The 56,447-nt window shown below is 62.9% G+C and carries 56 protein-coding genes and 5 pseudogenes (1 of these 61 running past the window's edge); 32 read left to right on the top strand and 29 right to left on the bottom strand.

Annotated features, from left to right (window positions below):
- The 15 genes and pseudogenes from CLG85_RS15665 to CLG85_RS15595 form a co-directional block, all read right to left on the bottom strand.
- A protein-coding gene (locus CLG85_RS15665; protein ID WP_095881412.1) for an MFS transporter crosses the window boundary here: on the bottom strand, positions 1 to 342 show its start. The gene continues 858 nt to the left of window position 1, outside the view; only the first 342 of its 1,200 coding nucleotides appear in the window; the start codon lies at positions 340 to 342; the stop codon falls past the left edge of the window.
- Between the two features lie 173 nt (positions 343 to 515).
- A complete protein-coding gene (locus tag CLG85_RS15660) occupies positions 516 to 1,106 on the bottom strand; it encodes a MarR family winged helix-turn-helix transcriptional regulator (protein WP_095881413.1) in 591 nt (196 codons plus the stop codon).
- Positions 1,103 to 1,528 carry a cupin domain-containing protein gene (locus CLG85_RS15655; RefSeq protein WP_260349557.1) on the bottom strand — a complete coding sequence of 142 codons (426 nt, stop codon included), beginning with the start codon at positions 1,526 to 1,528 and terminating at the stop codon, positions 1,103 to 1,105. Before CLG85_RS15655 ends, CLG85_RS15660 begins: the two co-directional genes overlap by 4 nt.
- A 157-nt stretch (positions 1,529 to 1,685) precedes the next feature.
- The gene (locus CLG85_RS15650) at positions 1,686 to 2,096 is read right to left on the bottom strand and encodes a cupin domain-containing protein (RefSeq protein WP_260349556.1); all 411 of its coding nucleotides are present in this window, start codon (positions 2,094 to 2,096) and stop codon (positions 1,686 to 1,688) included.
- A gap of 102 nt (positions 2,097 to 2,198) precedes the next feature.
- Positions 2,199 to 3,038, bottom strand: coding sequence for an HAD family hydrolase (locus CLG85_RS15645; protein ID WP_260349554.1), 840 nt, complete (start codon positions 3,036 to 3,038; stop codon positions 2,199 to 2,201).
- Positions 3,028 to 3,855: a substrate-binding domain-containing protein gene (locus CLG85_RS15640; RefSeq protein WP_176476519.1), complete on the bottom strand. Its 828-nt coding sequence runs from the start codon at positions 3,853 to 3,855 to the stop codon at positions 3,028 to 3,030. Before CLG85_RS15640 ends, CLG85_RS15645 begins: the two co-directional genes overlap by 11 nt.
- Positions 3,856 to 4,004: 149 nt before the next feature.
- Positions 4,005 to 4,322: an NIPSNAP family protein gene (locus tag CLG85_RS15635; RefSeq protein ID WP_095881418.1), complete on the bottom strand. Its 318-nt coding sequence runs from the start codon at positions 4,320 to 4,322 to the stop codon at positions 4,005 to 4,007.
- Positions 4,323 to 4,327: 5 nt separating this feature from the next.
- The gene (locus tag CLG85_RS15630) at positions 4,328 to 5,089 is read right to left on the bottom strand and encodes an SDR family oxidoreductase (protein WP_217989719.1); all 762 of its coding nucleotides are present in this window, start codon (positions 5,087 to 5,089) and stop codon (positions 4,328 to 4,330) included.
- Between the two features lie 3 nt (positions 5,090 to 5,092).
- Positions 5,093 to 5,887, bottom strand: a complete 795-nt coding sequence (locus CLG85_RS15625; RefSeq protein WP_095881419.1) for an aspartate dehydrogenase — start codon at positions 5,885 to 5,887, stop codon at positions 5,093 to 5,095.
- Positions 5,869 to 6,681: an alpha/beta fold hydrolase gene (locus tag CLG85_RS15620; protein WP_095881420.1), complete on the bottom strand. Its 813-nt coding sequence runs from the start codon at positions 6,679 to 6,681 to the stop codon at positions 5,869 to 5,871. Before CLG85_RS15620 ends, CLG85_RS15625 begins: the two co-directional genes overlap by 19 nt.
- 1 nt (position 6,682) lies before the next feature.
- Positions 6,683 to 7,231, bottom strand: coding sequence for a cupin domain-containing protein (locus CLG85_RS15615; protein ID WP_095881421.1), 549 nt, complete (start codon positions 7,229 to 7,231; stop codon positions 6,683 to 6,685).
- Complete coding sequence (locus CLG85_RS15610; protein ID WP_260349550.1) at positions 7,228 to 8,439, bottom strand: GMC oxidoreductase; 1,212 nt, start codon at positions 8,437 to 8,439, stop codon at positions 7,228 to 7,230. The genes CLG85_RS15615 and CLG85_RS15610 overlap by 4 nt, the downstream gene beginning before the upstream one ends.
- A 70-nt stretch (positions 8,440 to 8,509) precedes the next feature.
- A pseudogene (locus tag CLG85_RS15605) lies at positions 8,510 to 8,845 on the bottom strand (GMC family oxidoreductase N-terminal domain-containing protein); the annotation flags it as partial.
- Positions 8,846 to 8,905: 60 nt separating this feature from the next.
- Complete coding sequence (locus CLG85_RS15600) at positions 8,906 to 9,928, bottom strand: proline racemase family protein (RefSeq protein ID WP_095881423.1); 1,023 nt, start codon at positions 9,926 to 9,928, stop codon at positions 8,906 to 8,908.
- Positions 9,929 to 10,037: 109 nt separating this feature from the next.
- A complete protein-coding gene (locus CLG85_RS15595) occupies positions 10,038 to 11,081 on the bottom strand; it encodes a LacI family DNA-binding transcriptional regulator (protein WP_095881424.1) in 1,044 nt (347 codons plus the stop codon).
- 344 nt (positions 11,082 to 11,425) lie between these two features.
- Here CLG85_RS15595 and CLG85_RS15590 point away from each other — a divergent pair, with 344 nt between their 5' ends.
- The 19 genes and pseudogenes from CLG85_RS15590 to CLG85_RS27770 form a co-directional block, all read left to right on the top strand.
- Positions 11,426 to 12,733: an ABC transporter substrate-binding protein gene (locus CLG85_RS15590; RefSeq protein ID WP_176476520.1), complete on the top strand. Its 1,308-nt coding sequence runs from the start codon at positions 11,426 to 11,428 to the stop codon at positions 12,731 to 12,733.
- A gap of 55 nt (positions 12,734 to 12,788) precedes the next feature.
- Positions 12,789 to 13,709: a carbohydrate ABC transporter permease gene (locus tag CLG85_RS15585; RefSeq protein WP_176476521.1), complete on the top strand. Its 921-nt coding sequence runs from the start codon at positions 12,789 to 12,791 to the stop codon at positions 13,707 to 13,709.
- Positions 13,710 to 13,723: 14 nt separating this feature from the next.
- Entirely contained in the window at positions 13,724 to 14,566 is an 843-nt protein-coding gene (locus CLG85_RS15580) for a carbohydrate ABC transporter permease (protein ID WP_141244483.1), read from the top strand.
- 11 nt (positions 14,567 to 14,577) lie between these two features.
- Positions 14,578 to 15,648, top strand: a complete 1,071-nt coding sequence (locus CLG85_RS15575; RefSeq protein ID WP_095881428.1) for an ABC transporter ATP-binding protein — start codon at positions 14,578 to 14,580, stop codon at positions 15,646 to 15,648.
- Positions 15,649 to 15,674: 26 nt separating this feature from the next.
- Positions 15,675 to 17,159 carry an aldehyde dehydrogenase family protein gene (locus tag CLG85_RS15570; RefSeq protein ID WP_095881429.1) on the top strand — a complete coding sequence of 495 codons (1,485 nt, stop codon included), beginning with the start codon at positions 15,675 to 15,677 and terminating at the stop codon, positions 17,157 to 17,159.
- Between the two features lie 69 nt (positions 17,160 to 17,228).
- Positions 17,229 to 17,417 carry a hypothetical protein gene (locus CLG85_RS15565; RefSeq protein WP_260349549.1) on the top strand — a complete coding sequence of 63 codons (189 nt, stop codon included), beginning with the start codon at positions 17,229 to 17,231 and terminating at the stop codon, positions 17,415 to 17,417.
- A 31-nt stretch (positions 17,418 to 17,448) separates the two neighbouring features.
- Positions 17,449 to 18,618: pseudogene (locus CLG85_RS15560) on the top strand (aspartate ammonia-lyase); the annotation flags it as partial.
- 157 nt (positions 18,619 to 18,775) lie between these two features.
- Positions 18,776 to 19,870 carry a substrate-binding domain-containing protein gene (locus CLG85_RS15555; protein WP_176476522.1) on the top strand — a complete coding sequence of 365 codons (1,095 nt, stop codon included), beginning with the start codon at positions 18,776 to 18,778 and terminating at the stop codon, positions 19,868 to 19,870.
- 21 nt (positions 19,871 to 19,891) lie between these two features.
- Complete coding sequence (locus tag CLG85_RS15550; protein WP_260349547.1) at positions 19,892 to 20,293, top strand: ATP-binding cassette domain-containing protein; 402 nt, start codon at positions 19,892 to 19,894, stop codon at positions 20,291 to 20,293.
- On the top strand, positions 20,274 to 20,654 hold the full coding sequence (locus tag CLG85_RS15545; RefSeq protein ID WP_260349546.1) for an ATP-binding cassette domain-containing protein: 381 nt from the start codon (positions 20,274 to 20,276) through the stop codon (positions 20,652 to 20,654). The genes CLG85_RS15550 and CLG85_RS15545 overlap by 20 nt, the downstream gene beginning before the upstream one ends.
- A 23-nt stretch (positions 20,655 to 20,677) precedes the next feature.
- Positions 20,678 to 21,868, top strand: coding sequence for a sugar ABC transporter permease (locus tag CLG85_RS15540; RefSeq protein WP_095881432.1), 1,191 nt, complete (start codon positions 20,678 to 20,680; stop codon positions 21,866 to 21,868).
- Between the two features lie 73 nt (positions 21,869 to 21,941).
- Positions 21,942 to 22,676 (top strand): LamG domain-containing protein, encoded by a 735-nt coding sequence (locus CLG85_RS15535; RefSeq protein ID WP_260349545.1) that lies wholly within the window; start codon positions 21,942 to 21,944, stop codon positions 22,674 to 22,676.
- Positions 22,630 to 24,000: a N,N-dimethylformamidase beta subunit family domain-containing protein gene (locus CLG85_RS15530; protein ID WP_311735002.1), complete on the top strand. Its 1,371-nt coding sequence runs from the start codon at positions 22,630 to 22,632 to the stop codon at positions 23,998 to 24,000. The genes CLG85_RS15535 and CLG85_RS15530 overlap by 47 nt, the downstream gene beginning before the upstream one ends.
- Positions 24,001 to 24,002: 2 nt before the next feature.
- Positions 24,003 to 24,473, top strand: a complete 471-nt coding sequence (locus CLG85_RS15525; RefSeq protein ID WP_217989721.1) for an RbsD/FucU domain-containing protein — start codon at positions 24,003 to 24,005, stop codon at positions 24,471 to 24,473.
- A 7-nt stretch (positions 24,474 to 24,480) separates the two neighbouring features.
- The gene (locus CLG85_RS15520; protein ID WP_095881434.1) at positions 24,481 to 25,233 is read left to right on the top strand and encodes an alpha/beta fold hydrolase; all 753 of its coding nucleotides are present in this window, start codon (positions 24,481 to 24,483) and stop codon (positions 25,231 to 25,233) included.
- Positions 25,234 to 25,334: 101 nt separating this feature from the next.
- A complete protein-coding gene (locus CLG85_RS15515) occupies positions 25,335 to 25,694 on the top strand; it encodes a CidA/LrgA family protein (protein ID WP_095881435.1) in 360 nt (119 codons plus the stop codon).
- Between the two features lie 5 nt (positions 25,695 to 25,699).
- Entirely contained in the window at positions 25,700 to 26,413 is a 714-nt protein-coding gene (locus CLG85_RS15510) for an LrgB family protein (protein ID WP_095881441.1), read from the top strand.
- Between the two features lie 247 nt (positions 26,414 to 26,660).
- Positions 26,661 to 26,879: pseudogene (glyA, locus tag CLG85_RS27450) on the top strand (serine hydroxymethyltransferase); the annotation flags it as partial.
- A gap of 20 nt (positions 26,880 to 26,899) precedes the next feature.
- Positions 26,900 to 26,953 (top strand): annotated as a pseudogene (locus tag CLG85_RS27770) (serine dehydratase beta chain); the annotation flags it as partial.
- An 82-nt stretch (positions 26,954 to 27,035) separates the two neighbouring features.
- On the opposite strand, the gene CLG85_RS15495 reads toward CLG85_RS27770, so the two are convergent.
- The 8 genes and pseudogenes from CLG85_RS15495 to CLG85_RS15460 all read right to left on the bottom strand — a co-directional run bounded on the left by CLG85_RS15495 (position 27,036) and on the right by CLG85_RS15460 (position 36,683).
- Positions 27,036 to 27,965 carry a LysR substrate-binding domain-containing protein gene (locus CLG85_RS15495; protein ID WP_217989722.1) on the bottom strand — a complete coding sequence of 310 codons (930 nt, stop codon included), beginning with the start codon at positions 27,963 to 27,965 and terminating at the stop codon, positions 27,036 to 27,038.
- Positions 27,966 to 28,021: 56 nt separating this feature from the next.
- Positions 28,022 to 29,368 (bottom strand): NAD(P)/FAD-dependent oxidoreductase, encoded by a 1,347-nt coding sequence (locus CLG85_RS15490; protein ID WP_260349539.1) that lies wholly within the window; start codon positions 29,366 to 29,368, stop codon positions 28,022 to 28,024.
- A 94-nt stretch (positions 29,369 to 29,462) separates the two neighbouring features.
- Entirely contained in the window at positions 29,463 to 30,968 is a 1,506-nt protein-coding gene (locus CLG85_RS15485) for an aldehyde dehydrogenase (RefSeq protein WP_260349537.1), read from the bottom strand.
- Positions 30,969 to 30,972: 4 nt separating this feature from the next.
- A pseudogene (locus CLG85_RS15480) lies at positions 30,973 to 31,891 on the bottom strand (dihydrodipicolinate synthase family protein).
- 22 nt (positions 31,892 to 31,913) lie between these two features.
- The gene (locus tag CLG85_RS15475; protein WP_260349536.1) at positions 31,914 to 33,212 is read right to left on the bottom strand and encodes a TRAP transporter large permease; all 1,299 of its coding nucleotides are present in this window, start codon (positions 33,210 to 33,212) and stop codon (positions 31,914 to 31,916) included.
- A gap of 3 nt (positions 33,213 to 33,215) precedes the next feature.
- The gene (locus CLG85_RS15470) at positions 33,216 to 33,707 is read right to left on the bottom strand and encodes a TRAP transporter small permease (protein ID WP_095880641.1); all 492 of its coding nucleotides are present in this window, start codon (positions 33,705 to 33,707) and stop codon (positions 33,216 to 33,218) included.
- Between the two features lie 67 nt (positions 33,708 to 33,774).
- Entirely contained in the window at positions 33,775 to 34,779 is a 1,005-nt protein-coding gene (gene dctP, locus CLG85_RS15465; RefSeq protein ID WP_095880642.1) for a TRAP transporter substrate-binding protein DctP, read from the bottom strand.
- A 320-nt stretch (positions 34,780 to 35,099) separates the two neighbouring features.
- Positions 35,100 to 36,683: a GMC family oxidoreductase gene (locus CLG85_RS15460; protein WP_095880643.1), complete on the bottom strand. Its 1,584-nt coding sequence runs from the start codon at positions 36,681 to 36,683 to the stop codon at positions 35,100 to 35,102.
- 226 nt (positions 36,684 to 36,909) lie between these two features.
- Between CLG85_RS15460 and CLG85_RS15455 the strand changes: the two genes are divergently transcribed.
- A complete protein-coding gene (locus CLG85_RS15455) occupies positions 36,910 to 37,782 on the top strand; it encodes a sugar phosphate isomerase/epimerase family protein (RefSeq protein WP_260349533.1) in 873 nt (290 codons plus the stop codon).
- A gap of 49 nt (positions 37,783 to 37,831) precedes the next feature.
- Here the strand turns inward: CLG85_RS15455 and CLG85_RS15450 are convergent, their stop codons facing one another.
- The 3 genes from CLG85_RS15450 to CLG85_RS15440 form a co-directional block, all read right to left on the bottom strand.
- Entirely contained in the window at positions 37,832 to 39,202 is a 1,371-nt protein-coding gene (locus tag CLG85_RS15450) for an aspartate ammonia-lyase (RefSeq protein ID WP_095880644.1), read from the bottom strand.
- A 2-nt stretch (positions 39,203 to 39,204) separates the two neighbouring features.
- Positions 39,205 to 39,900, bottom strand: coding sequence for a hypothetical protein (locus CLG85_RS15445; protein WP_095880645.1), 696 nt, complete (start codon positions 39,898 to 39,900; stop codon positions 39,205 to 39,207).
- A gap of 102 nt (positions 39,901 to 40,002) precedes the next feature.
- On the bottom strand, positions 40,003 to 40,785 hold the full coding sequence (locus tag CLG85_RS15440; RefSeq protein ID WP_235865285.1) for a helix-turn-helix domain-containing protein: 783 nt from the start codon (positions 40,783 to 40,785) through the stop codon (positions 40,003 to 40,005).
- 217 nt (positions 40,786 to 41,002) lie between these two features.
- Between CLG85_RS15440 and CLG85_RS15435 the strand changes: the two genes are divergently transcribed.
- The 10 genes from CLG85_RS15435 to CLG85_RS15390 all read left to right on the top strand — a co-directional run bounded on the left by CLG85_RS15435 (position 41,003) and on the right by CLG85_RS15390 (position 52,834).
- Positions 41,003 to 42,805 (top strand): thiamine pyrophosphate-binding protein, encoded by a 1,803-nt coding sequence (locus tag CLG85_RS15435; protein WP_095880647.1) that lies wholly within the window; start codon positions 41,003 to 41,005, stop codon positions 42,803 to 42,805.
- Positions 42,806 to 43,004: 199 nt separating this feature from the next.
- Positions 43,005 to 44,324: a histidinol dehydrogenase gene (gene hisD / locus CLG85_RS15430; protein WP_095880695.1), complete on the top strand. Its 1,320-nt coding sequence runs from the start codon at positions 43,005 to 43,007 to the stop codon at positions 44,322 to 44,324.
- Positions 44,325 to 44,406: 82 nt separating this feature from the next.
- Entirely contained in the window at positions 44,407 to 45,657 is a 1,251-nt protein-coding gene (locus CLG85_RS15425) for an ABC transporter substrate-binding protein (protein ID WP_095880648.1), read from the top strand.
- A 68-nt stretch (positions 45,658 to 45,725) separates the two neighbouring features.
- The gene (locus tag CLG85_RS15420; protein WP_095880649.1) at positions 45,726 to 46,664 is read left to right on the top strand and encodes a carbohydrate ABC transporter permease; all 939 of its coding nucleotides are present in this window, start codon (positions 45,726 to 45,728) and stop codon (positions 46,662 to 46,664) included.
- 22 nt (positions 46,665 to 46,686) lie between these two features.
- Positions 46,687 to 47,526: a carbohydrate ABC transporter permease gene (locus CLG85_RS15415; RefSeq protein ID WP_375796929.1), complete on the top strand. Its 840-nt coding sequence runs from the start codon at positions 46,687 to 46,689 to the stop codon at positions 47,524 to 47,526.
- Positions 47,527 to 47,530: 4 nt separating this feature from the next.
- Entirely contained in the window at positions 47,531 to 48,619 is a 1,089-nt protein-coding gene (locus CLG85_RS15410) for an ABC transporter ATP-binding protein (protein WP_095880651.1), read from the top strand.
- A 6-nt stretch (positions 48,620 to 48,625) separates the two neighbouring features.
- Entirely contained in the window at positions 48,626 to 50,164 is a 1,539-nt protein-coding gene (locus CLG85_RS15405) for a GMC oxidoreductase (RefSeq protein WP_095880652.1), read from the top strand.
- On the top strand, positions 50,127 to 51,074 hold the full coding sequence (locus tag CLG85_RS15400) for an alpha/beta hydrolase family protein (protein WP_095880653.1): 948 nt from the start codon (positions 50,127 to 50,129) through the stop codon (positions 51,072 to 51,074). Before CLG85_RS15405 ends, CLG85_RS15400 begins: the two co-directional genes overlap by 38 nt.
- A complete protein-coding gene (locus tag CLG85_RS15395; RefSeq protein WP_260349529.1) occupies positions 51,071 to 52,117 on the top strand; it encodes a glycoside hydrolase family 3 N-terminal domain-containing protein in 1,047 nt (348 codons plus the stop codon). The genes CLG85_RS15400 and CLG85_RS15395 overlap by 4 nt, the downstream gene beginning before the upstream one ends.
- Before the next feature lie 426 nt (positions 52,118 to 52,543).
- Positions 52,544 to 52,834, top strand: a complete 291-nt coding sequence (locus CLG85_RS15390) for a hypothetical protein (RefSeq protein ID WP_235865286.1) — start codon at positions 52,544 to 52,546, stop codon at positions 52,832 to 52,834.
- A gap of 30 nt (positions 52,835 to 52,864) precedes the next feature.
- On the opposite strand, the gene CLG85_RS15385 is transcribed toward CLG85_RS15390, so the two are convergent.
- Both CLG85_RS15385 and CLG85_RS15380 read right to left on the bottom strand, forming a co-directional pair.
- Positions 52,865 to 53,560 carry a hypothetical protein gene (locus CLG85_RS15385; protein ID WP_235865287.1) on the bottom strand — a complete coding sequence of 232 codons (696 nt, stop codon included), beginning with the start codon at positions 53,558 to 53,560 and terminating at the stop codon, positions 52,865 to 52,867.
- A 1,330-nt stretch (positions 53,561 to 54,890) separates the two neighbouring features.
- Positions 54,891 to 55,337, bottom strand: coding sequence for an RpiB/LacA/LacB family sugar-phosphate isomerase (locus CLG85_RS15380; RefSeq protein ID WP_217989679.1), 447 nt, complete (start codon positions 55,335 to 55,337; stop codon positions 54,891 to 54,893).
- Between the two features lie 75 nt (positions 55,338 to 55,412).
- Between CLG85_RS15380 and CLG85_RS15375 the strand changes: the two genes are divergently transcribed.
- Positions 55,413 to 55,610, top strand: coding sequence for a hypothetical protein (locus tag CLG85_RS15375; RefSeq protein ID WP_095880658.1), 198 nt, complete (start codon positions 55,413 to 55,415; stop codon positions 55,608 to 55,610).
- A 37-nt stretch (positions 55,611 to 55,647) separates the two neighbouring features.
- On the opposite strand, the gene CLG85_RS15370 is transcribed toward CLG85_RS15375, so the two are convergent.
- Positions 55,648 to 56,118, bottom strand: coding sequence for an Lrp/AsnC family transcriptional regulator (locus tag CLG85_RS15370; protein WP_260349527.1), 471 nt, complete (start codon positions 56,116 to 56,118; stop codon positions 55,648 to 55,650).
- Between the two features lie 127 nt (positions 56,119 to 56,245).
- Between CLG85_RS15370 and CLG85_RS15365 the strand changes: the two genes are divergently transcribed.
- Positions 56,246 to 56,447, top strand: a 202-nt coding sequence (locus CLG85_RS15365) for an RrF2 family transcriptional regulator (protein WP_260349525.1), incomplete at its 3' end; no start/stop codon positions are given.

The following is a 56,447-nucleotide window of genomic DNA, read 5'->3' as shown; positions in this document are numbered from 1 at the left end:
GTTCGCCGCACCCAGCGCGAGCACCGCGAGTAGGAAGGGGTAGAAGCTTCCGGCACTTCCGATTGCCGTCAGCGCCGCGCTCATAAAGCATGCGCCGATCAGCATCGTGGCTCGGGTCCCGAGCCGAATTGCGACGAGGCTGCCAATCACCACGAAAACCACCGTCCCCAGGCCTTGAAGGCCGAGGGCACTGCCAAGGCTGCTGTCGCTGAGCTGGAGCGCATCCTTGATCAAGGAGATGTTCGCGAAGAACAGCGCCAATGCCATGCCATTGATGAAGAACACGGCTGTGGTCGCGATTCTCGGAATGCGGATATCGGGGATGCTGGCTGAATGGGACAAGGGCGTCCTCCATGTCAAAATGTCCGGATGCCTCTTCTCACGCAGACGACAGGCTGCCGTGTTGGGTGGGGGCGATTGGCGTATTGGATATGAAAGATTCGCGACAGAGTAAACGTTTTCTCGCAATCATATGCTAAAATTCTTGATTGCAGCGTGCTTAGCCTAAAATTTTCTCAGTCTTGTCCGTGTTTGGTCCCGGTAGGAGCGTCGAGTTGGTAAAGTGCCTTGTCCAGTCCTTCCCTGAGATGATCAAGGTCTTGTCCCAATTCGGCAAGATCGGTCGAGGTGAAGGCTTCGAAGATGGTGGCGTTAGCGGTGTGACGTTCAACGTCGGCGCGGTGCAGTCGCGCGGTACCTTCCGCGGTCAGCACAAGTTCCGCGCGACGTTTGTCTGCGTCGGAACTCGTCTTTTGCACCAGGCCTTCGGTGACGAGCTTTCGCACTTCGTTGGTCACAAAGGGACCGGTGACATTGAGGCGCATCGCAAGGTCGCCAACGGATGTCCGGGGGCTCTCTCCGATAGCGGTCAGGATGCTGAACTGCGGCGGCGTCACGCCTACGATGTTTGCGTAGATCTCGCGTGTTTGCAGCATCTTTTGGGCAACCTGCAGAAGGCTGTAGATGATCGGCCTGTAGGCCCCCTCGATCGGCTTGTCGCGCTGGGTCAAATCTCTGCCCTGATATTTGAAACGTTGGTCGCTGGCGGGCGCCACCCATTTCATGTGCGGCCCGGGGAGGTTGTCGCCGGGCCGCTCGGTTTTCAAGCCGTGGCGTCCGCAGAACCGTCTTTAATCACGAAACCGTAGCGCTCGTGGAGGATTCGTCCGGTTTCGGGGCTACGTTCGATATCATCGGGCCACGGCTCATCGTGGCGACGCTCTCGTCCGGTCAGGGCGAGCGCACCCTCGACACCCGGCGGGTCAATGATCGCGAAATTCTGGGCGTTGACCTCACCCGGATTTCCCCACCAATGCCACACGTTCCGGCCGATGATGATGACCGAGCCCTTGGGACAGGTGGCCTCTGCGCCATCGAGAGATGCACGTGCTGTGCCCCTCGTGATGATGAAGAACTCGTTGAGCTGATTATGGGCATGCTCTCGAACGGCGGCACCAGGATACAGGGTCTGCATCAGGAGGGCGTAGTGATGCACATCGTGGGTGAACGGCGCGAGCTTGACCTCCACCCAGCCGGCGCTCGGTCGCGCTTGCCAGAACGACGGGCCAGTATCGGGAAGTTGGTGGCTGAGAACGCCGCGAGCGTCGTCACTAAGGGCAGCCGCTTCTTCCCTTGTGAGGAGACCAAGCGACGCCTTCGTTGCCGGGTTGATGCTGACATGCGGTTCAGCGCCATCGGCAATCCCCGCCCCCCCCCTCGAGGGACGGGCCGAACACGAAGCTGAAAACTTGAAGTGGCGTGCTGCCGGTGTTCTTCACTTCCGAGTAATGGCCTTCCCCGACATGCGCGAAGCATTCTTCGAAGAACGGGAACTTCTTGCCGTTCAGATAGATGGCGCCGTTTCCTTCCAGACAGTACAGCATGCGCCCTGCCAGTCGCGTGGCCATCAGGTCGAGGTTCTGTCCCGGCGCGAGATCAAAGCGGACGGCACTGAACTTGTAGTGCGGGTACTGACCCGGGGCGAGCTTGAGGAGCGCCGGAATTCTTTTCTCGCCGTAGGTGAAGCTTTGCCCTTGGTCTGGCAGGATGACGGCCTTCGGCCCTTTGAATGCTTCCATGGCCTTGTCGATATTCATGGCAGACTCCATTTTCAGATAACTTTCCTACTTATATTACTTAGTAATATAAATGGGAAAATGTATCTCGCCTACATCTTTGCCAAGCCACTCAAGTGGAGGTCACTCAGGCAGAGTTGCCAGCCAGCGAAAGCCATGCGCGATGCCGCCTTCGTCGCAATGGGGAACAACAACGTCAGCGAACTTCTTGACCTCCCTAGAGGCATTGTCCGGAACGATGCTCAGGCCGGCGGCCCTGAGCATTTCGATGTCGTTGCTGGAGTCACCCGCGGCTGCAAGCCGTTCGGGCGGCACCCCAAGGATTTCAGCGACCTTGTAGAGCGCGACACCTTTCGAAACTTCCGGATGAACGATCTCGATCAGCCCCGGGCCCGATTGAGCCACATAGGCGACGTCCCTTAGAGTTCTGCCGAGCGCTGCCGAAATCTCGGCAATTCTGTCGGGATCGACCGTCGCGAGAAGTTTGAACGGTGTACCAGAAATTTCCGACGCGTGGTCAACCAGACGAAGCGGACCTCCGGTCACCTTGATCCTTTGCCCGACGCAGTCAGCCTGCGTCGTCAATGCAACCGCATGGTCGATGCCAAACCAGGCTGGGGCCCCGCCAAGCTCAAGGATGAGCGAGAAGGCAAATTCAGCCGCATCTCGAGGCAGGGGCAGTGCGTAGAGGGGTTGCCTGGTCTGCGGGTTTCCAATCCAGGCGCCGTTAAAGCAAACCGCCAAATCTTCCGCGCCGGTGCGGTCATGGACATGGTGTAGGCCGATGGGCGACCTTGCGGACGCCAGAATAAGGGGAAACGGCAAGTCTCGGGCTGCGGTTGCGACGTCTTCCGGCAGGCTGTGGTCGTGCCGGAGAAGGGTTCTGTCAACGTCGCACAAGACGGCCGCGGGCTGGCGTAGGAGGTGGGTATCGCTAAGGAGGTTCAGCCGTTCAATGCTCATGACTTTTCTTTCCGAGTAGGGGGCCCGTGCTTGGTCCGATGACGAGTTTCGGGGTCATCGTGTCGAACAGCGTGTCTTCGTGGCGGCTCGACAAGAGGGCTGCAAAAAGTTCAACGCTCCGGCTTCCGGCTTCCTGGGCGGAGTAACGAATGCAGGTGAAAGCCGGTGCCATATCGGTGCCGCCAAGCATGCTGATTGAAGGGTCGAAGGTGATGATGGACACGTCACGCCCCAAGGTGAGGCCGCAGCCTTCGAGTGCCCGGCGGATACCGATGGCAAGAATTGGAGAACTCGTGAGAAACGCGGTCGGGGGTGGGCTAGTCTCCAAGAGCACCATGGCGCGCCGAAAAGCCTGACGTTCCGTCAGCACATCGGCGTGAACCTCTACGTCAAGGTCAGAGGGACTATGATCTCTGAATGCTTCAGCGCTTCTGCCCGAGAAGAATGCGCTCAACCTGTGATGGCCGAGCGCGTCCAGATAGTCGAAGGCCTGCCGCAATGCCGCTTCGTGATCAATCTCAAGGAGCGCCTGTAGTTTGGAAGTCCTCCCTGGCGGGACTCCAAACAGCACGACCGGGGTTGAGAAATCTTCAGGCCAGGCTTCGAGCGTCGGCGCGTTACAAGTCGTCCCCCCGAAAAGGATGTAGCCGTCGCACGCGTCGCGCTCCAGCAGCCGCAGGCTGAGCTGATCCGGGGCCTTTCCTGCGGCGCCGACCAGCCGGAGCTGAAACCCGAGATGTAAACATGCGTCTGATGCACCGCAGAGGAACTCACCCCATTCGGGGTCGGCGATCCTGCGCTCCGGTGGGCCGGTCAAGATCAATCCAACGATCGGCACACGGTGCGATGCATGCCGCGATCGGTTGCCGACGCTCCTCGAGTGCCTATTGAATTTGTTCTCCAAGCTGAAGACCAATCCATGGAAAAGGGGCTGGCCGAATTTGAGGGAGCCGGCCAGCCCAGGGGTCAACGGGCCGGGAAGAAGAAGCCCGCTGGGGTGAGAATGCGGATATTCTGCACGTCGATGAGCCCATCAATCTTCGAGAGGTATCCGGGCCAATCCGGGTCCAGCAACATAGCGGCGCGTCGCTCGGCGCGGTCGTTCAGATCGTTGTAGCGCCACATGGCGACCACATGATTGAGTTCGCCAATCTCGCTGGTAAAGAAGCCGTATGGCTCTCCCAGGTGACGCCGTTGCACAGGCAGCCCGTACTTCTCGTAAATCTGGAGGAAGGTCGGGGCCTTTCCCGGCTTCAGGCGGTAGTCTCGTTCCTCGAGGATCATGTGGCTCACCAGATCGATGCGCCGCCGTCGACCGTCAGCATGGTGCCCACCGCGAAGGAAGACCGGTCGGAGGCGAGATAGATGATCGCATTGGCGATATCTTCGGGCTGTCCCCACGCATTGGAGGGCGCACGGGCACGAAGTCCCGCCTTGAAGGCGTCGGGATCCGCGACTTCACCAAGCATCTTGTTGTAGTAGTTTGACCAGATCACGCCGGGCGCGACAGAGTTCACGCGGATATTGTCGGCGGCGAAATCGAGCGCCATGGCGCGGGTCAGGGATGCAGTGGCACCCTTCGCGGCGACATATGCAGCGCGGTCCTTGATCGCCATGGCCATGGCGATGTTCGAAGCGGTGTTGACGATGACACCACCGCCACGCTTGCGCATTTCCGGAACCGCGTGCTTCGAGCAGAGGTAAACACCATTGACGTTCACCGCCATGATGTCGTTCCACTGATCCTCGTCGCAGGTCTCGACGGTTCCCAGCGACCCGCGACCGGCATTATTGACGAGGATGTCGATCCCACCGAAGGCGCTGATGGTCTCGTCGATCATCGCCTTCACCGAGGCGCTGTCGCGAACATCGACCTCGATGGCGATGGCGGAATTTCCAATTTCGTCGGCGACGTCTTTGGCGTTTGTTGCGTCATAGTCTGCGACCACGACCTGAGCGCCTTCGGCCGCGAAGAGCTTCGCGGTTGCGGCGCCGATGCCCGCACCGGCACCGGTGATGATGGCGACCTTGTTGGCCAGATTCATGTCCATGATTTAGACCTCCATGCTGTTGAAGTGCCGAAGGACTGCTTGCTCGACACTGAGTGCTGCAAGCCACGAGGTCTTCGGGTTTTCGGGTAGAGCATTGTTTTCAAGAACGATCCGGAACCGTCCGAACGCGCCACGCGCCTCGAGCTCATGAGAGTTCGTTTGAGCGGTGGGGTCGGCGATCAGCTTGACGCGGGTATCGTCGAAGCCCACGCCTGCGAGCGCCACGGCGGCGGTCACATTGGTGTTCTTCGGGTAGTCGTGCGCGGCCTGGGTTGCCGAACCTTCGTAGAATTCTGTTGGCTCGGTCAAAGCGCTCAGGTTGAGAAGCGTTTCGGCTGGTGTACCGGCCCAGGCGCGCGGGGGCTTGCGTCCGACGTATGTCACCTCTTCAAGCCCGGCCAGCGCGCCGGCTCTCAGCACGTCAAGGCCGCCGATGGCACCCGATACGACCGAAACCCGCGATCCTCCGGAATGAGCCGCGTCCTGAAGGGTTTCCCGCAGGTCGCGGTCGGCCAAAGCGCCGATCGACACGATGATGACATCGATACCCGCGCGAAGGATCGGAGGGACGCTCTCGCGCACAGCGTCGTGCGTCGCACATTCCACGACAAGATCGGGTTTGGCCGCGATGAGATCCTCGACGCTCGTGTAGGCCGTGATCGTGTCAGGGACAGACGCGCGAAAGGCTTCCGGCACGAGGCAGGCGCTCAGGGTGACGTCGCCATGTTGCTCCAGAGATTTCTGTAGGCTGCGTGCCATGGCGCCGAAGCCGATGGCGGCTATGCTTGGGTGGTGCATGGAAGCGCCTCTTCTATGAATGAACTGACGTGGGTCGCGAACTGCTCGGGATAGGCGCGCGGGTAGAAGTGCCCGCCCGACAGCGCACGGAGCCGCGCGTTGGGGATCAAGGCTGCAAGCCTCTCGGCGTGAACGAGCGGGATTAGGGCGTCGTCGCCGGCGCCGAGCACGAGTGTGGGGCAGTCGATTTCGGGCAACCTGTCGTGGCAATCATGCTCCAGGAGCATCTGCATGCGCGCGAGTTGTACGGCCTTTGGGGCGAGGCGTTCCTCGGCACGGTCCAACTCCTGCGCCATCTCCTCGGCATGCGCTTCGAGCCAGTCGTTGTCATAGCCGAGGGCCTGCGTGAGCCGGTGGTAATCCACGGCACCAGCATGCTCGAGCAGCGCGATGCGGGCCTGGAACATCCTGCGAAAGCGCAGATCCCTGCGTTCCCAGGTGCCTGACAGGATGATCGCGGAGGCGCGACGTGGGCAGGAGGTGGCGATCGTCTGCACGATCATGCCGCCCGTCGAGTGTCCGACGAAGGTTGCCCGATGGATCCCGAGATCATCAAGGATCCCGAGAACATCCTTGGCGATGCGGGGAATGGAGTAGGGCCCGTCGGGCCGATCGCTTTGCCCGGCGCCGCGATGGTCAGTCACGATCAGCCGGTAGCGCCCTTGCAGCAAGGAAACGACCCCGTTCCAGAACGCGCCATCCCCTCCAAGACCGGGTATGAGGACCACTGCGGGACCCTCCCCGATGTCGCGGAAATGAATCCGGGTTCCATCATCTGCAGTATGAAACGGCATGTCAGTCGGGCTTCCGCTGGTCCGCAGGTTGCGGGGCAAACGCTGTGCGCGCCTCGATCTCGAGAACGTTTTCCGGTCGGGGGAAGGGGGTCGGGTCCTCTCCGCCCACCACCATCTCTCGGCCTATTTCCTCGAAGAAGTGCTCAAGCCCGTTCGGTTGGATGAACCACACCCAGTGCAGCTCATCCTGCGAGCTGTTGACGAACATGTGGCGGCGGTTCCGCCCAACAAAAATCGTTTTCCCGGGCACGATTGCATGTTCTTCCCCATCGACCACCGCCTTTCCGGTACCGCGGATGAAGTGAAGCACCTCGTCATGCTCCGGGTGTGAGTGTTCGCGAACGTATCCGCCGGCGGGGAGTGTCTGCGTGCCGAGCGAGAACGGCGTTTGCACGTCCAGGAAATCAGGGGAAATGCGAACGGAGATATGCCCGTTGGCCGGTTGCGGCTGCCAGAAGTTCTTTCCCTCCTCTGGTTCGAGGATAAGCACGGGACCAAGATCCTGATCGGCGTTGGGGGCCCAGCTCTCGGGACTCTTCTTGATGCTCATGCTGCGGCTCCTTCTGTCTTGTAATAGTCTGCGGATGCGGGCGGCAGGCTGCGCCCCAGCATCATGTCGGACACCCGCTCACCCATCATGATGACCGGCGCGTTGAGGTTGCCAGAAACGATGTCGGGCATGATCGATGCGTCGACGACCCGCATGTTCTCGATGCCGTGGACACGCGCCTGCGCGTCCGTCACGGCCATGTCACCGGTGCCCATCCTACAGGTGCAGCAGGGGTGGTAGTTCGTGCCCGCTTCCTTCTGGAGGAACGCGAAAATCTCTTCGTCGGAGCGGTGCTGAATGCCCGGCATCACCTCTTCGCCGCGATAGGGATCCCACGCATTTTGCGAAATCACGTCGCGGATGATGCGGATCGCGGCAATCGCCTCCCGCCGGTCATTCTCGTCAGCAAAGTAGTTGAAGACGAATTTCGGATTGGAGCGGGGGTCCGCATCGCGGAGCCAGACCCTGCCCTCCGAGCGGGGCCGCATCAGGCTGAAGAAATACTGGAAGCCATTTTCGAGTTTGACCGACCCATGCTGCATCTCGCCAAGCATCGGCACGAACTCGAACTGCACGTTCGGGATCGAGACACTGTCATCGGTACGGATGAACGCGCCGACCTCGAAGAAGTTGGTGGCGCCGAGCCCCTTCTTCGCGAGGACCCACTGAGCGCCCAGCTTGAGCTTGCCAAAGGTAGAGAGCTCTTTTGCAGCAGAGACGTTCTGGGTCGCGCGGTACATGACGGGTGCCGCGACGTGATCTTTCAGACCTTCGCCCACACCGGGCAGATGCTGCACCACGTCGATACCGTGCTCGCGCAGCTCATCAGCGTTTCCGATGCCGGAGAGCTTGAGCAGTTGCGGGCTGTGGATGGCGCCAGCGCAAAGCACGAGTTCCTGTTCGATTCCGATGACGCGTGCTTCGCCCGCGAAATCAATCCGCGCGCGCACGGCGCGCTTGCCGGAGAATTCGATCTTGAGGAGGCGAGCCTGGACGCAGATGTCGAAGCCTTCGCGGTCCGGGAGCTCGTGCAGATAGCCGCGCGCGGTGCTCCAGCGCAGACCGCGCCCGACATTGCGCTGCGTGACATGGACGCCTTCCTGACGGTAGGCATTGTGATCGGCCACCCGCTCCATGCCCCATTGCTCGGCAGAGCTCAGGAATGCATCGTAGAGCGGCCCCTTGGCTCCGCAGGTCTCGATCTGCATCGGACCGTCGCCGCCACGGTAGCTGTTGCCCCCCCTTGTCGAAGGTCTCGGAGCGGCGGAAGTAGGGCAGCACCTCGTCGTAGGACCAACCCTCAAGGCCGAGCTGGCGCCAGTGATCATAGTCGGCCGGGTTGCCGCGGACCCAGTTCATGCCGTTGATTGACGAAGAACCGCCGAGAACGCGGCCACGCGCTTCAAGGATGCGGCGATTGTTCAGATGCGGCTCGGGCTCGCTCTCCAGACGCCAGTTGAAACGGTCGTTGCCGAGGGGCAGGCCAAGGGCAGCGGGCATCCGGATATGGATGTGATCGTCATTGGGGCCCGCTTCGATGAGCAGCACCTTGTGCCCGGCGTCTGCAAGCCTGCGGGCGACGACAGCACCTGCGGAGCCGGAACCAACAACGATATTGTCGTAGGTCGAACGGGTCGGTTTTTTTTAGGATCTTAGCCATTCTCTTTTCCTTTCTCACCAAGTGTCGCCAAGCCGATAGCCCGTCGGGAACGGGTCGGTCGGATCGAGGACGTGTTGGTGGAATCCGGTGATCCACGCCTGGCCACTGATCCGCGGCGAGATGGCCGGCTGGCCACCGCAGGTGGTCGTGGCGCTCACCACTCCCTGGAATTCGGTGTCGATGATGCTCTCGTGAACAAAGAGCTCGCCCTCGGCGATTTCGCCCCTGGCGTGCAGCAACGCCAGTCGGGCCGAAGTTCCGGTGCCGCAGGGGGAACGATCGATGCGCCCGGGGGACACAATAACTGCATTCTTCGAGCGCAGGACACCATCCTCGCGGCGAAGCGGGCCAGCGAATAGGGTCTGGTTGATGGTGTGAATTTCCGGGTTTTCCGGGTGAACGCAGGGGAGTTGGACCGCCGCGGCGGCCTTGATCTTCTCGCCGACCGTAACGAGGTCGGCGGCATCCTCGCGATCGAGCGAGAACCCGCAGTCCTCAGCGTTGACGATCACGTAGATCATCCCGCCATAGGCCACATCGACCTTGAGCTTCCCGATGTCGGGAACGTCGATCTCGGCATCGCGGTAGAAGACGAAAGAGGGCACGTTGTCAAAGCTGACCGAGGTGACTTTTCCGCGCTCGCATTCCGCGCGGATCGGCACCAGGCCCGCGGGTGCCTCGATCACCAGATCGGTGACGGGCTCCTGCATGGGGACCATGCCGGTCTCGAGAGCAACGGTCACCGTGCAGATCGTATTCGTTCCGGACATCGGCACGTAGAAATCGGATTCCATGATCACGTAGCCAAAGGCGGCTTTGGGATCGTTCGAGGGGAGGATGAGGTTCATGCACAGCGTGACGCCGCCGCGCGGGTCGTTCAGCAAGAATTGACGCAATTCGTCGCCTTCGCGTTCCAGCCACTGCATTTTCTCGAACATGGTCTGACCGGGCACGGAAAGCACGCCGCCGGTAATGACGTCGTTGGTCTCGCCCGCCGCGTGGGCGCTGACGACATTGACCATTCTCGAAAAATTCATCTGGGGCTCCTCTCAGTGGACCACATCATTGGGTAAACGTTTTCTCATACCTGTCAAGCGCGCAGTTTGGCCTGTGGCCCTTTTGCGCCCTCATTTGCCTAGAAAACAGTCATACCTTGGGGCGAGAAGTGGACTCTCTGAGGATGACTTCTGTCTCGTAACGCGCTGATTCAATTGCCGAACCGCTGTCGAGAAGGTTCATGATGGCCTCTGCCGCGTGTTCGGCCATCTTCCTTGCTGGCACTGCCGCCGTCGTAACGCTTGGATTGAAAAGAGCAGCGTGCTCGAGGTCGTCGAACCCGGTGACTGAAAGGTCTTCGGGGACCCGGATTCGCCGCCTCCGGCATTCCGCCAGGACGCTGAAGGCAATCTCATCGCGGTTGCAGAGCACGGCGGTCACGTCCGGCCGCCGGGAAAGGATCCGCCGCAATGCAGAGGCGCCAGTGGCATAGTCTCGCGTCATGTCGAGGGTCTCGACGATCGGCTCTTCGCCGAGTTCCGCCATGAATGCGTTATACGCATCGACGCGCCTTGCCTGGCGGTCATTCCCATCGGTCGTGCCGGCGATCATGCAGATCTTGCGGTGGCCGAACTGCGCCAGCATGTCCAGCAGTTGGCGCGCCGCCTCGTAGTTGTCAAACCCAACAGAAGGAAGAGCGCCAGATTCCGTATAGGAATATACGGATACGATCGGGAAACTGAATTCTTGGCAGTAGGTTAGGAGGCGCTCGTCCTGCACCTGTCCTACCACGATCAAACCTTCTGCCCCCTTTTCGATCATCGACATGGCATGATCGAAAAGGTCTCGGTTGTCGAAACCGATGGTCTGCATGAAGCCGACATACCCACGGGCGAGGAGTGTTTCCTGAACGCCAGCGCCGATGATCGAAAAAATCGGATCGTCGATCTTTGGCAGCATCGTGCCGATGACATGCGTTCTCTGAGTTCTCAGGGCCTGGCCCACGGAATTGGCGGTGTATCCGAGCGATCTTGCCGCCGCCATGACCCGCTCCTGCATGTCGGAGCGCACGGTCTTGTTCTTGTTCAGAACGCGAGAGACGGTCGCGATCGATACGCCAGCCGCCTTGGCAACGTCATGAATGTTGGCTTTGGAGCGAGGCGTCTTGGGTGTTGTGGCGGCTGCTTTGGGCACGTTTCGAAGTCCATATTGACTGGCGCCAAGGCGCCGCTGTGGTCAGGTGACCTGGTTAACTTTCCATAGACTCCGTTGCCTTTCACGGCCAGAGCTCAATTTTTCTGCAGTCTCGTCGGGCTCGAGCGCAGTTTTGGAGAATGTCTTGGTGTCATCTATAAGATGCTAAAAACATACTATAATCTTCCCATTCTCTTCTCGCTTCGCCGCACCTGCAGGATGTGATTATCCCATCATGGCCAAAAAAAAGCACTTGACGAAAGTCGCTTTTGAAACGTTTTCTGGTAAACGTTTTCTGGCCGAGACTCAGAAGAATGGTCCGGTGACCAGCAGAGGAGTAGATGATGAAAAACCCACAGATGATTTCGCGGTCGCGTCGGAGCGTACTGAAGAGCATGGCTGCGGCTTCCGCCTTGATGGCGGTTCCCGGCGCGCGATTTGCTGCAGCACAGTCCCTGCCGACGCTCAATATCCTCAATAGCAACACGGCATGGGCAGAAGCACTCACATCCTCGGTGGCCGAGGCCTACGAGGGCGCCAAGGTGACGGGCGAAAGCAACCCCTACGAGGCCCATTTCGAAAAGCTCCTCATTGAACTGAGCCAAGGCTCCTCGACTTTCGATCTCGTCACGATCGACAACCTGTGGATCCGACAGCCGATGGAAAACGGGTGGGCAGTCGCCCTCGATGACATCAAGGCCGAGAATCCCGATCTGCCCGAAATTTCCGTGGCCAACCTCGCGCCGGCGTCGCTGACCTATTCCGAATTCCAGGGAAAACGCTGGGGCCTGCCGCTGATCATGACGACACCGGTCTTCGTCTATCGCAAGGACCTCTTCGAGCAGGCTGGCATTACCAAGGTACCGACAAATTGGGATGAGTACCGTGACGCGGCCGAAAAGCTTCACAGCGACGAGGTCGCCGGCAACGTGCTTCTGCTGGGCGGTCAAGATGCTCACATGAGCGGAGACTGGGGCTCACGCCTCATGGGAATGACGAAGATCGAGCCCCACAATGACGGCGTGATGGACGAAGAAGGCAACCTGATCTTCAACTCCGAAGGGCAGGGGGCCCGCGCGATCGAACGTCTGCGTGAAGTGCTGCCGTTCACGCCGCGTGGCGTCGATGGTCTCGATTACGCGGAGGGCTCCTCGCTCATGCAGCAGGGCAAGGCCGCCATGATGATCACTTGGTCCGACGTGATCGTCGGGATCGAGGATGGCCCCATGAAAGGCCGCTTTGGCTACACCGTCGCGCCCACTGAAGCGTTCGAGCAGCAGATGGTTGGTGGCTGGTCGATCATGGTGAACGCGGCATCTGAAAACAAGGCGGACGCCTATCGCTTCCTTGCCTGGATGGCCGAAGGGCGTGCGTATGAGCTCTTCCGCGAAGGGGGTGAATCGTCGCTCGCTCTGCAGCGCGACATTGAGAACCCCGAGATCGTGGAGCAAATCCCCATGCTCCAGGCATTCCGGGACTTCGAGCTTCGCGGCACAACACCCATTTCGATCCCGCCTTACCGTCTTCGCAACGCGGTCGAGGTGCAGCGCGTGCTCTACGAGGAAATCCTGGCCGGCGTGAATGGTCGCAAGGAGCCTCAGGAGGCCATGGTCGATGCGGAAAAACGACTGAAACGTCTCGTGCGCCGCTAATCCCATCGCGTCGGGGCGCCGCCCGACGGCGCCCCGACAATCAAGGAAGATGACCATGCCCAAGACACAAAGCGCAGACAAGGCGCAACGTGCTGGCGAAGGGAAGATCGCGACCCTCCTTATGGCACCTACCGTCATCGTCATGACGGTTGTCGGCCTCTACCCGCTCCTGCACTCGCTCTACCTGTCGCTCACCAACTACAACCCGACTTACGGCGACGCCAAGGAGTTCATTGGCCTCGCGAACTATGTCTACGCGTTCGAGGATGGCCAGTTCTGGCATTCGATACTGATCACGCTGATCTTCACTGCGGCAAGCGTCAGCATCTCTCTGGTGCTTGCCGTGCTCCTGTCCCTGCTGTTCAACCTGCGCTTCCCGGGGTTCATGATCCTGCGCACGGTCATCCTGATCCCGATGCTGATCACGCCTGTCGCGGTGGGGATCACCTGGCGGATCATGATGATGCCTGACCTCGGGGTGCTGAACTACTTGATGGGCCTCATTGGCATCCCGCCGGCGCTCTGGGCGGGCTCGTCCTCGACGGCATTGCTTTCGGTGATCCTTGTCGACGTCTGGCAATGGACGCCGTTCATGTTTCTGATCATCTACGCGGGCATTTCCTCATTGCCGAAGACGCCCTTCGAGGCTGCAGCTATCGATGGGGCCTCGCCTTGGCGGATGTTCGTCTCTCTGACCTTGCCGATGCTGAAGCCGGTGATCGTGATCGCCACCCTGCTACGCATCGTCGATGCGTTCCGAACCTACGACACCATCTACACCATCACGCGGGGCGGGCCGGATTTCGCGACCGACGTCGTCAGCGTTTACCTGCAGCGCGTGAACTTCCGCTTCTTCGATCTCGGCTACGGCTCTGCCCTGTCTTGGCTCACGCTGATCATCGTTCTCGTCGTCGTCCTGCTGTTTGTGCGTCTGACCGGCTTCATGAAGCTGGTGGCGGACAAGGAAAATCGTTGAGCGAGGGGGTCATCATGTCCAAACCAAAAACTCTGCGCCCGGTGCTTCAGGGGCTCGGCGCTTATGCTCTCGCGATACTCGCAACTCTGTTCTTCGCGTTCCCCGTCTTCTGGATGGCGTCGTCGTCGCTGAAGAGCGAGCTCGACATCTCGCAATATCCGCCTGTGTTCACGTCGTTCGAGCCGTCCTTGGTCAACTACGCCGAGCTGTTCACCCAGCTCGATGCGCTCGACGCCTTCATCAACTCGGCAGTTATCGTCGCAATGGCCACGTCCCTTGCGATGATCTGCGGAACGATGGCGGCCTACGCGCTGGCGCGCTTCGACATGAAGGGCAAGGAGGTGATGGCGTTCGAGGTGCTCTCGATCCGCATGCTGCCTCCGATCGTGAGCGTCATCCCGATGTTCATCATTGCGCGGACGCTGGGGATCTTCGATACCTACTGGCTTCTTGCAGCTGCCTACGGGCTTGCGGGTCTGCCGTTCGTCGTCTGGGTCATGCGGGTCTTCATCCAGGATATTCCGCAGTCGATCGAAGAAGCCGCGATGATCGATGGCTGCTCCCGTTTCGAGACCTTCTGGAGGGTAACCCTCCCGCTTCTGCTTCCCGGGCTGGCGGCGACGATGGTGATCGTCTTCATGTTCTCGTGGAACGAGTTTCTTCTCGCCTCGATGCTGACCTCGCAAGAGGCGAAAACGCTCCCCGTCATCGCAGCCAACGCAATCAAACCGAAATCCATCGCATGGGGCCTCGCCTCGGCGGCGGGCGTAATGATGTCGCTTCCGGTCGTCGTGCTTGTCCTGCTCATGCAACGCTATCTCGTCCGCGGCCTTACTCTTGGCGCCGTGAAGGGCTGAAAGGATCCACAATGGGTATCCAGATCAAGAACCTCGTCAAACGTTTCGGCTCGCTCACCGTGGTGAACGACATCTCGGTCGACATCAAGGATGGCGAATTTTTCACCCTGCTGGGCTCGTCGGGCTGCGGCAAGACCACGACACTGCGCATGATCGCAGGTCTCGAGACGCCGTCCGAAGGTAAGGTCTTCATCCATGGCAAGGACGTGACCTACGCGGAGCCGCGACATCGCGACATCGCAATGGCCTTTCAGGACTACGGCCTCTATCCGAATATGTCGGTTTTCGAAAACATCGAATTCCCGCTGAAAATCCGCAAGATGCCTGAGGCTGAGCGCCGCAAGAAGGTCGAAGAGACCGCGGGCACCCTCGGGATCGGTGACTACCTCGGCCGCAAGCCGGCGCAGATGTCGGGCGGCCAGCGCCAGCGCGTGTCGCTTGCAAGGGCGCTGGTTCGGAACCCCAAGGTCTTCCTCATGGACGAGCCGCTCTCAAACCTCGATGCTAAGCTGCGCGCTGTGATGAGGACAGAAATCCGGCGTCTGGTGACGGAGCAGGGGATCACCACGGTCTATGTGACCCACGACCAGATCGAGGCCATGTCGATGGCTGATCGGATCGCGGTGATGTACAAGGGCGACATGGTTCAGGTGGCGCCGCCGCTGGAGATTTACGACCGTCCCGCAACTCGCTTCGTCGCGGATTTCATCGGTTCGCCGCCCATGAACCTGTTCAGCGCCGAGCTCTCCAAAGGCGGCCGCGTGGTGTGCCAAATTCAGGAGTTTGGCCAGGCCCTGGATGAAACCGAGCGTCATCGCGCGACGCAGATGGCGGACCAGCATGGCCACTTCTCGGTCGGCGTCCGCCCTGAACACCTGCAGTGCGTTGCGGCCGGAACGGCGGGGTCTGCGGAGGCCATCGTCGAGCTTGTGGAGCCGCTTGGTCAAACCACGAACATCTACCTCCTGTCGGGGGACCAGAGATACATCGTCGTCACCGACCGGACGACGGTGGAGGCCGGCGACACCATCGGTGTCATCGCGCCGAGGGAGCATGTCCGTGCGGTCGCACGGGATCGCTAAGCCCAAAATCAACACAAGGAAATACCATGACACTTCGTACCTACGCCCACTTCATTGATGGCGCGGACGCTGCGGGCACGTCGTCCGAGACCATTCGTCGAACCTCGCCGGGCCATGGTGGCGATCTGGCCGACTTCGCGGCAGGCACCGCCGAGGATCTGAATGTCGCGGTGACAGCGGCCCGCCGGTCCTTCGAAGAAGGGCCGTGGCGCGAGATGCCCGCGACGGATAAAGCGGCAATCCTAAACCGCTGGGGTGACCTGATCCTCGAGAACCTCGAGCGTCTGGCCGAGATCGAGGCGGAAGAGTCCGGAAAGCCGATCTCTTATGCCAAGGGGGAGATCCAGCATTCCGTGGCCATGACCCGCTATGCGGCATCCTTGGGCCTGCAACTCCATGGCGAGGCGTTCCAGAACGTTGGCCAGAATGCACTTGGGCTCGTGTCGCGCGAACCGCGCGGCGTCGTCGGGATGATCACGCCCTGGAACTTCCCGATGGTCACCCTTTTCCAGAAACTGCCCTATGCCCTTGCAGCAGGCTGTTCCGTCGTGGTCAAGCCTTCCGAGCTGACCTCGGGAACGACAATCGAAGCCGCCCGTCTCGGCGCCCAGGCGGGGCTGCCGGCAGGTGTCTTCAACGTGGTGACCGGCACCGGTTCCGTCGTCGGCAACGCGATGACCAGTCATCCTGAGGTCGACATGATCTCGTTCACAGGCTCGACCCCGGTGGGCAAGGCGATCGGCGAGGCATGCGCACGCAGCGTCAAGCGCTGCGCTCTCGAACTTGGCGGCAAGGCTGCCAACGTCGTCTTCGCGGATGCCGACCTCGATGCCGCACTCGATGGCGTTCTGTTCGGGATCATTCTCAACCAGGGTGAGGAATGCGTGGGCGGCACGCGCCTGCTGATCGAGGAAAGCGTTGCTGCGGAGTTCGTCGAAAAGCTCTGCGCGCGCGCCGCCAAAGTTCGCACTGGTCTGCCTCTCGACAAAACCGCAGATCAATCGGCGCTCATCCACGAGGGCCATCTGCAGAAGGTTCTCGATTACATCGAGATCGGCAAACAAGAAGGCGCCACCCTGGCCTGCGGCGGCAATCGGATCACCGAGGGCGGTCTCGACAAGGGCTTCTTCGTCGAGCCTACGATCTTCACGAACGTGACCCCTGACATGCGGATCTTCCGTGAGGAGATTTTCGGCCCTGTTCTGACCGTGACCACGTTCAAGACCGAAAACGAGGCCGTGGCGCTCGCCAATGACACGAACTACGGCCTCGGCAATGGTCTGTGGACCAAGGATGTCGACAAAGCCATCCTGATCACCCGGCGGCTCAAATCGGGGACGGTCTTCGTCAATACCTTCCTTGAGACGTCTGTCCAGATGCCCTTCGGCGGTTTCAAGCAAAGTGGTGTAGGCCGGGAAAACGGCATCGACGGCTTGCTCGAGTACACTGAGGTGAAGTCGGCCTTCATCAAGCTTGGTAAGCGCCAGCCGGTCCTGCCGCACACCCTGTAATCCATCGCGAAAACCTGATCAGGCGCTCCCTTCCGGGGGCGCCTTCCCAGTTGGAAGAGACCAGACAAGATGTCCTCGACTCGTACTGAACTTGACGGCCTGGGGTCGCTCGAACTCCCCGCCGAGGCGCTGCACGGTATTCACACGCAGCGCGCCGTCGAAAACTTCCCGATGACCGGCGTGACACTCGCCCATTTCCCCGAGCTCGTGTCTGCGCTGGCGCTCGTAAAAAAACGCTGCGGCGCAGACGAACGTTGAGCTAGGTGTACTCGCGCCAGAGCTCGGGAGTGTCATCCGCGAAGTCTGTGCGGAAATCACCGGCGGCGCGCATCACGAGCACTTCGTCGTCGACATGGTGCAGGGCGGAGCCGGAACCTCGACGAATATGAATGCCAATGAGGTCATCGCAAACCTCGCGTTGCTCAAGTTAGGGCACAAGCCTGGAGAGTACGCCCACCTTCATCCGAACGATCATGTCAACCGCTCGCAATCGACCAACGACGTCTATCCAACCGCGATCCGGCTTGCGATCCTTAACGCCTGCGCGCCACTGCTCGAGGCACAGGCCGACCTGAGCGCGGCCTTCGCCGAGAAGGGCCGCGAGTTTGACAGTATCCGCAAGGTGGGCAGGACACAGTTGCAGGACGCGGTGCCGATGACCCTTGGCGCCGAGTTCAGATCCTTTGCCAGCACCATAGACGAGGACATTGCGCGAGTACGGCAGCTGTCTTCTCTGCTCACCGAGGTGAACCTCGGCGGCACGGCGGTCGGCACGCGCATTACAGCGCCCGATGGGTACGGTCCGATTGCGGTACGGCATCTTGCTCGGCTCTCGGGCTGGCCTCTGGTCCCGGCGACGGATCTGATCGAAGCCTCGTCGGACCTTGGCGCGTTTGTCACCTTCTCGAGCGTGCTGAAACGGATCGCGGTGAAGCTCTCCAAGATCTGCAACGACCTCCGCCTTCTTTCGAGTGGTCCGCGAGCAGGGATCGGCGAGATCATCCTTCCGCCGGTCCAAGCAGGGTCTTCGATCATGCCTGGCAAGATCAACCCTGTCATTCCCGAGGTGGTGAACCAAGTTGCCTATCAGGTGATCGGCAATGATCTTACCATCACCTTCGCAGCAGAGGCGGGACAACTGCAGTTGAACGCCATGGAGCCCATTGTCGCGTTCAAGCTGCTCGAGTCCATTCGGAGCCTGTCGCAGGCTATGCGTGTCCTTCAGCGGAAGTGTGTGTCCGGTATCCGTGCCGACGAGGCTCGATGCACTGAACTTCTCAATGGAAGTCTGGTGCTCGCGACGACATTGGTGCCTCTTGTCGGCTACGAAATGGCCACCCGGATCGCAAAAACGGCGCATGCCGAGGGCCGCGACATCGCGACCGTGGCAGCCGAGCTCGCCGGTCTTGCGCAGGAGGACCTTGCAAACGCGCTGTCACGCGCCATCCCTGGCGAATAGCCCTAAACAGGAAAACGCTTACAACTTACGTAAGGCAGTTTTTATGAGATTTTCGGAGATGAATCATTGACAGGTTGGGCGTCTAAGGTAGCGTAGGAAAACGTTTACTAAGAATGTCGCTTTACTCAAAAGGCGCCACCCCAACATGGAGAGGTTCATGATCCGGAAATCTCACACCCTCAGTGTGAGCGCAGCCGCGCTGTGCCTGCAGGTCGTCACCGCATCCGCGCAAGACGCAGATGTAACGGGCAAGTTCTACTACATTCTGCCGGATGTGGAGACGGTCAGGTTCGAACAGTTCGATCGCCCGGCCTTCGAAAAGGCGGCGGCAGAGCTGATGCCAAATGCCCAGGTCGAAGTCCTCAACTCGGAGAACAATGTCCAGCGCCAGACCTCTCAAGTTCAGGCGGCGATCGCGAATGGTGCGAAGGCAATTGTGCTGATCACCGTCGATCCGAAGCAAGCGGCGGGATCGCTGGCGCTCGCGGCTGACGCAGGCATTCCGGTGATCTGCATGGCGCACGCATGTCATGGTGGCCCTGCCTTTGCGTATCTGACAGCGCCGTTCATCGAGATCGGCGAGAAGCAGGCGCAAAAGGCAGCCGAAGTCATCGAACAACATTTCTCGGAGACCGGCGAGCCGTTCCGGTTGGCCAAGATCTACGGTGATCCCAAGTTCCCGTTCTACACCGACCAGGTGAAGGGCATTGATCCGATCCTCGACCCGCTGGTCGAAGCCGGCAAGCTTGAAGTCGTCTGCGAGGCAGATGCTCTGCTTTGGCTGCCGCCGCGGGCCCAGACCGCGATGTCCCAATGCATCGCGAAGACCGACGGGCAGGTCGACGGCATCTTTGCGATGAATGACGATACCGGGGGTGCCGCGCTGGCAGCTGTCGAAGCCGCCGCAATCGGTTCGGTCAAGCTGTTCGGTGGATACGATGCGTCGATCGCCGGGGTCCGTCGTGTCGCCGCGGGCCAGCAGGAGATGGACATGACGGTGGACTACGTCGGAATGAACCGCCTTGCTGTCGAGCTGTCGATCATGGCGGCGCAGGGCCAGACAATCCCGGGCGACATGGTCGTGACGTCCTATGACAACGATTATCCCGGCGGGCTTCCCGAGGTCCACGCTGTCAACAGCGTCATCCTGCCCGAGACAATCCAGGAGGCAGTCCTCGACGCGGGTCTCTACACGCGGGAGCAGCTCTGTGGGGGCATCGCGGTTGATACCGATCTCTGCAAGGCGAACTGACCGATGGGAGATCGCATTGACATGAACGACCACCGCGTCTCGAGAATGCCGATCCTCTCTCTCAAGGACATCGGCAAGCACTACGGCGGCGTCACGGCCCTTTCGGGGGTGTCCTTCGACGTCGCCCCGGGGGAGGTTGTGGCGCTTGCAGGGGACAACGGCGCAGGCAAGAGCACCATGATTAAGATCATCAGCGGCATCATTGCCGCCGATGAGGGACAAATCCTGTTTGACGGTAAGCCGGCGACCATGAGCGCCCCGCAAGATGCCAACGATCTGGGCATTCAGACCGTCTACCAGGACCTCGCTCTCTGCGACAACCTGGACACGGTCCAGAACCTCTTCCTCGGCCGTGAACTTTCGGGGGGGGTGGCGCAGCTTTTTCCGCCTGTCGCGGCCCCTGATGGAAAAACGGGCCCATGAGGAGCTCGAGCGGCTCAACGTCAAGATCAGGGACTATTCCACGCCGGTCGGAAGCCTGTCGGGCGGGCAGAGACAGTCGGTGGCCATCGCGCGCGCGGTGATGTCCCGACCTAAGGTCATCCTGCTCGACGAGCCGACCGCCGCTCTGGGCGTGGCGCAGCGCGCCGAGGTCTCCGCTCTGATTGAACGACTGCGGGGGCAGGGGCTCGGCATCATCCTTGTCTCCCACGATCTGGCGGACGTGCTCAACGTCGCCGATCGCGTCGTCGTGCTCCGCCTGGGCGAGAAGGTTGCCGACAAGCCGATCAGCGAATGGAACCGGAGCAGTCTCGTTGCCGCTATCACGGGCGTCGCAGCGTAAGCTGACTGAAAGGAAACTCAGAAATGTCTCAGGCTGTCTCAAGCAGTTCTCGTCCAGTCAGTGCGCAGTTGCTCGATGCGCTGTCCACCCGCTGGCGTGTTGTCCCTGTTGTCGTGTCGCTTCTCGTCATCTGGGGAATTTTCGCAAGTTTGTCCCCGGTGTTCCTGACCCCGCAGAACATGACCAACCTCGCTGACCAGATCACGACGACTAGCATCGTCGCACTTGGTCTTGTCATGGTGCTCCTCGTTTCGGAGATCGACCTCTCTGTTGCCGCGCTCTCGGCTGTCTGCGCGGGTGTCAATGGCGTTCTGGTTGCAAACCTTGGCTGGCCGTTCCCGATTGCGCTGGCCTGCGCCCTGCTCACGGGCGGATTGACGGGTATGGTGCAGGGCTCGCTGGTGGTCTTCAGTGGCGCGCCTGCTTTTATCATCTCGCTCGGCTTCTCGCTTGCGCTGCAGGGCGTGCTGCTCATCCTGCTGCCTACCAGCAGTGGCTTGGTGGCACTGGCAGGCACCGATGTTCAGGCGGTATTCTCCTGGAAGCTGCCCAGCGTCCTGAGCTACGGGCTCGCGCTGCTGGGCGGACTCGTCGTAATTGCCGTCAGGCTCGCTGATCATCGCAAGCGCCTCGCTTATGGTCTGCCTTCGAATGGTGGCAAGGCGCTTGGTGTCGGTGCCGCGATCCTCGCGGCCGCGCTCCTCACCGTTTGGATTTTTGACAGCTACCGTGGAGTTCCGGTCCCGCTTGCGATTCTTGTTGGCCTGTTCACCGCCTTCTCCTACCTGACCACGCAGACGCGCTTCGGCACCTGGCTCTATGGTATTGGCGGCAACCGCGAGGCGACACGGCGCGCCGGGATCCCGGTGAACTTCGTCAAGATCAGCGCATTCACCTTGCTGGGCATGCTGACGGCGGTGGGCGGCATGGTGGCCTCTGCTCGGGTACTGGGTGTATCGCCCGCTTCGGCTGACGAAACCCTGCTGCTGGAGTCGATCGCGGCCGCCGTGATCGGGGGCACCAGCCTGTTTGGCGGGCGCGGAAATGTCTGGTCGGCGCTCCTTGGCGCGCTCGTGATTGGCTCGATCGCCAATGGCATGTTCCTGATCAACGCCAGCACCGAAGCCCGCCTCCTGGTGCAGGGGAGCGTCCTGGTGCTTGCCGTCCTCGCAGACGCGACCCTCGCACGCAGCACGACGGCCGGGCGGCGCTAAGAAGGAAAGAAGGCGTCGGGGGGGCATCTCTCCCGACGACTAATCTCTCGCACTGAACCATCAGGAAACCTTTATGCTGCTCGCATACAGCGACAAGCTCACCGTCGATCCCGGTGAGACGTTGGAAATCAAGATGTCCGGTCGCGGCGAAGTCTCCGCGACTTTGGTCAGGCTCCACGGCCTGCAGGACGGCGCCGCCCTACGAGTGCGCGAAGAGCTGATCGGGGACAGGTCAGTACATCAGGCGAGACATCAGGGTCTTTGCCCGGGCTCATACGTCGAAATCGAAGTTGCGGGTCAGGACTGGTCGGAGCGGACAGAGATCAGCCTGTCGCTCTGCCCAACGAAGACAGACACCCCGCAACGCGTTGTGCAGCTTGGAGATCTCTGCCTTGATCTTGTCGAGGGGCAGCTCGTTCTGGGCCAGGGCGATACCCGCGAGACCGTGTCGGCCCCGCTTTCACTTGGCCGCTGGCACAACCTGCGTCTCCAAATCGAAGGTCAGACGGTTCGGGCGGGGCTCGCCGGCAGGCTCGTAGAGGCCGCGCTAAATGGCCCGCTCGCCGGCGCGCGAGTGCTGATCGGTCAAAGCGAAGACCGCCTTCTGCCGCTGAATGGCCGGGTCGCAGAGGTCCGCTGCACTGTAGGTGGCACGCCGCTCTTCGATCTCGACTTCTCCGAGGCCATGGGGGGGAGCCGTCGCGGTCGATACCTCCGGTCGGGAAAATCACGGCGTCCTGCATCAGCGCCCCGCGCGTGCAGTGCTCGGGCCGCACTGGGATCGCCAGACCCTTCGATGGACCGATGATCCCGGCCAGTGGAACGCGGTGCATCTGCACGAGGACGATCTCTATGACGCGGGGTGGGAAACGGATTTCTCGATCGAAGCCCCCGCTGACAGCGGAATCTATGCGGTGAAGCTGGAACAAGATGGCGATGCCTTCTTCGTGCCCTTCTACGTAAGACCCACGACGCCGTCCACGAGGGTTCTCTTTGTCGCGCCGACCAACACCTATCTCGCCTATGCCAATGAGCATCTCTGGGAGGGGGAGCGGGGTGAGACACACCAGCGCCTAAAGGCCGATCCAATTCGCCTCGACACTGCGGAAGAGCTTCTTCAGGACGAGCCGCGGCTCGGCAGATCGCTGTATGACCGCCATGCGGACGGCAGCGGCGTCATGCACGCGTCGCGCCTTCGGCCGCTCACGAACCTGCAGCCCAACCACTGGAACTGGCTCTCCAGCGGCCCCCGGCACTTTTCGGCGGATTTCTTCATTACCGGATGGCTCGAGAAAGCCGGCGTCCGTTTCGACGTGACGACCGAGCAGGACCTCGATGAGCGGGGACTGGAGCTGCTCAAGCACTACGATGTCGTCGTTTCGGGGTCGCACCCAGAATATCCCACAGAGGCAATCCTGGACGCGATCGAAGGCTACATCCACGCCGGCGGCAGGTTCATGTACATGGGGGCCAATGGCTTCTTTTGGGTCACGGATTTTCTGGACGGGGGCCGTGACGCAATAGAAGTGCGCCGAGGCTATGCGGCGCAACGGAACTGGACGTCGCATCCGGCGGAGGTTCACCAAGCCACGACCGGCAAGCAGGGGGCCGCGTGGCGGCACCGTGGTCGCGACCAGAACCCGGTGTTCGGCATCGGCATGGCGGCCGCTGGCTGGGGAAGGGCGTCGGGCTACCAACGTACCGAGGCGAGCTATGCCCCCGAAGCGTCCTGGGCATTCGAGGGCATCGAGGGGGAGTTGATCGGCGCTCATGGCTATCTTCTGGGGGGTGCAGCCGGGGACGAAATGGATCACGCCGACCCGGCGCGCGGAACGCCCGATGGCACCATTGTCCTGATGTCCTCGCGGCACGAGGACCTGTTCTTCCCGACGCTGGACGCCGTTACCGAAGTTGGCCCCGGGCAAGCGGGACCTACCAACCCCGCAGTGCGCGCGGATTGCGTCCTCGTGCGCCACGAAGGGGGAGGAGAGGTCTTTTCGACCGGCTCGATCTGTTGGGCCGGGAGCCTGGGGACCAATGACTACGACAATGACGTCGCCCGTCTCAGCACGAATGTCCTGCGCCGGTTCCTAGAGAACCGCGGCAGCGAACAACGATCAGCCAAGGAGTAATCATGGTAACCTTGAATCAGCGGCCGCGCGTGTTGAACCCGCGACTCGCCGCAATCCTCGCAGAGCTTCGCCACGGTGAAATGCTCTTTGTCGCCGATGCGGGAAGCGGGAGCCACGCAAAGGCTCTGCGGCCGCTCGACCCCGGCGTCGAGCAAATCAATCTCGAGGTCGTGACCGGTGTGCCTTCGCTCGATGATCTCGTGCCTGTCATCTGCGACAATGCCGACATCGAGGCGTGTATCGTCACGGAAGACATGCGCAGCGCCAATCCCGATGGCTTCGCCATGCTGGTCGGTCTTTTCGGAGAAGACCGCGTCCATGAAATGAAATACATGCCGGACTATTACGACATGCGGGATCGCTGTAAGGCGTTTGTGCAGACCGGGGACTACCGGGTCCACGCGAATGTCATTTTGATCGGGGGATATCCCAGCGCGGATATCCCGATCGACATGATCATTAACGGAATTTGAGGCCAGCATGCCTTATCTGACCGTTTCGCCGCGCAAGATCTTTTTCCGGCACTGGAAGGCAAGCGCGCCCAAGGCGCACGCGCTGCTCCTTCATGGCTATGGTGAGCATTCCGGGCACTACCACAGGTTCGCAAACGCGCTGGTCGCGCGCGGGATTGAGGTGCTCGCTCCCGATGCGATAGGCCATGGACAATCGGATGGCGAGCGGGGAAACCCGGAGGCACTCGCGCATCTGGTGGAGAATGCCAAGCTTTGCTTGGAAGAGCTCCGAGATGAAGCGCCCAATCGACCTTGTTTCGTCATTGGACACTCCATGGGGGCGATCACCGCGCTTGCGCTCACACTTGATCATGCCGAGCAGGTGACGAAACTTGTCCTCAGCGGCATGCCTCTGGACGGCATCTCTCCGGCGCAACAGGCAAGCTTGCCCGAAGCGATCATGTCGAAAGACCCTTTCTACCTCGATGAGCTGGAGCACGATCCGCTCGGCTTCGACGCGCTCGCCGAGTTCCCGCACGCTATGCGGGTGCTCGATCCGTCGCATGGCCTTAGCGAACGCTTGTCAGAACTTAACGTTCCGGTCTTGCTCGTTGCGGGAGACCACGACTTCCTGTGCCCGGCGGAAGTTATCTCTCGATGCGAGGCTCGCCTGCCCTCGGCAACTTCGAAGGTCTTTCCCGACGCCTACCATGATCTTCTGAACGACACTTCCCACGTGGAAGTCGCAGCCGAAATTGCGGACTGGGTTTTGGACGACTAGTCCGCCTCAGGCGCAGCGCAGCTGCCGCTTTCAATAAGACATCTCAGCAGTCCCGCTCCTCCCGGCGGGCTGCTTTTTCTCGTTAAAGGACACTTCCTCCCATGATCTTTGTCCGGTCGTTTCTGCTCCTCCTGACCCTTCAGCTTGCTGGAGAAGCCATCGCGCGTGGCTTTGCGCTCCCCGTTCCGGGGCCCGTGTTCGGCATGGCATTCCTCTTCATTCTCTTCCGCGCGCGGCCGCAGATGGTCGAACGCTTGCGGCCTGCAATCACAGCACTCCTCGGTCTGCTTTCACTGCTCTTTGTTCCGGCGGGTGTCGGCGTCATGGCCAATCTCGAGCTTCTGAGCGCAGGGTGGTTTGCCATTTCGGTGGCTTTGGTTGCGAGCACGCTCCTGGCGATATTGGCATCGGTGGCAACCTTCCTGGCCGTTCAGCGGCTGCAGGGGCAGCTTGGCCAATGAAGAACCTGAACGACATCACCGACATCTGGAGCTATCTCAGCGCTCGGCCATTGCTCTGGCTCACCGCCACATTGGCGGCATACGCGTTTGCAGACTGGTGCTCTGCGCGCGTGGCCCGCAAGCCCTGGGCCAATCCGGTTCTTCTTTCGGTTCTGCTCATCGCACCTGTGCTGTCCTTCAGCGGGACAGATTACGCGACTTATTTCGAAGGTGCGCAGTTCATTCACTTCCTCCTCGGACCGGCGACCGTTGCCTTGGCCCTGCCGCTCAATGACAATATGGAGACCATACGCCGCGCGAAAGCGTCGCTCCTTGCCGCATTGTTCGTCGGGTCTGTTGTCGCTGCCACCTCGGCGATCCTGATCGCCAAGCTCCTGGGGTTGCCGGATGTGGTTGTCCTGTCACTCGCACCCAAGTCCACAACAGCCCCGGTGGCACTGGGGATTTCGGAAGCGCTTGGGGGATTGCCAACTTTGACAGCCACGCTTGTGATCCTGACAGGGATCATTGGGGCGATCACCATCACGCCGCTGATGGACGCACTCGGCATCAGGGACTGGCGCGCACGCGGCTTTGCAGTTGGTGTTGCTGCGCATGGCATCGGGACGGCTCGCGCGTTTCAGGTGAACCCTGTCGCCGGCGCCTATGCCGGTATCGGAATGGCGCTGAACGCGGTACTGACAAGCTTCCTGGTACCGGTACTGGTGGGGTGGCTGTAGCGGACTTGGGTTGCGCCTCCGAAGGGTTCTTCGGGGGTGTACTCTTGCGTCGAAATCTATTGATCCTGATATGATCTTTTCGGTCATCGGATGGGACGTTTTGACGTACGCATCGCGGGTTTTGCAATGGCCTGCACTGCCTGTGCTCGTTGACCTTTTTCATCTGGCATGAAGCAGCTCGGCCGCGATTATCCCGGCGCAGACTCTACATTACGGTGAGGGATTTCGCGGGGGGCAGGTCACCAACGATCCGCAGAAGCCCTTCGTCACCTCGGGCATCCGGCTCGGCACCTCGGCGGGCACCACGCGCGGCTTCCGCGAGGCCGAGTTCGAACTGATCGGCGGGCTGATCCTGCGGGTGATCGACGCTCTGTCGCACGATCCCGAAGGCAACGCCGAGGGCGAGGCGATGGTGCGCGAGGCAGTCTGCGCGCTCTGCGCCGATTTCCCGATCTACAGCGCGTGAGGGTCCTCTAGGTCCTTGATGTCTTCAAGATCGGCATCGGGCCCTCGTCGTCACATACGATGGGTCCGATGTCGCAATCAGCAGACGCAGGAAACCGCCTTCTCGGTCTTTTGGCGCTGGGTGAGGTGCAAGGAAGGTGTTTGAGCTCACGCACCCTCAGGATACGCGCCATGTCTCAGAGAGCATCTTTGCGAAGTCCTCGACATGGGGTGCATCTAGGCGCGCGGGGTTGCGCTTCAGGTAGTAGACCCGGCCGCTGTCGAGGGTCTCGTCGAAGAGCCGCACCAGCCGTCCTTGCTGGACAAGGTCCTCGACGAGGTGGTGCCAGCCCAGCATGATGCCCTCGCCGTCGAGCGCCGCCTCGGTCAGCGTCGCATAGTTGTTGGTGGTCAGGACCGGGCGCGGGGGCTCGGCCTCGGGCAGGTGCTCGCGGAACCAGTCGTCCCAGCTCAGCGGATACCAGGCGATAGCCTCGCTGGCCCAGTGCATGCGGTGGAGCTCCATGAGGCCCGCGCTCTGCAGGTCGTCGAGGCTGGTGAGCGTACCGAAGCGCTCGAGGTAGGAGGGCGCGCAGACCGGGGTGACGGTCTCGCGGAAGAGCGGGATCATGTCCTCGCCCGGCGGCCTGCGGTCGTTGCCGCAGATCAGCGCCATGTCCACCTCCTCGAAATTTGAGAGCGTGTCGTTTTCGTCCGAAGACAGCAGCACGAAGCGGGTGCCCGGGTGGCTCTGGCGGAACCGCGCGGCCATGGGGCGGAACCAGAAGGTGATGGCGGCATTGGTGCCCGCGCAAGTGATCGTGCTCTCGTCGGCCGACTGGCCGACCCGCGCGGCGGCATCGGCCAGCGCGTCGAGCCCGAGCGTCACCGCCGCCAGCAGCGTGCGCCCCTCCTGCGTCAGTTCGAGCGCGTTGTGCTGGCGATGAAAGAGCCGTGCGCCGAGCCCCTTCTCGAGCGCGCGAATCTGCTGGCTGATCGCCGCCTGCGTCACGTTGAGTTCGGTCGCGGCCTGGGTGAAGGAGAGGTGCTTGGCCGCCACCTCGAAGGTCGCGAAGGAGCCGAGCGAGGGCAGGAACCTGCGTCTCACGGAGCGCGACTGCTTCGGGGTGCCTGTCATCGCCAGCCTCGCCTTTCGCCGGATCGTCACTCGCTGCGCGCCTGATGCTCGCGCCACCGAATGAACATGTTCGCCCCGATCCTGGCAAGGGGTGCGGGCGGCAGACGGGTTGGCCCCGGCTCCGTCGCGAAGAAGCGGGTGATCTCGCTCTCGTGGCCAAGCGCCTGTTCGGCGGCGCAGATCCCGGTCAGCGTGCCGCGGGCGGTGCCAAGGCCGTTCTGGCAGCAGGCGGCGAAGAGCCCGTCGTCGAGCTGGCCGGTGACCGAGACGTGGTTGCGCGACAGGCACAGGTGCCCGGACCAGCCATGTGCCATCTTCACCCCGGTAAGCTGTGGGAAGCGGTCGGCGAATTTCTGGCGCATGACGCGCTCGGCGCGGCGCATCTGTGCCGGGGTGGTTTCCATGCCCGGCTCCATCGTGGCGATGGTGCGGGTGACGATGCGGTTGCCGCCCTGGCCGGTGCTGATCCGGCGCAGCGTGGTGCCCATCGGATCGGAGGGGGTGATGCCCCAGCAGGGCGCGCCGCCGAGACGCTGCAGCGCCTCGGGCGGGAGCTCTTCGGTCATGCAGGCGAAGAGGAAGATGTGCATAAGTCGGTTGCGCAGGAAGCCGAAGCTCTCGAGATGGCCGTTGGTGGCCATGATGACCTGGCCGGCGTGCAGCTCCCCTGCGTGGCTGCGCAGGGTCCAGGCGCCGTTGCCGCGGTCCAGCGACAGCACCGAACTGTCCTCGAAGATGCGGATGTGGCGGGCCAGACCGGCGGCGAGGCCGCGGACGTAGCCGGCGGGTTGCAGCATCACCGTGCCCGGCGTGTAGAGCCCCGACAGGTAGTGGCGGCTGCCGGTCAGCTCGAACATAGCCTGGGCGTCGAGCGCCTCATGCGGCTCGTCCAGCGTGGCGAGATGGGCGGCATAGGAGAGGTTCTGGCGGTGGCTCTTGTCACAGGCGGCGCCGTTGACCTTGCCGTCGCGGCGGAAGAACTCGGACGAGATGCCAAGCTCGTCCACCGCCTCGGCGGCAAAGGCGATGGCGGCGCGGTTGGTGCGGATGACCCGCCGGTCCTGGGCCTTGGTCTCGCCGGCGTAATTGTCCGAGGTCAGCTCGTGCGGCAGGTCGATCATGAAACCGGAATTGCGCCCCGAAGCGCCCTGACCGATGCGGCCGGCGTCGATGAGCGCAATCCTTGCCTGCGGCGCCAGCTGGTGCAGGCGGCGCGCGGCGCTGAGCCCGGCGAAGCCGCCGCCGATCACCGCGACATCGCAGGTCTGCGTGCCCTGCAGCGGCGCATGGTGCGCGCGCGGGCCGAGGATCGCGTCCCAGGCGGCGGCCCCGGTGTGCCGCGGGGTGCGGCGGGCGGTGTAGCTTCGAGACATGGGCAAACTCCCGAAACCGGGGCCGGGGCCCACGGGGGTATTGAGGTGGGCAAGGGCGGCGGGGGCGGGCAGAGTGCCGCCCCCGCGGGGAGGGTCAGTCGACAGCGTCGCCGGCGTCATCGCTCAGGTCGATCCAGATCGTCTTCAGCTGGGTGTACTGGTCATGCGCGTGGATGGAATTGTCGCGCCCGCCGAAGCCCGACTGCTTGTAGCCGCCGAAGGGGGTCGAGATGTCGCCCTCGCCGAAGCTGTTCACGGTGACGGTGCCCGCCTTGATCATCCGCGCGCCGCGGATGGCGCGCTTGGCGTTCGACGTGAAGATCGAGGCCGCAAGCCCGTAGTCGGTGTCATTGGCGACGCGGATCGCCTCCTCGAAGCTGCCGACCTCGATCACCGACAGGATCGGCCCGAAGATCTCTTCTCGGGCGAGCACGTGGTCGTTGCCGGGGATCTCGACGACGGTGGGCGAGACATGGGTGCCGTTGGCTTCGCCGCCGATCACCACCTTGCCCTTGCCGACCTTGCCGAGATAGCCCGCGACCTTGTCGTAATGCGCCTTCGACACCAGCGCGCCGATGCGGGTCTCGGGGTCGAGCGGATCGCCGACGGGCCATTCGCGGGCATGGGCGGCAACCTTCTCGAGCAGCTTCGCCTTGACGCCCGACTGCACGATCAGCCGCGACGCCGCCGAGCAGTTCTCGCCCATGTTCCAGAACGCGCCGTTGACCACATGCGCCGCGACCACGTCGAGGTTCTCGGCGTCGTCGAGCACGATGCAGGGGTTCTTGCCGCCCATCTCGAGCACGACTTCCTTGAGGTTGCTGTCGGCCGAATAGTGCAGGAAGCGCCGGCCGGTCGCGGTCGAGCCGGTGAAGGAGACCATGTCGACATCGGGGTGACGGCCCAGCGGCTCGCCGACCTCGGCGCCGCTGCCGGTCACCACGTTCAGCACGCCCGCGGGCAGGCCGGCCTCCATCGCCAGCTCGGCGAGGCGCAGCGTCGAGAGCGAGGTCTCGGCCGCCGGCTTGACCACCACCGAACAGCCCGCGGCCAGCGCCGGGCCGATCTTCCACGCCAGCATCAGCAACGGGAAGTTCCACGGCAGCACGAGGCCGACCACGCCCACCGCCTCGCGCACGACCAGCGCGATATGGCTGTCCGAGGACGGGGCGACCTGATCGTATATCTTGTCGATCAGCTCGGCGTGCCACTTGAGGCAGTGGATGGTCTCGGGGATGTCGGTGGTAGCGCAGTCGTAGACCGGCTTGCCGCTGTCGATGCTTTCCAGCACGGCCAGCTCGGGCTGGTTGCGTTCGAGCAGCTTGACCAGCTTCAGCAGCACCTCCTTCCGCTCGCCCGGATGCAGGCGCGACCAGCGCCCGTCCTCGAATGCGTCGCGGGCCTTGGCGACGGCGAAATCCACGTCCTCGGGGTCGCAGGCGGCCACATCGGCCAGCTTGGCGCCGGTGGCGGGGTTCACCGTCTCGAAGGTCTTGCCCGACTGCGCCGGGCGGAAGCTGCCGTCGATGAAGGCGTTCACCGGCAGGTCGAGGGACTTGGCGAGGGCTGTGTATTCAGCCTTGGTCAGAAGATCGGTCATAGGATCAGTTCCCTGCCTTGATGTCTGCGATGGTGGTCTTGAGCACGCGGATCACCTGTTCGAGCTCGCGCTTCTCGTCGATGTTGAGCCCCTTGAGCGGCGGGCGCATGCCGCCGGTGGGCACCGCCTGCACGCTGGTGCCGTGCTTGACGCATTGGATGAACTTGCCGCCCTGCTCGAGCACACGCATCAGCGGCATCATCGCCGACATGATCCTGCGGCCCTTCACGAAGTCGCCGTTCACCACGCAGGTCTCGTAGAGGTAGACGTGTTCCTCGGGCAGGAAGTTCGAGCCGGCGCAGATCCAGCTGCGCGCGCCCCAGGCGAAGAACTCCAGCGCCTGGTCGTCCATGCCGCAGGACATCTGGATGTGCGGGTAGTCGCGGGCCAGCAGGTGGACGCGGTTGATGTCGCCCGAGCTTTCCTTGATGCCGATCACGTTGCGCGAGCGGCAGACGCGGTTGAGGAACTCCTCGCCCATGTTGACGCCCATCCGGCCGGGGTAGTTGTAGAGGATGATCGGCAGGTCGGCGGCACGGTCGATGGCCAGAGCGTTCAGCGCGTTCTCGCGCTCGGTCGGCACCGAGTAGGGGGGGCGTCCCGAGCAGCAGCGCATCGGCGCCCATCTCTCGCGCGCCCCTGGCCAGCGCAAGGCTGTCCTCGGTGCGCATGGCGCCGGTGCCGATGATGACCGGCAGGCGGCCCTTGCTGGCCTCGGTGATGAACTTCGCCAGCTGCAGCCGTTCTTCGACGGTCTGCGCGTAGTTCTCGCCGGTAGAGCCGCCCGAGATCAGGCCGTGCACACCCTTTTCGATGAGGTGCTCCACGAGGTCGGCGAGGCGACCCAGGTTGAACGAGCCGTCCGCGTTCAGCGGGGTAACGAGCGGGGTGTAGATCCCCTCGAGTGTCAGTCTGAAGGTCATGGTGTCACCTTTCGGAAGGAGATCAGGGCAGGTAGCCGGCGGCGCGCGGCAGGAAGAGCGAGAGGTCCGGCCAGTAGGTCGTCACCAGCATGACGGGGAGCGCGGCGAAGGTCATGAAAAAGAGCGCGGGGCGGATCACGTCCTTCATCCCGACCTTGCCGACGCGGCAGGCCATGAAGAGGATTGGGGCCATCGGCGGGCTGTTCGCGCCAATCACCACCGAGGTGCCGATGATCGCGGCGAAATGCACCGGGTCGACGCCGATCGACTGCATCACCGGCACCACCAGCGGGCTGATGATGGCGATCACGCTGACGTCGTCCATGATCATGCCGAGCAGGATCAGGAAGACGTTGACCAGAAGCAGGATCAGAATGGGGCTCTCGAAGGTGCCGAGCAGCAGGTCGGTCAGCGCCTGCGGCACGCGCTCGAAGGTGAAGATGCGCGAGGCGACGAAGCTGAAAACCAGGATGATCATGATGACGCCCGTGGTTGTCGCCGCCTCGACCACCGCCGAGAACAGGCTCTTCAGCGTCAGCTCGCGGTAGACGAAGAAGCCGACGGGGATGGCGTAGACGACCGAGAGCGCTGCGGCTTCGGTGGGGGTGAAGATGCCGCCGTAGATGCCGCCGAGGATCAGCACCGGCAGGAGCAGGGCGGGGGCGGCCTTCCAGCCGTCCGAGCCGATGGCGCGAGCGCGCACCGCCCAGCTCATCACGTCCTTGCTGTTGCCGCCCGTGCGCCTGACGTGCAGCGCGTTCAGCACCGAGAGCACGATCATTAGCAGGATGCCCGGGCCGATGGTGGCGAGGAAGCAGGCGGCGACCGATTGCTTGGTGACCACGGCAAAGAGGATCATGGTGATCGACGGCGGGATCAGCAGCCCCAGCAGCGACGAGATGCCGAGCAGCGCCGAGGTGTAGCCGCGGCTGTAGCCGTGCTTTTCCATCGGGTCGATCATGATCGACCCGATCGAGGCGACTGCCGCCGAGCCGGTGCCCGAGATCGCTCCGAAGACGCCGCAGGCCACCACCATCGAGGTGCCCATGCCGGTGCGCGAGCGCCCGACGAGGGTCTCGACGAATTCCACCAGCCGCCGCGCCAGCCCGCCCGACTGCATCAGGTAGCCGGTCATCACGAAGAGCGGCAGCGCAGTGAGGATGATCGAGTTGACCGACCAGAAGCCGGTGGTCATCAGCGACGAGATATCGACGTCATAGGCCAGCGACAGCACCAGCGTCATGGCGGCAAAGGAGAACACCACCGGCACGCCCAGCATCATGAGCGCCACGACGGCGAGAATTGCGTAGACGGCTCCCATCGGTCAGTACTCCTTGCCGCTGAGGTCGCGGACCAGGTCCCGCGCGAGGTAGAGAACGAAGCAGACCGCCGCGAAGAGCAGGCTGGCCTGGCTGACCCACATCGGCAGCGAGAAGACCGGCGTGCTCTGGCCGCGCTCGATGCCCCAGGAGACGAGGCTCCAGGCCCAGGCGGTGAAGAAGATCGCCAGCACGAGCGAGATGGCGGTGGTCACGGTGCCGATGATCCGCAGCTTGCGCGGATCGCTCACCATGACCGACATGAAGTCCGCGGCGAGATGCGAGCGCTCGCGCGAGGCGAGCACCGCGCCGCACATGTAGAACCACATCACGCTGAAGAGGACGATCTCTTCGAGCCCGAACACCGGGTGCTCGAGCGCCGAGCGAAAGAAGATGCCGACCACCAGCATCACCGCGACGGCGAGACCGGTCAGCACGACGACGGCTTTCAGCACGAAACCGAGAAGCTGATCGAGACGGGACAGAAAGGGCACCATGATCTCCGGATCCTTGCATAGAGGGAGGGGAGCGGGCGCAGGGCGTGCCTGCGCCCGGACGGCGGCCTTACTCGGGGGTCGAGGCGTTGGCGCGGACCTTGTCCATGATCTCGGTGCCGACGACCTCTTCGATCTGCGGCCAGACCTCGGCGCGGACGCGCTCGACCCAGGCGCCCTTTTGCTCGGCGGTCGGCACGATGTATTCCATGCCGCGCTCCTGCGCCGTCTTGATCCACTTCTCGTCCTCGGCGCGGGCCGCCTGGAACTGCGTGGTGATCACCTCGCTGGCGGCGTCGCTCAGTATGCCCTGATCCTCTTCGTCGAGGTTGCTCCAGCTGCCTTCGTTCATCAGCAGGTAGAAGGTCGAGAAGTTGTGCGAGGACTGCACGAAGTAGTCGAGTTGGTCACCGAAGTATTCGACGTCCCAGTAGATCACGTTCGAGCTGTCGCCATCGACCACGCCGGTCTGGATCGAGGTATAGACCTCGGACCAGTCGATCGGCACAGCCTGGAAGCCCATTGCCTGGACGGTCTGCGGCAGCGGGAAGATCGGCTGCGAGCGGACCTTCATGCCCTGCGCGTCCTCGAAGGAGGTGGCATAGGCGCCCTTTGTGGCGATGCCGCCGAAGCCCTCGGGGAAGGGGCCGAAGTAATGCAGGCCCATGTCGTTGTAGATCGGCTGTACGACCTCGCTGACCCAGCCGTCTTCGGCGTAGCTTTCGATCGCGTCGTCCCAGCCCATCACGAGGTAGGGCGTGAACATCACCGACATGCGCTGGTCATAGGAGGTCTGCGGCCAGGTGATCATCATGTCGACGTTGCCGCGCACGAACTGGTCGAAGAGCTCCTGCTGGCCGCCAAGCTCGCCCTGGAAGAACACATCGACGCGGATGCGGCCGTCGGACTTCTCGCCGATCTTTTCGGCCCAGGTGGTCATGGCCTTGCCCACAGGGCTCTCGCGGTCGCCGGCCTCGCTGGTCAGCACGAGGCGGTGCTCGCCGGCGGCGAAGGCGGCGCTGCCGAGTGATGCGAAGATTGCGATGGCTGCGGCAGATGCGAATATTTGTTTCATGGTGCTCCCTGCTAGCGAAATTATGGTTCTTTGTGTGACGATGATGTCGCGGCAGAGGGGGCCTTGTCGCAAACGACAATTTCGGCGGGCAAGGCATAAGCTGAAACTTATGACGTTACAAAAGTGTAGCATGTACGGATCGTTAGGAGCCGGAAATGCCGAGCAGTAGCACCGGCCCGAGGCAAACTTTCGAAGGCGAACCCAGAGGTCTCCGGTGCTGTCTGAGGCGCGAAGGGTCAGATGGGGGGCCTAGATGCGCGGTTGCCCCGCGACCTATCCGGATCGCGGGGCACCATTTGGCGGCGATGCGGATGCTCGCATCAGCTCATCAGATCTGCCGCCTTTTCCCCGATCATCATGCAGACGGCGTTCAAATTTCCCGAGACGATGTTCGGCATCACCGATGCGTCGGCAACGCGGAGCCCGTCCACCCCGTGCACGCGCAACGAGGGGTCGACCACCGCCATGTTGTCTTTCCCTATTCGGGCAGTGCCGCAGGGGTGCAGCGCGGCGTGTGCTTCGCGCTGGCAGAACTGCCGGATGCTGTCGCGCGTGCTGCGCGTGGCATCCGGAACGTGGCGCCGTTCGACAAAGCGGGAGATTGCGGGCTGCTCCATCACGTCCATTGCGAAGAGCGTGGCATCGGTGACCGCCTCCAGATCGCGCGGATCTCCGAAATAGTTCGGGCGAATGATCGGGGCGGCCTCGGAGTCGCCGCTGCGCAAGGTGACTTCGCCGCGCGAGTAGGGACGGACCTGTCCAAGGTTCACCGTACAGCCATTGCCGCCGGGGACACCATCGACGCCTTCCTCGATACCGGCGCCGCAGACCAGAAAGAACTGGCAATCGGGTAGGGCCTCGCTCTTGTCGCCCCACCAGAAGGCGCCGCCTTCGATCAGGTTCGAAACTGCCGGACCCTTGCCGAACATCAGGTACTCGAGCCCGGCAAGGGCCTTCCAATGCAGTTTCTTGTAGCGGTCGTAGCTGTGCGGGCCGTTTAGTTGGTAGACGAGCGAGATCTCGATGTGGTCCTGCAGGTTCTGCCCCACCCCCGGAAGATCCTGTTGCACCGCGATACCATGGCGCTGCAACACGTCCGCCGGACCGAGGCCGGAACGCATCATCAGATGCGGCGTCGCGACGGCACCGGCACTCAAGATGACCTCCTCCCGTGCCATCAGGACCCGGCGCTTGCCGCCCTGCAGGAATTCAACGCCGGTTGCGCGGCCATTCTCGACGATGACACGGGTCACCTGCGCGCCCGTTTTCACCTGAAGGTTCCGACGCGCAAGCGCCGGGTGCAGATAGGCCACCGCCGCCGAAGACCGCCGCCGCCCGCGCGAGGTGATCTGGTACAACCCCGTTCCGGCCTGCGTGCCGCTGTTGAAGTCCGGATTGAAGGGTAGGCCCTGTTGCTGACAGGCTTGGAGCCAGGCCCGGGTCAGGGGATGGATCGAGTCGATATCTGAGACCTTCAGCGGTCCATCGGTCCCGTGGGTCTCGCCGGCGAAGCGGTTGTTGCTTTCGGACTTGCGGAAATAGGGCAACACGTCCTCGTAGGACCAACCTTCGGCTCCTGCGCTGGCCCAGCCGTCATAGTCCTGCGGGTTCCCGCGGATGTAGATCATCGCATTGACGGAGCTGCCGCCGCCCAGCACACGCGCCTGGACCATGGTTTCGCGCTCAGGACGCTGTTGTTCCGGCCGCGCTTCCCATTCGTACCGTTTCAGCAAGGGCCCTTGCGCCGTCTTGTAGTACGCGCCGGGGATGTGAATGTACGGATTGCGGTCGCGCGGACCTTCTTCGAGAAGCGCGACTTCGCAGGACTGGTTTTCACTCAGGCGGGAAGCCACCACGCATCCGGTGGAGCCGCCCCCAACAATGACGTAATCGACGCTCTGCATGATCTGCTCTCCGCTTAATGGTCCGAATGCTCGGGGGGCGGCTGAACCATAGGAGAGCCCTTGCTTAAAGGACAATTTCGCAGGAGATCAAAAACCCTCGCAAAGTGACGCACCTTATGCGCAAAGATGCGAATAAGTATATGAAAATAAATACATAAATGAGATTATTTCTTGCGCGACGTCTGCTTGTTCGGCTACGTCTGGCGCCATCACAGCGGAGGAACTGGTGGTGCAGACACTGATCTATCACGGGCTGGCTTCTAAAGAGGCAACCTTGGCAATGGACCTCGAGATCATGCAGCGAACCGGCTTTTCCGGGTTAGAGGTCTCGGCGGCCAAGATGCGCGCGATGCTCGAGGCCGGTTTCTCCGAGGCGGATCTGGCCTCGAGGTTCGCGGAGGTGGAGGTTCCCGGAATCGGCTTCCTTATGGACATAGAGCGCCACGGTACCGACCGCGCCGCGCTCATGCGTGATGCCGAGAACCTTTTTGCCTTGGCCGAGATCGCCGGGGCTAAAGGCGTTCAGGTCATCACCGGGCCAGTCGACCTTCGCGCCGCGCAGGCATCAAGCCAGGGCGCGGCGTGGCCCGGCTATCGCGGCGTCCTTGGTCTGCCGCGAGACGAACAGCGGCGCGTCCTAGTCGACAATTTGGCGGCGCTAGCTGATCTGGCGGCGGGGCAGGGGCTGATCGTCTACCTCGAGGCATTGGCCTGGCTACCGTTCAACACTCTGGCCGATCAAGTCGAGCTTCTGCGCCGCGCCGGTCGCGACAACCTGCGGATGGTTGTCGACTTCTGGCATTGTTACGCCTCCGGCAACACGCCCGACGAAGTGTCGCGGCTGGACAGCGAGCTTATCTACGGCGTCCACTTCTGCGACTCCCGCGCCCATCAGGGCGGTTTGCCGAATGAGGCCGTGCTGCGCGACGTGGCCACAGGGCAGGGGGTGCTGGACCTGCGCGAATGGACCGATGCAGTCAAGGCGACCGGTTACCAAGGCTGGTGGAGCTGCGAGCTGTTCTGCCGCCGCCAGCATCAGGACAACAGCTTTGCCGTGGCCCGCGAGTTGCACGACCTGATGGCGCGGACCATCCTGTAACCTCGCAAGGGTGTCCCGCAGCCGCCGCCGGCACGCTGCGGGATGCCGCTCAACCGCGGGTGGGCAGACCGCGCCGCTTGGCGAAGGCGTCCCAGTCTTCGCCGCTCTCCATCATATCGCGGGCGAGTGCCGAGGCATTGTCATACCCGATTTCGGGAACCAGCGCCGCGAAATTGGCGGTGCTGGCCGACAGATGCGCGGCGCACCGGGCGGGCCGCGCCTCGATCCCCTCGACGCAGCGCAGGCGCAGGGTCTCTACCGCATTGCGCAGCAGTTGCACGGCATGCAGCAGCCCATAGGCGATCAATGGCTCGAACGGGTTGAGCTGCAGCTGCCCGCCCTCTGCGGCGCAGGTGATGCTGACGTCGATGCCGATGACCTGAAACGCCACCTGGTTGACCATCTCGGGGATCACCGGGTTTGCCTTGCCCGGCATCAGCGACGATCCGGGCTGCATTGGGGGCAGAGATATTTCGCCCAGGCCGCCGCGCGGCCCGGAGGAAAGCAGCCGCAGGTCGCTTGCCATCTTCGAAAGCTTGGTCGCCAGGCGTTTGAAGTTGCCGGAGAGGTGGACAAAGACCCCGACGTCCCAGCTCGCCTCGATCAGGTCACTGGAAGGCGTCAGCGCCAGCCCGGTGATCCGCCGCAGCTCGGCCAGGGCAAGGCTCTGGAATTCGGGCGTTGCGGCAACCCGGGTTCCGATCGCCGTGCCGCCAAGGTTGACCTCGGACAGCAGCCCGATCGCCGCCTGCAACCGTGCCACGTCTTCGCGGAGCGTGTGGCCGTAGGCGCGCATCTCGGCCCCAAGGGTCATCGGAACCGCGTCCTGCAATTCGGTCCTGCCGAGTTTGCGGATGCCCTCGAAGGCGTCGCCCTTGCGGTCATAAGCGTCGGCCAGGTCTTCAAGCGCGGACATCAAGAGTGGAACAGCCGTCATCAGGGCGATGCGGACCGCGGTCGGGTAGACATCATTCGTCGACTGCGCGCGGTTCACATCGTCATTCGGGTGCAGATGCTCGTAGGAGCCGCAGGGCAGCCCCATCAATTCCAGCCCGCGATTGGCGATGACCTCGTTCACGTTCATGTTGCTCGAGGTTCCGGCACCTCCCTGCAGCACGTCGACCGGAAAATGCCGGTGGTGATGGCCTGCGATGATCTCATCGCAGACCTTCGATATGACATCCGCCTTGGCCTGCGTCATGCGACCCAGCGCGGCATTTGCACGGGCGGCGGCCTGCTTGACCTGCGCCAGAGCCCGGATGAGCGGCGGGAACTGCTCGAGGGTGATGCCGGAGATCGGGAAATTCTCTACGGCGCGCGCGGTCTGCGCGCCGTAGAGCGCATTCACCGGAACCTCCATCGGCCCCAGGCTGTCCTGCTCGCGCCGGGTCCGGGGCGCGGTGCTGACACTGTCGCCCATGCTCAGCCCTTGGGGTGAAGTTCGATCGCCAGCCAGACACAGTCGCTGTCTGCGTAGTAGCGATGCCAGGGGTAGGTCCACTGGTTGTCCCCCGTGACCCGGCAGAAGGGATCATGGGTGGCACCAGGGCTCATGGGGATGTCCTCGTAGACGGTGGCCTCGTCGTTCTCGTGGAACTTCTGCATCCGGCCGGTGCCGTGGATCTGCGTGTGGATTTCCAGGAACGGGTGTTCGGTGTGGATGAAGCAATCCGTGTCGCCGGGCGACCACCAGAGATTCAGCCGCAGATCGAACGCCTGTTCGACTTGCGGTGCGGCGCGCTCATTGGTGAAGACGAAAGGGTCGGTGACGACCTCGCCGACATGATCGAAAGGCGAGATATAGAGCGGGGTGTCGCGCGGAAAGCTGCGGATGCGGTTGCCCAGCCAGTCCCAGCCGCGCAGACCGGCACCGCCGAGGTTGGTCTTGCGCCGGACCTTGATGAGCGCGACGCGCTCGGCCGCCCTGATCGTGCCGCCGCGCAGCCAGGTCGATTTCCAAGCCGGTACGATGGCGGGGTGATCCGATCCGGTCACCATCGGGCGCGGTGACAGGTTGATGGCAATGGCATCCTGCACGACAAGGTCGCGCGCATCTTCGACGAGCTCGGCGTGGATGAAGTCGTCGGCAAAGGCCAACTGGCGCGAAAGGTTGGGCATTGGGGATCTCCGCTGGTGATTTGCACCCAAATCAACACGCGCAGAGGCGTCTAGACCATTTCGCGCCGTGACGAATTCTGACGCAGACTGACGCAAATCGCGTCAGACCGGCATGATCATGTCGGGCTCGGTGCCAAGGTAGTCGCGCACTTCCGCGGGAATGCTGGGGTCGTTGAAGTCCAATGCCGAAGTCCGGCTGAGGTCACTTCGCTTGAGCAGTCCAGGTCTGCGGTAATGCAACGCCTGCCGCGTGGAAAAGGGCTGGCGGTACATGTTCGCGGCGATCCCCGAGGTGATCCCGAGCATGAGGGATTTGGTGTTCCGCTGGATCTGCGAATAGATGCCGAAGGTCATCTCGTTGCGTTGGTTGGTTTCGAAATCCATGGTGAAGATCCGCCCTTGGATCGGAAAGACGAAGCCGTGGTACTTGAACCGATAGGCCGTCCGGCTGCGATCGTCGGGGTTGGGGAACCTCTCGACATAGACGTGCTGCAGAACGTCGGCGCCGGGGTAGATGCACATGCTGGCCCGCAGGATGCGGCGCGGATAGATCGACGAGAAATGGTAGCGGTCATAGACACCCACGATCTGGTCACGCAGCGTGTCGGGCACCGCCATGGCGGTCGACAGGAAGGTGCCGACCTCGGGCATGCGGCGCAGCCGGTTGAATGTCTCGAGGAAATCGCCGTCGATCAGGGCCCGGAAATCCTCGGGTGCCTCGAACATGACCTCGGGCGCGAGGCCGAAGTGGTTCGAGATCGCGCGGATGTTGGCAGTAGAGGGCAGGTGCTTGCCCGCGAGGTACTTGTTGAACTGCTGGCGGTTGATTCCGATCTTGCGGCAGATCTGCGAAATCGACCCCTGCTGCTCGCAGAGCTGCCGCAAATTCTCTGAAAATGCGACGAGTCGTGGGTCTGTTTGATCAGGCTGTGTCACGAAGCTTCTTTCTCTGGCGCAAGGCAGTGCGTCAGTTTGCGTCAGATTTTTGACCCATGCGAAATTGTTTTGCAAGCGCTGTTTTGTGACCTTTCCCGGCAATGTCGGATTGGTCGGAACTGCCGCGCCGATCCCGGCCAAGCGCAATCGATACAGGGAAAAAATCATGAAGTTGACCGGTGGAGAAGTCGTCGCAAGGGCGCTCAAGGACTATGGGGTAGAGTATGTCGCCGGTGTGCCGGGTCACGGGATCTGGGCGCTTTTCGATGCGTTCCTGCAAGAGGAAAGCAACATTCCCTTCATCCAGGTGATGCACGAGCAAAGCGCCGTACACATGGCGGACGGCTACTTCCGCGCCAGCGGCAAACCGATGGCCTGCTCGACCTCGGTGGGGCCGGGCGCGGCCAATACCGTGATCGGCCTGGCGACCGCCTATGTGGATTCCACCTCGGTATTCTACGTGTCCGGCTCGCCGCAGACCTACATGCAGGGCCACGGCACCATGCAGGAGCTCGAGCGCCAGCAGGACAACGCCTTTGGCCGGATCACCGAACAGGTGACCAAGCGCGCCTGGCAGGCCAATTCGGTCAAGGTGCTGCCGTCGATCATGCATCGCGCCTTCAACGAGATGATGACCGGCCGCCCCGGCCCGGTGCATGTCGAAGTGCCGATGGACGTTCAGGTCGAGGAGGCGGATGTCACCATCCACCCGCTGGACAAGCGTCTGCCCATCGGGCTCGCCCATCCCGATCCGCGGGCCATCCGTGCAGCGGTGGATCTGCTGAAGATGGCGGAGCGCCCCGTCATCGTGGCGGGCGGCGGAGCGATCACAGCAAATGCCTCGGCCGAGTTGGTCAAGCTGGCCGAGCGACTGGGTGCTGCAGTGTCGATCACTTGGAACGGCAAGGGCGCGATCCCCGAGGACCACGACGGCTTCATCGGCGCTGTGGGCCAGACCGGCACTACCTGCGGCAACGCCATCACCGCCTCTGCCGATGTGGTAATCTCTGTCGGTTGCCGCTTTACCGACTGGTCGGCTTCTTCCTATGCCAAGGGCGTGTCCTTCTCCTTCCCGCCCGGAAAGCTGATCCACATCGACCTCGACCCGCGCGAAATCGGCAAGACCTACCCGACCGAGGTGGGCATCGTGTCGGACGCGAAGATTGCGCTACAGGCAATGCTGGAGCTCATCAGCGACGCGGATTCGGCGGCGATGCTCGAGGCGCGGCAGGGCTTCCACACCGACGTGGCCGAGGCCAAGGCCAAGTGGCGGGCCCAGGTGGAGCCGCGCGAGACCAGCCGCGAGACGCCCTTCACCTCGCAACGCCCGCTGATGGCACTGCGCAAGGTTCTTGATCGCGACGGGATCGTGGTGGTGGGGTCGGGCAACACGCAAGGTTCGGTCAAGCAGAGCTTCCCAGTCTACGAGCCCCGCACGCACCTGACGTCTGGCTCCTATTCACCGATGGGCTGGGCCGTGCCCGCGGCCATGGGTGCGAAGCTCGCCAAACCGGAAAAGCAGGTCGTGGCCATCGTCGGTGACGGGGATTTCATGATGTCGCTGCCGGAAATGGGCACGGCGGTGATGAACGGCATCAACGTGGTGTTCCTGGTGCTGAACAACCAGGGCTACATGTCGATCCGCGGCGGCCAGCGCAAGTTCATGGGCCGGCATGTGGCCTCCGAGTTCAACCATCATTCCGGAAACGGCGAGCCCTATTCGGCGGACATCGCGGCCAGCGCCCGGGCCTTCGGACTGCAGGCCTGGAAGGTCGAAAAGGACGAAGACTTGGAAAGCAGCCTCGAGGCCGCGCTGACCTGCGGCGGTCCGGCGCTGGTCGAGGTGATCGTGTCGCGCGATGCGGCCGGCCCCTTCGCGACCGGCTGGTGGGATTTCCCGTCGCCCGCCTACTACGAAAAGGAACAGGCGGATTACGCCGCCATGGCCGCGCTCGAGCAGCATCTCTGATCGCGCGTCGGCCTGACCCCTGCCGCTACTGACCCTCCCCTAGCGGCAGGGGCCCCGAAACCCCGAACCCCAGAGGCGTGAGATCACGCCCCGCCCTGCACGGCCGTATCACCTTCGGCTGCAGCCTGACTTTTGCGCCGATGCCTCCGGCGGACACGCCCCCGATCGGCACCACGCGACCTCACAGGAGATGAACACCATGGCAATCCAGTACCTCAAGCGGGGCCAGTCGGCAGAGGCCGTGGCGGATGCCGATGCCCGCACCCGCGCGGTCGTGGAAACCACCCTCGCAGAGATCCAGACCGGCGGGGACGCCGCCGTCCGCGCGCTGAGCGAGAAGTTCGACGGCTATGCGCCGGCCTCGTTCCGGCTGAGCGACAGCGAGATTGAGGCGATCACCCAGCGCGTGTCCGACCGCGACATGGCCGACATCCGGTTTGCCCATGATCAGGTCACCAATTTCGCCCGCGCGCAGCGGGCCTCGATGACCGATATCGAGGTGGAAACCTTGCCGGGCGTCGTGCTGGGCCATCGCAACATCCCCGTGCAATCGGTCGGCTGCTACGTCCCGGGCGGCCGCTTCCCAATGGTCGCCAGCGCACATATGTCGGTGGCCACGGCAAAGGTCGCCGGGGTGCCGCGCATCGTCGCCTGCACCCCGCCGTTCAAAGGCGAGCCCAATGCCGCTGTCATCGCGGCCATGAAGCTTGGCGGCGCGCATGAGATCCACGTCCTGGGCGGCATCCAGGCGATCGGGGCCATGGCGCTTGGAACCGAAACAATTGCCCCCGTCGACATGATCGTCGGCCCCGGAAACGCCTTTGTCGCGGAAGCCAAGCGTCAACTCTACGGGCGCATCGGCATCGATTTGTTTGCCGGGCCGACCGAGACGCTGGTAGTCGCCGACGAGACCGCCGCCGACGCCGAGCTGTGCGCAACCGACCTACTTGGGCAGGCGGAGCATGGTTACAACAGCCCCTGCGTTTTGCTGACCAACTCGGAGACGTTGGCACGTCAGACGATTGCAGAGATTGAGCGCCTGCTGGAGCGGCTGCCAACGGCGGAAACCGCCCGCGCCAGTTGGGAGACCCATGGCGAGGTCATCGTCTGCGACAGCTACGACGAGATGCTGGCAAAGGCGGACGAGATCGCCAGCGAGCACGTTCAGATCATGACGGACCGCGACGACTGGTTCCTAGAGAACATGCGCAACTACGGCGCGCTGTTCCTTGGCCCGCGCACCAACGTGGCCTTCGGCGACAAGGTGATCGGCACCAACCACACGCTGCCGACCATGCGCGCAGCGCGCTACACCGGCGGGCTGTGGGTCGGCAAGTTCCTGAAGACCTGCACCTATCAGCGCGTGCTTACCGATGAGGCCAGTGCGTTGATCGGCGCCTACGGCTCGCGCCTGTGCCACCTCGAGGGCTTCGTCGGCCATGCCGAGCAGGCCAACGTCCGCGTGCGCCGCTACGGCCGCCGCAACCTTGAATACGGGGCGGCCGCCTTGGCGGATTGAACCCGGTCCTGCGTGCCGTGGCCCGACGCAACCCCAACCGGGCCACATCCGAAAACCAAGATCAAACGACAGGGAACATCACATGAAACTCAAATCTGCTCTGTTTGCCAGCGTGCTGGCGCTGCCGGTGCCGGCGATGGCCCAGGACAAGGGCACCATCGAGGTGCTGCACCACTGGGTGTCCGAAAGTGAAGTGGCCGCGCTGAACGTCGTGCGGGAAAAGCTGGCTGCCGAGGGATTCGGCTGGGAAGACAGCGCCGTGGGCGGCATGTCCGGCGCCAACGCCACGCAGGCTCTGCGCACCCGGCTGGCCTCTGGCAATCCGCCAGGCGCGATGCAGTTCCTCGGCTACGAGGGCCAGAACTGGTTTGCTGAGGGCGTCGTGCGCGACTTTGCCGACGTGGCGACTGCCGAGGGCTGGTTTGACGCCATCGCCCCGCAGGTGCGCGATTTCGTGACCAAGGATGGCGCCTTCTTCGCGATGCCGATCAACATGCACCGCCAGAACTGGGTCTGGGCGAACAAGAAGGTCTTTGACGAACACGGTCTGACGGTGCCCGGAACCTGGGACGAGCTGATCGCGATGGGCCCGGTGCTGAAGGAGGCGGGCATCGTGCCGCTGGCCACCGGTGACGAGGCCTGGCAGATCCAGCTGATCTTTGACGCCCTGGTCGCCGACCTGCACGGCCCAGACTTCTACCGACGGTCGGTGGTCGAGCTCGACCCTGAGGCGCTGTCCGGCCCAGAGATGATCGATGTTTTCGACACCCTGCGCCAGGTGCGCGGACTGGTCGATGACGGCTTCGTCGGTCGGGACTGGGCGGTGGCAACCGGCATGGTCGCCTCGGGCGAGGCGGCGATGCAGGTGCATGGCGACTGGGCCAAGGGCGAATTCTTGGCCCAGGGGCTGACCGAAGGCGAGGACTTCCTCTGCTTTGCGACCCCCAGCGAGACACCGAGCTTCCTGTTCCTGATCGACAGCTTCGGCGCCTTCAAAACCAGCGATGCCGCAACCACCGCGGCACAGGATGCGCTGGCGATGGCGACCATGGACCCGCAGGTGCAACGCGAGTTCAACATGATCAAAGGGTCGATCCCGGCACGCTCTGACGTGTCCGTCGACGGCTTCGACGCCTGCGCGATCAAGGGGTTCGAGGACCGCGCGGCGGCCGTGGAAAGCGGTGCGATGCTGGGGGCGCTGACCCATGGCTTCGCCAGCCAGCCGCAATTCGCCGGCGTCTTCGGCGATGTCGTCGGACAGTTCTTCGTCACCGACATGACCTCGCAGCAGGCGGTCGAGATGCTGGCCAGCGGCATCGCCAACGCGATGTGATCCCTCAGGCCGGAGCGCGGCGCCCCGGCGCGCTCCGGCCTCCAACGTCCCTGAAGAAAGGAGAGGTCATGTCAGACATTTCCAAGCCGGCAAGCGCGGGTGTCGCGCCGCGCCGACCATCCGCGTCACTTTCGGTGCGGCTTGCGCACTGGCTACCGCGCATCGTTCTGGCCCCGAGTTTCATGGCCGTCCTGATCGGAGTTTACGTCTTCATCGGCTGGACGTTGTGGATCTCGATGTCGTCGTCCTCGATGCTGCCGCGCTACGATTTCGTGGGCCTCGAGCAATATGTCCGGCTCTGGAACACGCCGCGCTGGCATACCGCCGTCATCAATCTCTTCCTGTTCACCGCGCTATTCCTTGCGATCACCATCGCGCTGGGTCTGCTGATGGCGATCCTACTGGATCAGAATATCCGCGCCGAAGGTGTGCTGCGCACGATCTACCTCTATCCCATGGCGCTGTCGTTCATCGTGACCGGCACCGCGTGGAAATGGATGCTGAACCCGGACCTGGGGATCGAGAAACTGGTGCAATCCTGGGGATGGGAAAGCTTTGCCTTCGACTGGATCACCCGGCCCGATTTCGCCATCTACTGCATCGTGATCGCGGCGGTCTGGCAATCCACCGGCTTTGCTATGGCGATCTTCCTCGCGGGCCTGCGCGGCATCGACGGCTCGATCATCAAGGCGGCCCAGATCGAGGGTGCCACCCTGCCGCGCATCTACGCCAGCATCATCGTGCCGATGCTGCGCCCCGCGTTCCTGAGCGTGATCGTTCTGTTGTCCTACATCTCGATCAAGAGCTTCGATCTCGTTCTCGCGCTGACCAATACCGGCCCCGGCGGCTCGACCGAGATGCCCTCCACCTTTATGTTCGCCTACACCTTCCAGCGCAACCAGATGGGCGTCGGGGCGGCCAGCGCGATCATGATGCTGATGACCGTCGCGGCGATCATCGTACCCTACCTCTATTCCGAACTGCGCGAGGATTCCCATGGCCACTAAGTCGCTTGCCCGGCAGAGAGCCATGGGCCAAACCTTCATTTACGGCGTGCTGGCACTGCTGGCGCTCTATTACCTGACCCCGCTCTGGGTAATGATCACCACCTCGCTGAAGCCACTGGACGAGATCTATGGCGGCTCTTTCATCGGGCTGCCGCAGACCGTCACTTTCGAGGCCTGGTCCAAGGCGTGGTCGGGTGCCTGCATCGGCACCGAATGCACCGGGCTGAAGCCCTACTTCATCAATTCGATCCTGATGGTCGTGCCGGCCGTGCTGCTGTCGACCGGGCTCGGGGCGCTGAACGGCTACGTGCTGACGAAGTGGCGCTTCAGGGGGGCGAACCTTGTCTTCGGCATGATGCTGTTCGGCTGCTTCCTGCCCTACCAGGCGGTGATCCTGCCGATGGCGCAGGTGCTTGGAAAGCTGGGCCTGTCGGGCACCATTCCCGGGCTGATCCTGGTTCACACGCTCTATGGCATCTGCTTCACCAGCCTGTTCTTCCGCAACTACTTCATCACCATCCCCGACGAGCTGACCAAGGCGGCGCAGATCGACGGGGCCGGGTTCTTCCGCATCTTCTTTTCGATCATGCTGCCCGCCGCGTTGCCGATCATCGTGGTCAGCTGCATCTGGCAGTTCACCCAGGTCTGGAACGACTTCCTGTTCGGGGTGTCCTTCACCTCTGGCAGCGACTCCCCGATCACCGTGGCGCTGAACAACATCGTCAACGTCACCACCGGCCGCAAGCAATACAACGTCGATATGGCTTCGGCGATGATCGCGGCGATCCCAACCCTTCTCGTTTACGTCACCGCCGGACGCTACTTCGTCCGCGGGCTGACCGCTGGCGCCGTGAAAGGATAGTCTCATGGCAACTCTCGACATCAACCGCGTCCGCAAGTCCTACGGCTCCATGGAGGTGCTTAAAGAGGTCAACATCTCGATCGAGGACGGCGAATTTCTCGTTCTGCTGGGGCCGTCCGGCTGCGGCAAGTCCACGCTGCTCAACATCATCGCCGGCCTCGAGGACATCACCGGCGGCGACGTGCTGATCGGCAACCGCGTGGTCAACGACCTGCCTCCCAAGGACCGCGACATCGCCATGGTATTCCAGTCCTACGCGCTCTACCCGACCATGACCGTGCGCCAGAACATCGAGTTCGGCATGAAGATCCGCGGCATCTCGGCCGAGGAGCGGGCCAAGGCGACCAAGGCGGCTGCGGAGATGCTGCAGATGACCGGCCTGCTTGACCGCAAGCCCAGCCAGCTCTCCGGCGGCCAGCGTCAGCGCGTGGCCATGGGCCGCGCCATCGTGCGGCACCCAGAGCTGTTCCTGTTCGACGAGCCCCTGTCCAACCTCGATGCGAAGCTGCGGGTCGACATGCGCACCGAGATCAAGCGCCTGCACCAGCGGCTCGGGGCGACGATCGTATACGTGACCCACGACCAGATCGAGGCGATGACGCTGGCCACCAAGGTCGCGGTGATGAAGGACGGCATCGTCCAGCACTTCGGCACCCCGCAGGAGGTCTATGATCGCCCGGCCAACACCTATGTAGCGCGCTTCGTCGGCTCGCCGGCCATGAACATCCTGCGCGGCCGTCTGGTGGCCTCCGACGGCCCGGTGACGGTGGCGTTCGAGACCTCCGACGGCGAGGCGCTGGTGTCAGGTGTCCCGCTGTCGCCCGAAAGCGCCGCCCGCTTCCGCGACCGCGAGGTGCTTGTCGGCATCCGCCCCGAGCATTTCACGATGGATACCGCGGGCGCGGTTCCGCTGACCGTGGACATGGTAGAGCCGACCGGGCCGGACACCCTGGTGGTCTTCTCCGCCGGCGGCGCCGACGTGGTGGCGCGGCTCGATCCTCTGGCGATTTCCGTGGGGACCAAGGCCCGTTTCGGGGTCAAGGCCGAGAAGATCGTGCTCTTCGACCCGGAAACCGAAACCCGGCTGGACTGACACGCCATGGATGCCGATCTGGTCATCATCGGTTCGGGCATCGGCGGCGCTTCCCTCGCGGCGGCGCTTGCCCCGTCCGGGCTTCGCATTCTCATTCTCGAGAAGGGCCAGCGTCTAGGGCCTTGCCCGGAGGCCCGCGACGATCGCGCGATTTTCCTCCGTGGACATTTCGCCCCGACCGAGCAGTGGCTGAGTTCTGACGGGACTCCTTTCGTTGCGGGCAACCACTATGCGGTGGGGGGCAATTCCAAGTTCTACGGCGCGGTCATGTACCGCTTTCGCGAAGCGGACTTCGCGCCGCGCCGGCATTTTGAGGGAGTCACCCCCGGCTGGCCCTTGGCGTACGCGGAGCTCAGCCCCTGGTACGATGCCGCCGAGGCCATGTTCCGGGTGCGGGGGCAGGGGGGCGAAGACCCAACCGACCCACCGCGAAACCAGCCTTATGGCTGGCCCGCTGTTCCGGACGAGCCCGTCATTGCCGAGGTGCGCCGCCGTCTGAAGTGCGCCGGAGCCCACCCCGCCTCGCTGCCGCTGGCCATCGACATCGGCGCCTGGCTGGCCGGAGGCCAGACCGGTTGGGACGCCTTCCCGAACACCGGCATGGGCAAGATCGATGCCGAGTCCGGGCCCCTGACAGAGGCCCTGACCCATGATAACGTGCGCCTGCTGACCGGGGCCGAGGTCATCCGGCTGGACACCGATCCGTCGGGCGCGAGGATCATCGGCGCTTTGGTCCGCGGGGAAGGCAGGGACATCATGATCCGCGCGCGGGGCTTCGCACTGGCCGCCGGGGCCGTCCAGTCCGCCGCCCTGCTGCTGAAGTCGGCCAATGCCGCCCATCCCTCCGGGCTGGCAAACGGCTCCGATCAGGTTGGCCGGAATTTCATGAACCACAACAGCTCGGCCATGCTGACGATCAACCCTTTGCTGCGGAACACGTCGGTCTATCAAAAGACCCTCAGCCTGAATGATTTTTACGATGCCGATCCGCAGACCCGGGCGCCGCTCGGCAATGTGCAGGGGTTGGGGCGGGTCACCGCTGCGGTGTTGAAGTCCAACATGCGCTGGCTGCCGATGCCCCTGGCGCGGGTGCTGGCGGCCTATGCGTTTGGCTGGTTCCTGCAAAGCGAGGACCTGCCCGATCCCGAAAGCCGGGTGACGTTCCGGGATGGCCGTATCGTCATCCACTGGCAGCGTAGCAACATGCGCGCGCACAGGGCCCTCATTCAGCGTACGCGCGAGCTGATGAAACGCGCAGGCTTCCCGATCGTGCTGACAAGAACGTTCGGGGTGAGGACGACATCGCATCAATGTGGCACGGCGCGCCTGGGACAAGATGCAGCGACGTCGGTCGTCGCCCCGGACCTGCGGAGCCATCAAATCGGCAACCTCTGGATCACGGATGCCTCGGTGCTGCCGACCTCGGCAGCGGTGAACCCTGCGCTGACAGTCGCCGCACTGGCGCTACGCGCGGCGGAAGGTATTCGCAAGTTTCTGACAACAAACGATGATCACCTTCGCCAATGGGAAGATAGACATGAATAGCATTACTGCGAGCCGGGGTATGGTCACGGGCATCGCGCTGGGACTGACGCTGCTTCTGCCGACAATCACCCCGGCGGCGGAAAGCACGCTGACCATTGCCTCGCACGGGCAGAAATTGGCGGCGACGGTGAACCTGCCCGACGATGTGGAAATGCCGCCGGTGGTGCTGATGCTGCACGGCTTTACCGGGCAGCGCAACGAAACACCCTCGCCCGTGGATGGGACGGGCCTCTATACCCTCATGGCGGCCGCCCTGGCAGAGGCCGGCATCGCCTCGCTGCGTATCGATTTCGCCGGCTCGGGCGAGAGCACCGGCGCTTGGGTCGAGACAACCTTCACGGGACAGATCGCCGATGCCGTTGCCGCCTTCGACTTCCTGCAGGCGCATGGCGCTGTCGACAGCAGCCGGATCGGCGTTCTGGGCTATAGCCAGGGCGGGCTGGTGGGGGCCCATCTGGCCGGCCTGCGCCCCGAGGTCAGCGCCGTCGCACTTTGGGCGCCGGTCACCAACCCCCTGCGCACCTATGCGGGAATTCTCGGCTCGGATGCTGTTGAGACGGCGCTGCGCGCGCCGGCCGATCAGCCGGTGACCGCGCCCATGTCCTGGGGAGGCGAAACCACGCTGAACGCGCGTTTTTTCCATGAATTGGTAACGGTCGATCCGGTCGCCGCCATTGCCGGCTATCCCGGGCCGCTGGCGATCATGGCGGGCCTGCGCGAAACCATCGTCACGCCGCAGCCGCTGGCCGCCGAGGTCCTGCTGAATTACCATGAGGGCCCCGAGGTATTGATCACGATCGACAGCGATCACGGCTGGAACTGGGAGGAGGCCAAATCCGTGGTGGAGGAACACCTGGCCCCCGCAACCGTCGACTGGTTCACGACCCGGCTAATCGGGGCCGCAGAATGAGTTGGTCGGTCGAGGAAAACGCCCGCGCGGTCCTGCTGCCAGCCTTTGACGGGCTGACGCTCAGCGACGAGATGCGGCGGTTTCTGGATGGCGGGGGAGTCTCGGCTCTCTTCGGCGAAAGTCGCTCCGAATACGTCGCGCGGCGCATGTCCGATGTCCGCCGCAGCAGCGAGACCGCCCACGACATCATCCAGGGCATCGAGGCCGTCCGGGCGCGCAGCGGCACGCTGCTGGCGGCGATCGACCAGGAACTGGGTGGCATCTGCCGGCTGCATGACCTGGTGTCGCCGTTTCCCGACATCCATAGCGGCGAGGACTTGTCCGAAGCCGAGGTCGAGGCCGCCTGTGCCCGTGTCGCACAGGAGGCATGCGCGCTTGGCGTCAACCTGTTCCTGGCGCCGGTCCTCGACAGCCTGCCGGGAAGCAACCCCTGGCTCGAGGGGCGCAAGATGTCGCTCGAGCCGGCCCGCGCGGCCCGGCTGGCCCGCGCCTATGTGACCGGCGTGCAATCTGCCGGGGTGGCGACCTGTTCGAAGCACTTCCCGGGCTTTGCCTCGGTCACCGGAGACCCGGCGCTCGATCCGCAGGCGGTCTGTGACGTCCCGCTGGAGGTGCTCGCCGCGGGCGCCGCGCCCTTCCACGCCGCGATCGCCGCCGGCACGGCGATGATGATGGTCGGCCCGGCGCCCGTCACGGCCTTGGAACCCAGGCTGGCTGCCCTGCGCACGCCGGCGATCATAGAGAGGCTGAAAGGGCCTTTCGGCTTTGAAGGCATCGTCATGGCCGACGATCTTGACGCGGCTGCCACGCTGCGAGGCGATAGTGTGCCCCATGTCGCGGTCCAGGCCCTTGCTGCCGGATGCGACTACCTGCTGCTTGCGGATACGGGCTCTCAACTCAGTGATGTCGTGAGGTCGATCATGGCTGCGGTAGATTCAGGCATGCTGTCGGAAGAGGAGCTTGGCGAATCCGCACGCAGGATCCGCTCCGCCGCTCATCGGTTCGAGAGCTGGTCCCGGGAGAAAGCTAGCAACGGAAGCTAACGCCCGGCGACGATTGCGGCAAACCCTGCCGAGCCTGCGCTCGTGAAAATGACCCGGGTACTCAAGGTGCCAGCGCATCGTCCATGTGATTATCGGAGGCTAACTTGAGCGGGCGTAGGCCGCTACAAAGGGGCATCACCAAAGCAGCCCCAGGCGCGATCACGATCCCATGGCCAGCTGCCGCGCCTGATTTTCTGGTGACGGGACGGTCCGACACCGTGCTTGCAGGAGACACTGGAAGGAATTTTGGTGTTCAGCAGATAGAATGGTCATCCACCGGGGCTTGGGTTTTCACCATAATTATCCTTACGCGCAACAAGAACAAATGACGAACATATGACTTGCCACGCCCCACTTTCGGCCCCTATTCACACGACAAGTCTCGGGCAGAAGCTAGCTCAATCTGCCTGAGGTTGAAATCTCCCCTTGCCGAGACTGGGCCCTATCGCCGACGGTGGAAGAAAGCAGAACACTGCTGCAGGCAAGACATCGAGCGACGGCATCACTGCGCTGGAGGAAGACATGTCAGCCGAATGGATGAACATTCAGATCATGGAATGCGAAGACGTGGTCGGCCGCGCCGTCACCGTGTTCAGGCAATCTGATGGAACCCACCAACGCTATGTGCTGGGTAACGGGCGCAAGGTCGAGGCGAACGCGGACGGCACCTTCGTCATCCCAGAGACCGCCATGGAATTGCGGGTCATGGGCGTCTAACGCGGTCTGCAGCGCGGGCCTGGGGCAAGGCTAGGCAGCTGTCCTTTTCCGGGTTCGTGCTGCGAGTCCGCGCATGACCTGCTCGAAATCGCCCTCAGCAAAACGTGCGACCCCATTATGGGCGGCGCAGACGGACTTCGTGCCGCACCATCGCGCCCCAATTTCCTCTAGCCAGCGGCAGAACTTCTCTTCAGCACCGTCCTCTGCATTCATCGCCGCCCCTAGCGTGGGATGCAGGACGAGCCGCGGCACGTACCCCCGCAGAGCTCCTGGCACAGGCAGAACATTCAGCGTGTCATCGACGTGCAGAGACCCGCTGGCCGGATGAAATGCCAGGAGTGAGCCCGCATGCACCTTCTCATTTTCAGAAAAATACTGGATGCCCGACGGCAGCGAAAACTGGAGATCGCTAGAATACCGCTCTGCCACCGCTGCGCTTTCAACGCGCTCAGCTTCCCAGGGCACCGAGGTGCAGACACGATGATGCCGCTCAGAGCCGTAGAATTTCGCTTTTGGGAAATCCCGAGCCATGGCAGCGCAGTGCAGCGTGTGGAACGGGTGAAGATTGAGGACCGCGTCCACCAGACTGCCATCCTTGGTCAGATCCATGACCAGCTCGCGGATTTCCCCATTCAGTGTGTAGCTGTCGAGGAATACGAAACGGCCGCTCTGTAGCCGAACGATCGAAACGTGCGTCCCGACGTTGATGACACCGACCACCTTCATGGTGCAACGGATATTCCAGAATCCGCTCCCGAGGTTCACCAACCGTCGAGTCAACGCTCTCTCCCTTTGAATTGGTGCGGCGATCTTTCGTAGGATTTCTCCGCACTTAGGCCAATGACCTCGGTTGTCCAGACCAGAAGAGCAGGTTCCGAGAGAGCCCAGCCGATTTTACAATCGTCATGGGTCGAGTGCCACCGTGCATGAGTGTGCCCTGCCGCTCCCCCGAGGTCGGCCAGCCTTAAGGTTCCACAACGCCAAGTTTGCCACAAGAGCGCCGCGGCCACGCTCCCATTCATGTGAGAGTTGACAACTGCGCCCGTGCGTACGCCCTTGGCGTTACACTTGCCAAGATCTTTTTGGGCCAATCCGGATCGGCGATCAGCGCGCAGCCGACCGCAATCATATCGAACTCGCCTTGGTCGATCCGCTCCGCTGCATCAGTCCAGTATCTTTCAACCGATGCTCAGCTCGTTTCCTGCGTCTGAAACAAGCTCTGCGGCAACCCGACGCCTAATTGTAGCTTGACCAGTTAGTGGATTGGTAGCAGGCCTTCGGAGGCCAGCTCATCGTTCCCAGATGTCATGCTGGGTTCACGTGATAGATCTTGTAGTTCTATGCAACTACGCCGTTGCGGCCCCACCACACCGCCTCAACTGATTGTTACCTGAGCTTTCATTTACATGCTCTGGCGTTGAACCCTAGCGTACAGTGGCGAAGCGTTATCGTTTCCATATTCCGCGTTACGTATTGAGGAATAGTAATGAGTACTCAGAGCCGTCGGCTATTTCACTGCCGATCCTGCGGCCACAAAATTCGCCTCGGCGCTGCCGACTGTGGATACTGTTACCAGCCGGCGCCAGTAATCAACCAGTTCCCGCTGCCACTTATCCTCGCGCTTCCCGTCTTGGCAATTGCCATAATCGCGCTGCTCCTGTCAGCACTCTAGCAGGCCTTCATCACGACCCTGAGATGCCCCGCAGAGGTCTTAGGGCTCGCATAGTCGCCGAGCTGGTCAAGCCATCATGACGGAAGAGAGGCCTCGACCCGTCGCCGCGAAATCAAACGCCCTAGATCGCAAAAATTCTGTGCGTTGCTCATTGCCATCGCTAATTCGTGGAGATGCCGCAAGTCCGTCAATGACGTGTCCCCGGGCCTCGCACGCGCTGCCACGCAAGTTGGCACAGGGCCGCAAGGTTGCTCGCGCTATTTGACATCGGTCCGGACGGCAGCACAAAGGGCAGACCCCCCCCGCGCGCCTACGGAGGGGATCGCGGGCGGTACGGCCTTCGGAAAGCGTTGGCAGGGGTGCACCGCCAACCCGCCCGCGCTCTTACCGTGCGTTGTCCATGTCGTGCAGCATCGAGACCCGGCGGCGGAAATCCTCGTCGGTCGAGAACTCGGCGCTCTGGAAGGCGTCGATGAGGTCGAGCGCCAGCCAGGACCCGACGATCTGCGCCCCGATGCAGCGCACGTTGACGTCGTCATGCTCGACGCATTGATGCGCCGAATGCACGTCGTGGCCGACCGCGGCGCGGATGCCCTTGACCTTGCTGGGGGCGATCGAGGCGCCGACGCCGGTGCCGCAGACCAGCAGGCCGCGCTCGGCCGAACCGTCGTTGACCGCGCGGGTCACCGCCTGCGCGATCTCGGGAAAGTCGACGGGTTCTTCGTCGTAGGAGCCGACGTCGATAACCTCGTGACCGAGGCACTTCAGGTATTCGACGACGCGGTGGCCTTTGGAACCCGCGCTGTCGGACAAAGCTCTGATCGATTTCAAGACACAGTTCTCGGAGGCGCTCGACGGCGCGGGGCAGTCCATGGAGCGGGCGCTGGACTTCATGCGATAAACGGCGTGGACCTGCTCTTCCGCAGCTTCGCGATGACCCGCGGCCTCTGGCAGGTGGCCGACCTGCCCGAGACCGTACGCGCCCATCCGGGCTTCGCCGGCCACCCCTTCGCGCGCGTCGACTTCGGCCGCGACCTGTCGCGCGCGCTCAGCGATTACTGGCGCGGCGCCTGGGAGATGTCCCGGCGACACGCCGCGCCCTGACTGGGGCTAAGAATCCGGGACGGCGCGTCCGGGATCGTCAGGCGGACACGGTGTCGATCGGCAGCACCGTCTGCGACTTCAGCCGCTTCAGCGCGAAGTTGGCCGAGAGATCCCGGACCGGGATCGCCTCGGTGATCTGCCGCCGGATGCGCTCGAAATCGGCCATGTCGCGCACCACGATGCGCAGCACGTAGTCGTGGCTCCCGGCAAGCTGGTAGGCCTCCATGACCTCGGGCAGGTCGCCCACCACCTCCTCGAACCGGCGCTGCCAGTCCGCGCCCTGCTCGGGGGCGGACACCCCGGCAAAGACGGTCAGGCCAAGCCCCAGCTTTTCGGGATCCACCAGCGCCACGCGGCCGCGGATCACCCCGGCCTCCTGCAGCTTGCGCAGGCGCTTCCAGCACGGCGTCTGCGACAGGCCCACCATGTCGGCCAGCCGCGCGAGCGGCACGGTCGCGTCGGCCATCAGCGTAGCAACGATCTTGCGGTCTATGCGGTCGAGATCCATCCGGGCGCCTCCTGCGACTCGGGTCATGACCCCAGCATGTCGCTAATTTACAATAAGTCTACTGCTATTGTCGTGATTAAGAGAAAGACGACTTCTCCTGCCGCGAAATTGGTGATTTACTGCCGACATGATCACCCAGAAGACCAAATATGCCCTCAAATCGCTCATGGCGCTCGGCGCGGTGGAGCATGGCACGGCGCTGACCATCGAAGAGGTCGCGCAACGGTCGGGTGCGCCGAAGCGCTTTCTCGAGCACATCCTGCTCGACCTGCGGAAGTCGGGCTATCTGGGGGCGAAACGCGGTCGAGCGGGGGGCTATTTCCTGATCC

Source organism: Alloyangia mangrovi, from assembly GCF_002300555.2.
Taxonomy (GTDB): domain Bacteria; phylum Pseudomonadota; class Alphaproteobacteria; order Rhodobacterales; family Rhodobacteraceae; genus Salipiger; species Salipiger mangrovi.
This window is presented reverse-complemented; position numbering and strand designations above follow the sequence as displayed.

Bases quoted from the DNA above. Each gene is read 5' to 3' on its own strand.
- CLG85_RS15650 (WP_260349556.1), bottom strand. From the start codon at position 2,096: ATGAATATCGACAAGGCCATGGAAGCATTCAAAGGGCCGAAGGCCGTC.
- CLG85_RS15645 (WP_260349554.1), bottom strand. From the start codon at position 3,038: ATGAGCATTGAACGGCTGAACCTCCTTAGCGATACCCACCTCCTACGC.
- CLG85_RS15635 (WP_095881418.1), bottom strand. From the start codon at position 4,322: ATGATCCTCGAGGAACGAGACTACCGCCTGAAGCCGGGAAAGGCCCCG.
- CLG85_RS15630 (WP_217989719.1), bottom strand. From the start codon at position 5,089: ATGGACATGAATCTGGCCAACAAGGTCGCCATCATCACCGGTGCCGGT.
- CLG85_RS15625 (WP_095881419.1), bottom strand. From the start codon at position 5,887: ATGCACCACCCAAGCATAGCCGCCATCGGCTTCGGCGCCATGGCACGC.
- CLG85_RS15620 (WP_095881420.1), bottom strand. From the start codon at position 6,681: ATGCCGTTTCATACTGCAGATGATGGAACCCGGATTCATTTCCGCGAC.
- CLG85_RS15615 (WP_095881421.1), bottom strand. From the start codon at position 7,231: ATGAGCATCAAGAAGAGTCCCGAGAGCTGGGCCCCCAACGCCGATCAG.
- CLG85_RS15610 (WP_260349550.1), bottom strand. From the start codon at position 8,439: ATGCAGATCGAGACCTGCGGAGCCAAGGGGCCGCTCTACGATGCATTC.
- CLG85_RS15600 (WP_095881423.1), bottom strand. From the start codon at position 9,928: ATGAATTTTTCGAGAATGGTCAATGTCGTCAGCGCCCACGCGGCGGGC.
- CLG85_RS15590 (WP_176476520.1), top strand. From the start codon at position 11,426: ATGAAAAACCCACAGATGATTTCGCGGTCGCGTCGGAGCGTACTGAAG.
- CLG85_RS15585 (WP_176476521.1), top strand. From the start codon at position 12,789: ATGCCCAAGACACAAAGCGCAGACAAGGCGCAACGTGCTGGCGAAGGG.
- CLG85_RS15580 (WP_141244483.1), top strand. From the start codon at position 13,724: ATGTCCAAACCAAAAACTCTGCGCCCGGTGCTTCAGGGGCTCGGCGCT.
- CLG85_RS15575 (WP_095881428.1), top strand. From the start codon at position 14,578: ATGGGTATCCAGATCAAGAACCTCGTCAAACGTTTCGGCTCGCTCACC.
- CLG85_RS15570 (WP_095881429.1), top strand. From the start codon at position 15,675: ATGACACTTCGTACCTACGCCCACTTCATTGATGGCGCGGACGCTGCG.
- CLG85_RS15565 (WP_260349549.1), top strand. From the start codon at position 17,229: ATGTCCTCGACTCGTACTGAACTTGACGGCCTGGGGTCGCTCGAACTC.
- CLG85_RS15555 (WP_176476522.1), top strand. From the start codon at position 18,776: ATGATCCGGAAATCTCACACCCTCAGTGTGAGCGCAGCCGCGCTGTGC.
- CLG85_RS15550 (WP_260349547.1), top strand. From the start codon at position 19,892: ATGAACGACCACCGCGTCTCGAGAATGCCGATCCTCTCTCTCAAGGAC.
- CLG85_RS15545 (WP_260349546.1), top strand. From the start codon at position 20,274: ATGGAAAAACGGGCCCATGAGGAGCTCGAGCGGCTCAACGTCAAGATC.
- CLG85_RS15540 (WP_095881432.1), top strand. From the start codon at position 20,678: ATGTCTCAGGCTGTCTCAAGCAGTTCTCGTCCAGTCAGTGCGCAGTTG.
- CLG85_RS15535 (WP_260349545.1), top strand. From the start codon at position 21,942: ATGCTGCTCGCATACAGCGACAAGCTCACCGTCGATCCCGGTGAGACG.
- CLG85_RS15525 (WP_217989721.1), top strand. From the start codon at position 24,003: ATGGTAACCTTGAATCAGCGGCCGCGCGTGTTGAACCCGCGACTCGCC.
- CLG85_RS15520 (WP_095881434.1), top strand. From the start codon at position 24,481: ATGCCTTATCTGACCGTTTCGCCGCGCAAGATCTTTTTCCGGCACTGG.
- CLG85_RS15515 (WP_095881435.1), top strand. From the start codon at position 25,335: ATGATCTTTGTCCGGTCGTTTCTGCTCCTCCTGACCCTTCAGCTTGCT.
- CLG85_RS15490 (WP_260349539.1), bottom strand. From the start codon at position 29,368: ATGTCTCGAAGCTACACCGCCCGCCGCACCCCGCGGCACACCGGGGCC.
- CLG85_RS15485 (WP_260349537.1), bottom strand. From the start codon at position 30,968: ATGACCGATCTTCTGACCAAGGCTGAATACACAGCCCTCGCCAAGTCC.
- CLG85_RS15475 (WP_260349536.1), bottom strand. From the start codon at position 33,212: ATGGGAGCCGTCTACGCAATTCTCGCCGTCGTGGCGCTCATGATGCTG.
- CLG85_RS15470 (WP_095880641.1), bottom strand. From the start codon at position 33,707: ATGGTGCCCTTTCTGTCCCGTCTCGATCAGCTTCTCGGTTTCGTGCTG.
- dctP (WP_095880642.1), bottom strand. From the start codon at position 34,779: ATGAAACAAATATTCGCATCTGCCGCAGCCATCGCAATCTTCGCATCA.
- CLG85_RS15460 (WP_095880643.1), bottom strand. From the start codon at position 36,683: ATGCAGAGCGTCGATTACGTCATTGTTGGGGGCGGCTCCACCGGATGC.
- CLG85_RS15450 (WP_095880644.1), bottom strand. From the start codon at position 39,202: ATGGGCGACAGTGTCAGCACCGCGCCCCGGACCCGGCGCGAGCAGGAC.
- CLG85_RS15445 (WP_095880645.1), bottom strand. From the start codon at position 39,900: ATGCCCAACCTTTCGCGCCAGTTGGCCTTTGCCGACGACTTCATCCAC.
- CLG85_RS15435 (WP_095880647.1), top strand. From the start codon at position 41,003: ATGAAGTTGACCGGTGGAGAAGTCGTCGCAAGGGCGCTCAAGGACTAT.
- hisD (WP_095880695.1), top strand. From the start codon at position 43,005: ATGGCAATCCAGTACCTCAAGCGGGGCCAGTCGGCAGAGGCCGTGGCG.
- CLG85_RS15425 (WP_095880648.1), top strand. From the start codon at position 44,407: ATGAAACTCAAATCTGCTCTGTTTGCCAGCGTGCTGGCGCTGCCGGTG.
- CLG85_RS15420 (WP_095880649.1), top strand. From the start codon at position 45,726: ATGTCAGACATTTCCAAGCCGGCAAGCGCGGGTGTCGCGCCGCGCCGA.
- CLG85_RS15415 (WP_375796929.1), top strand. From the start codon at position 46,687: ATGGGCCAAACCTTCATTTACGGCGTGCTGGCACTGCTGGCGCTCTAT.
- CLG85_RS15410 (WP_095880651.1), top strand. From the start codon at position 47,531: ATGGCAACTCTCGACATCAACCGCGTCCGCAAGTCCTACGGCTCCATG.
- CLG85_RS15405 (WP_095880652.1), top strand. From the start codon at position 48,626: ATGGATGCCGATCTGGTCATCATCGGTTCGGGCATCGGCGGCGCTTCC.
- CLG85_RS15400 (WP_095880653.1), top strand. From the start codon at position 50,127: ATGATCACCTTCGCCAATGGGAAGATAGACATGAATAGCATTACTGCG.
- CLG85_RS15395 (WP_260349529.1), top strand. From the start codon at position 51,071: ATGAGTTGGTCGGTCGAGGAAAACGCCCGCGCGGTCCTGCTGCCAGCC.
- CLG85_RS15385 (WP_235865287.1), bottom strand. From the start codon at position 53,560: ATGAAGGTGGTCGGTGTCATCAACGTCGGGACGCACGTTTCGATCGTT.
- CLG85_RS15370 (WP_260349527.1), bottom strand. From the start codon at position 56,118: ATGGATCTCGACCGCATAGACCGCAAGATCGTTGCTACGCTGATGGCC.